Raw genomic sequence first — 57671 nt, forward strand, 5'->3', positions numbered from 1 at the left:
TTTTTAAACTGTAAACGATTACCAATGATCACGCAAACACCAACGATAAATATCATGATCGTCGCCAAGGCATTGACCTCGGGTTTAATGCCTAAGCGCACACGGGAAAACACCTCGACTGGCAAGGTAGTGTAGCCTGGTCCATTAAGGAAGGAAGCAATCACCACATCGTCCATCGATAAAGTAAAGGCCAGTAACCAAGCAGCCACCATCGCCGGTGCAATTAGGGGTAGCACAATGCTAAAAAATACCTTTAGCGGGGTCGCACCCAAATCCATCGCCGCTTCCTCAAGCGAACGATCCAGCTCCCGAATACGTGAGGCAACCACCACCGACACATAGGCAACACACAGCACCACATGACCAACCCAAATGGTAAACATGCCATTTTCTGCGGGGAAACCGATAATAGATCTGAGCTCAATAATCATCAATAAAATTGACACACCCAAGATCACCTCCGGAATCACCAACGGCGCATTTAACATACCGATAAAGAGTGGAAAACCTAAAAAAGGCCCTTTACGGACTAGGACATAAGCCGCCCAGGTACCCACAATCACCGCTGCTGTGGCTGAAAGTACAGCAATTTTGATGGATAACCAAGCCGCTTTTAAAAGATTCGTATCACTCATCAGGCTTTGATACCAACGCAAAGAAAAGCCGGTCCAAGTCGATTGCAGTGCAGAGTCATTAAAGGAAAAAACCACTAAGGACAGAATCGGTAAATATAAAAACCCGAAACCGACGATAAACACAAAGTATTTAAACAAGGTACTTAGTCTCATCAGTTTTGCTCCTTCAATTGCTTAGCCTGGTTAATCTGGAACAATACCAAAGGAATCAATAAAATCAATAGCATCACCACGGCAATGGCTGCTGCCATTGGCCAATTGGAGTTAGTAAAGTACTGATCCCACATCACTCGACCAATCATATAGGTATTGGTACCGCCTAATAACTCAGGAATCACATACTCACCTACTGAAGGAATAAAGACCAACATCGCACCCGCTATCACGCCAGAAATCGATAAAGGTAAGGTGATGGTAATAAATGCTTTAATCGGTCGCGCGCCCAGATCATAGGCCGCATCAATTAAACGCTGATCATGCTTTAATAGATTGGTATAGAGTGGCAAAATAAAAAAGGGTAAATAGGTATAAACCAAACCGATATACACAGCAATATCCGTACGATAAAGCTCAATCGGCGTATCAATAACGCCAAGCCAAATTAAAAAGTTATTGAGCAAACCCTCATTGCGCAGAATGCCGGCCCATGCATAGACCCGCAACAGTAAGGAGGTCCAAAATGGCAAAATCACGCCCAGCAGTAATAAGTTCCGTGTTTTGGGATTGGCTTGGGCAATAAAATAAGCCATGGGATAGCCAATCAAAATACAACATAAGGTGGTGATTGCTGCCATTTTAATGGAGCGTATATACGCCTCTACAAAAATCGTATCAGTAAATAGCGTGATATAGCTTTCTAAATACAGCGAAAAGCGCAAAACAGCGGATTTATATTCAAATAATTGCGAATATGGCGGCTGCCCAAAAATAGACTCCGCAAAGCTGATTTTTAAGACAATTAAAAAAGGTATCAATAATGTCAAAATCAGCCAGACAAACGGCGGCACAATACTTAAGCGCTCCCGCGTCGGCAACCAAGAAAATAAAGCAGCTAATCTCGTCATGATGCTAATACCGTCCCACTATCCGGCCCCCAGGTAATATACACCTCATCGTCAATGCTGGGTGCATCCTCTAAGGCCATACGCGCTGGCATACTGGCATCCACCACCTTACCAGAATCCAACTCAATTTGATAAAGCATATAGCTACCCATCCATGCTACGTGCGTCACCACACCATAGGCCACGTTAACCGAATCATCCGGTTCTTCTGTCAAGACACGAATTTGCTCAGGACGAATAGACACATAGACTTCCATCCCTAAAGGCTCATTGACCCCGTGGCTCACATAGAGCGGGCTTTCTAAATCATCGGATTCAATTAACACGTGATCCGGCTCATCCACCACAATTCGCCCTTTGAAAATATTGGTATTACCGATAAAGCTGGCAACAAAGCGCGAGTTAGGGAAGCTATACACATCCTTTGGTGTACCCTGCTGAATAATTTCACCGGCAGTCATCACGGCTAAGCGATTGGCCATGGTCATGGCCTCTTCCTGATCGTGGGTCACCATAATACACGTAACGCCCACTTGTTCAATAATTTTAGTCAGCTCAATCTGTGTTTTTTGACGGATTTGCTTATCTAAGGCCGACATCGGCTCATCTAATAACAGTAATTTAGGGCGCTTAACCAAGCTGCGCGCTAAGGCCACACGCTGTTGCTGACCACCGGAGAGTTGCGATGGTTTACGACGCGCCATCCCGGCCATTTGCACTAAATCCAAAGCCTCAAACACACGCTGATGAATTTCTTGCTTATCGACGCCCTCTTGCTTTAGTCCGAAGGCGACATTAGCCTCTACCGTCATATGTGGAAATAAGGCATAGGACTGAAACATCATATTTACCGGGCGCTTATAGGCCGGCACATTGGCAATATCAACACCGTCAAGAAAAATCTGACCAGAGGTGGGCTTTTCAAAACCGGCTAACATCCTCAATAAGGTGGACTTACCACAACCCGAGCTACCTAACAGTGCAAATATCTCATTGCGCTTAACAGTTAGATCCACCCCTTTAACTGCTACTACCTCACCATAAATCTTTTTTAAATTGACCAGTTTTAAAAACTCGTCATCAGTCGTTGCTGTCGTCGCTATGCGTCCATCAGTCATAGTAATCTCAATTCCTCTTGCTAAAATTGATTAATGGCCCGTCAATTAAGAAAGTCTTAATCCTACGGGCCATTGATAAAAGCAAAGCTTATCGCTTGTTTAACAACTAGCGTCCTGCTTTTAGCTCAGCCCATAAGCGGGTTTGTAAACGAAGAATATTCATCGGCTGAGGCTTAATCACAAAGAGTGTTTTAGCCTTTTCAGCGCTCGGGTATAACTCTTCATTTTCTGCTAGCTCAGGTAAAACATGTTCACGTGCGCTTTTATTCGCATTGGTAAAGAACATTTCATTGGTAATCGCCGCATGTACTTCGGGTGTTTCAATGTAGTTAATAAACTTCATTGCATTATCAAAGTTAGGGGCATCTTTAGGTACTGCCATGGTATCAAACCATACTGGCGCACCGTCATTAGGCGTAAAGTAAGCGACCTCAAAGTCACGCTTCGCTTCTTTGGCTCGGTCAGCAGCAATCATCACATCACCATTAAAACCATAGACAAAGCATAAGTCGCCAGAAGCTAACTCATCGATATAACCAGAGGAGCTGAACTGACGCACATAAGGACGAATCTTTTTCAAAACCTCTATCGCCTCACGGTAATCCGCCTCTTCAGAACTATTAGGATCCTTGCCTAAATAATGTAGAACGGCTGGGAAAACCTGTGCCGCCTCATCCAAAATAGACACACCACAACTGCGTAGCTTTTCTACCTTGGCAGGATCGAATAAATTAGACCAGTCGCGAAAATCGTAGTCCTCACCCATGATTTCTTTGACCTTGGTCACGTTATAGCCCAGACCATTGGTGCCATAACCCCAAGGGATTAAGTATTCATTGCCCGGATCGACTTGTGCCACCACGGCCATAATATCTGGATCCAAATGCTTCCAGTTAGGGATTTTGGATTTATCTAGCTTTTGTAGTAAACCGGCCTCAATCTGACGCGCTGCATAGTGAGTGGCTGGTACAACCACATCATAGCCAGACTTACCAGTTAATAACTTCGCTTGTAAAATATCATTGGTATCGTAGGTGTCGTAACGGACTTTGATGCCGGTTTCACGTTCAAAACCAGGAATTGTATCGGGTGCAGTATATTCAGCCCAGTTATAGACATTGACGACATTATCATCTTGTGCGGTAGCAGTGCCGGCAACAAGGGTGGAAAACATTAAAGCGAGACCAATTGACTTCAGTTTCATCTGAGCAAACCCCCTTATACAAAAAAACAAAAAACTAATGATATAGCTAATTTAGCTTAAAGGGCTAATTATTTTCAATTAATTGATAATATTTTGAAATTTGTTCCATAAATACAATACTTTGTTCCCCACAAAGCTTGATTAAGGAGCGCTCTAAGCGAGCTAAATTCTGTTGTCGTTGACGCGGAGTCACGGTGATTTTTTTGGCCTTATCAAAATCAATGATATAAGCTTGCATTGGCTCACTACCACATAAAATATTATGGGCATTTAAATCTGCATGCCATACGCCTAAATCGTGCATTTGATGAATGCTTTTTGCCGTTGCTGCGGCGTAGGCGGCTGCCGTCTCTTCACTCAGCTTCTGCTGCAGATAGTGCTGACAAATCTCAGCCAGGCTTTGGCTATCCGCAATTAAACTGGTAATTAACGCCATTTCACAAAATAAACCCTGGCGCTGATAACATGCACCTAAGGCTTTGGGCACAGCGAGCCCTGCCTGCTGCAAATAAGTCAGTATGCTGAACTCCTGAAAGGCCCGACTTTGTTCAGGACCGGTAAAAAAATACTTTGATTGATTAAATTTACCAATCAAACCACCACGCCGATACTGTCTTAACACCGCTGGACCTACTGCGGTCGGGACATACCAAGCCGCATTACGACCGCCACTACCCACCTTTACAGCCTCGCGCTGATAATGTGATGGCTGAAATATCGCTGGGCTAAAGCAAGCTTCTAAACTATGTCCACGACTGAGTATCGCAGCTTGCCACTCTGGATGAATTAACACTCCCCAATTCTTAGCTTGGACCGTTGCTGTGATTGCCATAGACCATTATCCTAAACATTTGAATTTGCTTTGCATTGTCAACGACTTCATCATTTTATCGCTGCAGGCACTTATTTAAATAGCAGTAATAAAAAGGTCAGCAACAACACCAGCACAAAGAGCCTTTTTAAAAAGACTTCCGATAAATGCATCGCTAATCGGATCGCCTGTCGCACCATCAATACCCCACCAATAGCGAGCGGAATTCCAATAGACCAATCGGTATTACCATGCCAAGCATAGGTAATAAGTGCCATGGTCACGCCTGGCAAGACCAACGTTAAACCAATACCTTGGGCGACTACCTGTCGATAACCGTAAATTAAGGTTAAGACAGGCACGGCGATTAAGGAACCACCCACACCGAAAAAGCCTCCTATCAAACCGGCAGCCAAGCCTAACACCAGAAAGCCCACCGTACCCATTGCTCTATGCGGTGGGCGTGGCTTAGTTAAATCGACATTCTTACGAGGTAAAGTTTGCCATAAATATAAGCAAGCTAATAATAAGAGCAAAAAAGCAAAGCAGCGTCTTAACAATACGGGATCGATGTGTTGAGCCCAAGTTGATGAAAGATTGGTAAAAACAATATTCACCAGAATCGCCAGGCTCACACCCTTAAAATCAATTTTATGATGCTTGTTATAACCGTACACTGCGAGCAAAACATTGCCCACAATCATCACCAGACCGGTGCCTTGAGCTAATTGCTGTGGCATATCAAAGACAATGGCTAACATTGGTATCGCCACAATACCACCGCCAATGCCGACTAAGGCACCTACAAAGCCAATGATCGCTCCGAGCGCCACAAACATGGCAAAATTTAAAACCAGTTCCAAAGCGCTACTCTCTTCTTAAATAGTCAAAAATATCAACAAGACGAGAAACTGGCCAAATAGTCAGTCCCGGCAGTGGCTGCTTCGGTGCATTATGCTTAGGGATCATGGCAATTTCAAAGCCTAATTTTGCGGCCTCTTTAAGGCGCTCCTGGCCACGGGTGGCGGGTCGAATTTCACCAGCTAAACCTACCTCACCAAAAGCAAAAAAGCCCTTGGGCAGTGGTTTATCACGCAAAGAAGAAATTAACGCCAAAATCACCGGCAAGTCGGAAGCGGTTTCACTGATACGGACCCCGCCCACGGCATTAATAAACACATCCTGATTAAAGGTGGGGATACCGCCATGCCGATGTAAGACCGCCAATAGCATAGCTAAACGTCCCCCATCCAAGCCTAGACTAAGACGTCGAGGATTAGGTACATGCGCAGTATCGGCCAAGGCCTGAATCTCCACCAATAAGGGACGTGTACCCTCTTGTGTCGCCATCACACACGAACCTGCAATATCACTAGAATGCTGGGATAAGAAAATCGCCGAGGGATTATTAATACCTCGTAAGCCCTTATCCGTCATGGCAAAAACGCCTAATTCATTGACCGCGCCAAAACGGTTTTTAAAAGCACGAATCAAGCGATGCGAAGAATGACTATCGCCCTCAAAATATAACACCGTGTCAACAATATGCTCCAGCACACGCGGTCCAGCCAGACTGCCATCCTTGGTCACATGACCAATCATCACTAAGGCTATATCGTTTTGCTTTGCTAAACGCGTTAGTTGCGCAGCACATTCACGCACCTGTGAGACTGAACCGGGGGCTGCGGTCAGTTCCGAAGAAAACATGGTCTGAATTGAGTCAATCACAACCACTTTAGGACTTACCTCGGCCACCGCGCGTTGAATTGCTTCCAGTTGAATTTCCGCTAATAACTGTACTGACTCGGTATTTAATTCCAAGCGCTTGGCACGTAAGGCGACCTGCTGATCCGATTCCTCACCTGTAACATACAATACATTTTGGCTAAAGGATAAACTAGTTAATACTTGAAGTAACAGAGTCGATTTACCGATCCCTGGATCGCCACCAATGAGCACCACCGAACCAGCCACTAAGCCACCACCCAAAACACGGTCAAACTCAGTCAAGCCGGTACTCATACGCGGCGTATCCTGCATCTGTACATCAGCCAAACGACGCACCGTGCTGCTAGCTGCCAAATGCTCAAAACGATTAGCCACAGCGGCTTTGCTAAGGGGCTGTTCACGCGTTTCCTCTAAGGTATTCCACTCTCGACAATGGGGACATTGCCCTTGCCATCTCAGCGTGGTACCACCACAGGATTGACAACTGTAGATTGTTCTTGCTTTTGCCATTGACTTACTAAATTATTTCCTTGGGTACGCGTAAATTTAAATGACAGAGCGTCTCATATGAACCCATCCGCGCACATTCCGTCACCCGATCAATGGTAGGACCACCCTCACCCCAAAGGGTGACCCAATCGCCAAGCTTAGCGCTTGGCACCGGATTTAAATTAATGCTCATCATATCCATCGACACCCGTCCAGCTAGGGTCGTTTCAATGCCATTTACCACGACTGGCGTTGAGGCATCAGCCCAGCGCGGATAACCGTCGGCATAACCACATGCCACAATCGCAATACGGGTAGGCTCCTGAGCGGTAAAACGACTACCATAACCCACCGTCTCGCCTGCACGCACCTGCTGAATGGCAATAATCTGTGCCTTTAAGGTCATGGCGGGTTTTAAATTAAAATCGATAGCAGCCTCATGTTCGGCATTGCCCATAGGTGAGGCACCATATAAACAAAGGCCCGGACGAATAATATTGCGATAGCCTTCTAATAATAAATCATCGGCATAGCGTAAGCTGGCAGCTGAATTACATACACTTAAGGACTCAATCCGGAACTGCCTTAACTGCGCCTGTTGTAGCGCCTGCCGCATACGTGCCCAAGCATCATCCACGGAGTCACGATCAAAGGCATCAGCATCGGCAAAATGCATCATCATGATGACCTCTGAGACTTTAGCCTGTGACTGCAGCTGCGCCAATTGTGTCAACACCGACGACAACAGCTCTGGTCTGAAACCCAAGCGATTCATACCGGTATTCACTTTAAGCATCACCTTGAGTGCGGCACCGGCAGGCAATGAGCGCAACTCATCTAACTGCTCCTGACAATGAATGGCGGTGATGCTGCGAGTATGTTGTAAAAGCTCCAAATCTGCTTTTTCAAAAAATCCCTCAAGTAAGACTAGCTCCTTGTGCCAGCCTAATTCTCGCAGCCTTGCTAACATCTCGGTTTCGATCACTGCGATGCCGTCGGCTGCGGCAAAGCCCTGCACCGCAGCTTCAATGCCATGACCATAGCCATTCGCCTTAGCGACGGCAAATGTTTTAGTGCGCTCAAAGCGTGCCGCACCCACCTGCTGCGCAATATGCTGCTGTACCGTGCGCAAATTATGCGCCATATTAGAAGTAGAAATGGTTGCTAAAATTGGACGAGGCAAGTCAACACCCTCAAGAAAGTCTTAAAAAATTTAAGCTTAACGCATCACAAATTAAGCATAGGCTTTATTGTACGCCTTTTAATTTTTAGTGCAGCAGTAATTCCCCTAAAAAGTCATTAGCTAAACGAGCGATTGCGCGCTAAAAAACGCTTATCTCGCCAAGTCTTGTTAAAATAGTCGCTGCTTGATTATTTATCTACACGCTTGCAATGACACCTCAAGAATATTGTGCCACTAAAACAAATCGTCCGGCCAGCAGCATTTATTATGCGCTGCTCACCACAACGGTGGAGCAACGCCCACATCTGATCGCCCTACTGGCCTTACATAAAGAGATTAATGAGGTACTGAGCGAGTGTAAGGAAGCCTCTGTGGCGCGAATTAAATTAGCGTGGTGGCATGCAGAGATAGAACGTGCTTTGGCGGGTCAAGCGAGTCACCCCATTAGCCATGCCCTATCAGCCGAAGGGGCACTGCTGGCACCATCGGGTTCTGATCAAAGTCGCTTACAGCAACACCATCAACTCCTATCAGCCATGATTAAAGCCACCGAGATGGATTTAGATCAGGGGCGCTACCTGGATTGGCCTAATCTAGAACAATATCTGCAACTAAATGCTGTCGCCTTAGCCAAATTACTTGCTTGGCAACTGCTTGGCAAGGACTACCAAGCAGCAAAACACGAGCAGCCAGTCACGTTAATCGCCAAAGGCATTGGCCTCAGCATGATCATTCGTGATGTGGGCCTACACAATATACAAGGTAGAATTTATATTCCCATGTCAGATCTGCGTCGCTTTAATGTGACCGCTCACCAAATTCAACAGCGACAGCCTGGGGATAATTTTAATGCCTTAATTGCCTTTGAAATTCAGCGTGCCAGGGATTTTTTTGAGGCCGCTAACCGTGAGCTTAAGCAACTGCCTAAAGCGGATGTGCGGCGCCTACGTCCCCTGATAACGTTGGCCACCATGCATAAGCAATTACTACAAAAAATTGCTAAAGAACCGAGCCTTATTTTTAATCATCGTCTAAGCCTAAGCCCACTACGTAAGGCGTGGATCGCTCAAAAGCACCACTTTAGCGCTAATACTATCTAAGCAGACAGCTAGCCTCTGCGCGGCCGTGACATACGAAATAAGGTATCCTCAGTGATTTCATAGTAATCGGCGGGTCCTCCGGCGCGCAGCACGCGACGCAAACGCTTGGCTTGAAATACACCCGCCTCATCAATCAGCTCATGCTCAATATGTACACGCACCACCTGAGCCATGACCACCCAAGTCGGCCGCAAAACCCCATCCAGATCCCGCAACTGCTCACAGGAGAGCACTTTACACTCCATGCTAATCGGGCTTTCCGCTACGCGCGGCGCCGCCACCACCTCACCAGTTAAGGGACTTAGCTTAGCAAAAGCAAACTCATCCACCGGTTCCTCAATACAACTTAGGTTCATTTGCTCAGCGAGTTCACGAGTCACTATATTCCATGTAAACTCGCCCGTTTCGTGTACATTGACAATGGTGTCTTTTTTTGAACCAACAGCTGAAAAAATCAAAACGGGTGGCTCATAACTAAACAAATTAAAAAAAGAAAAAGGGGCTAAATTTAAAATGCCGCTAGCACTACGCGTACCAACCCAGGCAATGGGTCGGGGACCCACTATTGCATTTAATGGATCATGGGCTAAACCATGGCCCTCGGCCGGTGTGTATGAGTGAAAACGCTGTGTCTTCATCAATGGATTCCCTCCCCCTCTGTGCCAACATCACGTTGATTTACTTTCTGCACGCCAATTAAAAAACTCGCTTAATCCGATAATCGCTAAAAAGAATAGCCAAAACAAATTCGGATAGTGCTCAGATAAACTTTTAAACTCCGGTGAAAGATGACGGATTAGCACCATATGATACAAAGCAAATAGCGCAAAACTCAACACTGCCGCAATGATGCGCTGCTTATAAAAGTAGCGGTAAGCAAATGCCGCAATTAAAGCCGGTGCAGCATACAGCATCGTCATGGTGATCATGCCAAAAACGGCAAAACCGAAACTGCCCATCAGGCTTAACTGCCCACCATCACCCGTTGCAAAACCATAAAAACGACTGAAGCTAAAGACAAAGCTTAGCAGTAACATCGCTTTAATCAGTTGCAAAAAATAAAATAAATAGCTTTGCTGCATTCGCCACCTCACATAAAACAAAGGGGTTTGCTAGCAAAGCTTACAGCAAACCCCCAATCCTAATCGCTCACACAATCACTACTTATCATCAGCTTGAATATGCGCTTGCAAATAAGCGCGTACCTGCGCTACATCATTATCCATCACGGTCAGATGCTGTGGCAACTCCATCAACTCGGACAAATGCTCAGGTAATGCCAGCTCCACCCCAATCGCTTCCTTAATCGTATCAGCAAATTTTAAGGGTAAGGCAGTTTCCAATACCAACATTGGCACGCCCTCATGCAGATTTTCCAGAGCAACCTTAACACCATCAGCCGTATGCGGATCAATGATAATGCCACTTTCTTCATACACCGCCTTAATCGTATTTAAGCGATCCTGATGATTGCTGGTGCCAGAGAGAAAACCGAACTCTGGCTCAAAACGATGCTTTTCCTCGGATAAATCAAAATAACCCTTATCAGCCAACTCATCCCATAGGGCTTTGACCTTGGCGCCATCCTGATGCATCAAGTCATACACAAAACGCTCGAAATTAGAAGCCTTGGAAATGTCCATCGAAGGGCTGGAGGTTTTATAAGTTTGCTCGGCACCACGTGGACGATAAATACCCGTACGGAAGAACTCCTCGAGTACATTATTTTCATTGGTCGCTAACACCAAACGCTTAATCGGCAAGCCCATTTGGCGGGCAATATGGCCTGCTAGAATATTACCAAAGTTACCCGTTGGTACCGTAATCGAAATACGCTGCGCACCGTCCTTGGTGGCTCTTAGCCAAGCCCAGAAGTAATACACCACTTGCGCCACAATGCGAGCAAAGTTAATCGAATTTACCGCACCGAGGTGATATTTTTCCTTGAAGGCTAGATCATTGGCCAAGGCCTTAACAATATCCTGACAGTCATCAAAAACCCCCTTAACCGAGAGATTATGAATATTCTGATCAGCCAGAGAAAACATCTGCGCCCGCTGAAAATCACTCATGCGCCCATAGGGTGAGAGCATAAAGACCTGCACCCCTTTTTTGCCACGTAAAGCGTACTCTGCTGCCGAACCCGTATCACCGGAAGTGGCACCAAGGATGTTTAAGCTCGTGTTGCGTTTAGCCAGCACATACTCAAAGATATTGCCAAGAAACTGCATGGCCATATCCTTAAACGCGAGCGTAGGTCCCTCTGACAAACCCACAAGGCTGATTTTGTCATTAATTTTTTTAAGGGGCACAATTTCTTCAGAGTTAAAATTAGCCGAGTTGTACGTCTTTTCACATAGTGCACGTATATCACTCTTAGGAATATCGCTAATAAATAGACTTAAAATCTCAGTGGCTAACTCTGCATAGCTAAGGCGCCGCCAAACTTCCAAGGTGGCGCTATCAATGCGTGGCAGAATCGAAGGCATACTAAGACCACCATCAGGCGCCAAGCCCTCTAATAAGATATCGCTAAACTCAGTCGGAGTTAAACCACCACGGGTTGAAACGTATTTCATTTCTCTAGTTGCTCCAAACGGATGCGGGTCACTTTAGAATGTACAAAAGGCAATTGCTCAATCAGGCCGATCGCTTTGTCAATATCGCCCTCTCGACTCTTATGCGTTAAGAAAATAATCGTGGCTTTGCCGTCATTTACCTGCTCTTGCACCATGGAGTCAATGGAAATATTATCCTCCGCTAAGACACGTGTAATCTCAGCCATCACACCCGCACGGTCATCGACTAAGAGACGTAAATAGTAGGAAGTCTCCACCTCATCAATGGATAAAATTGGATATTCCGCCAAGGCATCGGCTTGGAAAGCCAAATGAGGAACGCGATTTTCAGGATCCGTATGATGCATGCGCGTCACATCGACTAGGTCCGCCACCACCGCGGAAGCCGTCGGTTCAGAGCCTGCGCCAGGACCGTAGTAAAGCGTCTCGCCCACCGCATCACCACGCACTAAAACAGCGTTCATCGAACCTTCGACATTAGCAATTAACTCATTGCGCTTAACAAAGGCTGGATGCACTCGCAACTCAATCCCCTCTTTACGGTGCTTGGCCACAGCGAGCAACTTGATACGGTAGCCTAGATTCTGTGCATGTACAAAATCCTCTTGCGCTAAATGGCTAATTCCCTCAACATACACCTTATCGAATTGAATCTGGATACCAAAGGCAATCGCCGCCAGCAGCGCCAGTTTATGCGCAGCATCCACCCCCTCAATATCAAAGGTCGGATCGGCTTCGGCATAACCAAAGTCCTGTGCCTCCTGGAGGGCAGTCGCAAAATCTAAATTACGACGACGCATCTCCGACAGAATGAAGTTCGTGGTGCCATTAATAATGCCTGCAAGCCACTGTATGCGGTTAGCCGTCAAACCCTCACGAATGGATTTAATAATCGGAATACCACCCGCCACCGCCGCTTCAAAGGCTACCATCACACCCTTGGCGCTAGCTTTTTCAAAGATTTCATTGCCATGCAGTGCTAATAAGGCTTTATTGGCCGTAACCACATGCTTACCCTCGTCAATCGCCGCTAGAATCAGCTCACGTGCTAGGGTTGAACCACCAATTAATTCAACCACAATATCAATCTCAGGGTCACGCACCAAGGCCATCAAGTCATCATCTACCTGAACCTGACCTGGCACACCACTCACTTTAGAGGGATTGCGTGTGGCAATACGGACAATCTCAATGCGGCAACCGGCACGACGAGCAATCTCGTCGGCATTGCGGTTAAGCACTGTCCACGTGCCGCTACCAACGACGCCGAAACCTAGCAAACCTACCTTAATCGGTTTTAAATCATTCACTGAATGCACCATCCTTTTTAAACATATCTCTAATGCCTCTGACCGCTTGGCGAATACGCTGCTCATTTTCAATTAAGGCAAAGCGTACGTAGTTATCACCGTGCTCACCAAAACCGATACCCGGGGATACGGCCACCTTGGCTTCAGCTAATAGCTTTTTAGAAAACTCCAAGGAACCCAATGATTTATAGAAATCTGGGATCTCTGCCCAGATATACATGGATGCCTTAGGTATCTCAACCATCCAGCCAATCTCATGTAAGCCCTTGGCTAACACATCACGACGCTTTTGATAAATCGCCACCTGCTCGGCCACCGAATCCTGTGGGCCATCAAGTGCAGCAATCGCTGCCACCTGAATCGGCGTAAACATACCGTAGTCGTGATAGCTCTTGATGCGGGCTAGGGCATTAACCACCTCTTCATTACCCACCATAAAGCCTACACGCCAACCGGCCATATTATAACTTTTACTGAGGGTAAAAAACTCGACTGCCACCTCTTTTGCGCCTGCTACTTGCATAATAGAAGGCGCAACGTAGCCATCAAAATTCATATCGGCATAGGCTAAATCATGCACCACAATCATATTGTGCGTCTTGGCCAGCGCCACAATACGCTCAAAGAACTCCAGCTCCACGCACTGCGCCGTCGGATTACTAGGGAAGCCAATAATCAACATTTTAGGCTTAGGAATGCATTCACTTACTGCCTTTTCAATCTCGGCAAAAAAGTCACCGCCCGGAATCATCGGCACGGAGCGAACATTTGCCCCCGCAATCACCGCACCATAGATATGAATAGGATAACTAGGATTTGGTACTAAAACCGTATCGCCCTCGGCTAAGGTAGCCAACATCAAATGCGCCAAGCCCTCTTTGGAGCCGATGGTAACAATGGTTTCCGTCTCTGGGTTTAATTGCACTTGATAACGTCGCTCATACCAATCCGCAATGGATTTTCTCAGTCTTAAAATCCCCTTGGAGACGGAATAGCCATGCGTGTGTGGCTTTTGCGCTGACTCAATAAGCTTATCCACAATATGCTGTGGTGTCGGCCCATCCGGATTACCCATTGACAGATCGATAATATCCTCACCTCGCCGACGCGCCGCCATCTTAAGCTCGCCAGTGATATTAAATACATAAGGGGGTAAACGCTCGATACGCGGAAAAGATCTCATAGCTCCACCAGTGATCACTCATTTTAATAAAGTATTGACAAACTCTTTAATCTATCCTATCTGTGATAACTGAGCAATTCATTTGGCAAAAATATCAAATTTTCCGGCGCCAAGGTGTGGTATGGACGATTTAGATTCATTAACATGTCACAATTGAACTCTAAGATTGAAATAAAAAGGAGCCATAGTGGAACTTCAGCTGCAATCAAGAACCCCTGCTAATACCGTCACCGCCTATGGTGATGATTATATTGAAATTAATGAGCAGAAATTTCATCATGCTATTTTCTTCCGCCCTGAGGGCCCTATCAGTCAATGGCAGGTGACTAGCTTAAAGGATGTCACCACAGAAGCCTTGATTGAGGCCGCCGGCTTAATTAAAAAAGAGCAAGACCCCTTTGCTTTTTTAGATGACAATGGCAATCGCCCCCACTATGATAATGCGCCTGAACTCATCATCATCGGCACCGGTCAAAAGCAACGCTTTCTCTCGCCAGCGATTTTACAACCACTACTCGCCCAGGGAATCGGTGTTGAGTGCATGGATACCCGAGCCGCTGCACGCACCTACAATGTATTGATGAATGAAAATCGCATCGTGGTGGCAGCACTCTTATTAGATGGCTTAGATTAACCCTGCTTAAGCAAGCATTGCTATCTCAGCAGATAACTATGTAAGGAGATTAATACGATGAGCAACACCGTTGAACTCGATAAAAAGGTCAGCGACTTTAGTGCAGAAACCAATGAAGGCACGATTCATCTCAAGGACTTTGCCGGTAAGTACTTGGTGCTTTATTTTTACCCTAAAGACAATACACCAGGCTGCACCAATGAATCCAAAGATTTTCGTGATCATTACGACGCCTTTACAGCGCTTAATGCCGAGATCGTTGGCGTTTCTCGCGACTCGTTAAAATCGCACCAAAATTTTATTGATAAGCATAATTTGCCTTTTGAATTAATTGCGGACACTGAAGAAACGCTCTGCCAGCAATTTGATGTAATTAAAGAAAAAAATATGTTCGGCAAGATTGGACGCGGGATTGAACGCAGCACCTTCTTAATTAACCCTAAGGGCGTCTTAATTGCCGAATGGCGCAAGGTCAAAGTAGCTGGTCATGTGGCCGAGGTGCTACAAACCTTAAAAGCATCACAATAAGCTCGCGCTGAGTCCTGTGCCCTTTTATTATTAATTTTTTGGTAGATAAACTATGGCCCTTCCTAAACCACCCCTAAAACCTGCTACTCGTTTAGATATGAGTGATATTCCAACGCCCAAAGTTCGTCGTGCGACAAAAAAAGCAGCGAAGAAAGCGGCCCCTGTCGCCACAGAAACAACGGTCGATCAGGCTTTAATTAGGGAGGATCATAGCTCGATCACCAAAGCGGCCGAGATGGTTAAGGCCGATAGCGCCAGCAGTTCACACAAAAAAGCAAGTACGGAGGCAACAACGCCCGTCCCGACAAAAGTCGCCGTTAGAAAGGCCTCCCGCAGTGTCGCTCAAAAGCAAAGCAAAACAGCTACCAAGCAGAAAAGCGAGGGGCATAAGCTCTTTATTTTAGATACCAATGTGCTACTCCATGATCCGACCTGCTTATTCCGCTTTGAGGAACATGATATTTTCTTGCCGATGATGGCGCTAGAGGAGCTTGATCACAATAAAAAGGGCTTAACCGAGGTCGCCCGTAATGCCCGCCAAGTGAGCCGTACACTGGATTCCTTGGTTGCTGATCATGAAGATCTCAATCAAGGCATTCCACTCAATAGCCTTGGCAATAAGGAGGCCACTGGACAACTCTTTTTTGAAACGCAGAAGTTTGAGCAATTACATCAGCAAGAATTAGCCGCCGATAAGCCGGACAATATTATTCTGAATGTGGTGCAAAGTCTTAAACAAACTGAAACCCAACGTGAAGTGATTTTAGTTTCTAAAGACATCAATATGCGCCTCAAAGCCAAAGCACTGGGTCTGGCTTCCGAGGATTATCTAAACGATCATTCGCTTGAGGACTCAGACTTAGTCTATGACGGCGTATTACAACTACCAAATGATTTTTGGCAACGCCACGGCAAGGATATGGAGTCATGGATACAGGGCGGCACCACCTTTTATAAAATCAAAGGGCCGCTATGTGCTGAGTTTTTGGTCAATCAATTTGTGTATCTGGAGGGTGATTCACCGCTTTATGCGCAGGTTAAGGAAGTTACTGGCAAAACCGCAGTCCTTGCCACGGTGCGCGACTATACTCACAAGAAAAACAATGTGTGGGGCGTGACAGCACGTAATCGCGAACAAAACTTCGCACTTAATCTCTTAATGAGTCCAGAGGTAGACTTTGTCTCCCTACTCGGTCAAGCCGGAACCGGTAAAACACTATTGGCCTTGGCGGCAGGGCTCACGCAAGTGTTAGAAACCAAGCGCTACACCGAAATCATTATGACCCGCGTAACGGTACCAGTGGGTGAGGATATCGGCTTTTTACCCGGTACCGAAGAGGAAAAAATGCAACCCTGGATGGGTGCCTTAGAGGATAATCTCGAATTCTTGCATTCTGGCAATAATAGTGAGAATCTCCAGGAGTGGGATCGCAGTGCCAGCAAGGAACTTATCCACTCGCATATCAAGGTACGTTCATTAAACTTTATGCGCGGACGCACCTTTTTAAATAAATTCGTGATCATTGATGAGGCCCAAAACCTCACCCCTAAACAAATGAAAACCCTCATCACCCGGGCCGGTCCAGGTACCAAAATTATTTGTTTGGGTAATATCGCACAGATTGATACACCCTACCTCACGGAGGGTAGCTCAGGTCTCACCTATGTGGTGGATCGCTTTAAGCACTGGCCACACTCAGGCCATGTGACCTTACAAAAGGGTGAGCGTTCAAGACTGGCGGATTACGCTTCGGATGTACTGTAAAAGCGAATCTAAGGCGCTAAGAAAATGCTAAGCTATAGGATCCTAATTAATAAGCAAATCCTAGCGCCATGAATTTTAACTTTAAACGCTTAGTCCCTGATCAGTTCACCGTCTTATTGACCCTCTTTGTGATTATTGCGACTATCTTACCCGCTCATGGGCAGGGTGAGATAGCCGTTGATTGGCTTAGCAAACTCGCCATTGGACTACTGTTTTTCTTGCATGGTGCCCGTCTCTCACGGCAAGCAATTTATCAAGGCATCATGCATTGGCGCATCCATATCGTGATTTTCTGCATCACCTTTGTGGTCTTTCCACTGATTGGCATCGTCCTGCGACCGCTGCTCGAACCCTTAATGACACCCACCCTCTACTTGGGCTTCTTATACCTCTGCATGCTGCCTGGCACAGTGCAATCGGCCATTGCCTTTACCTCCATGGCGCGCGGTAACTTGGCTGCTGCCATTTGTAATGCCTCTGCTTCTAGTATTGTGGGCATTTTTGTGACGCCCATGTTAGTAGCCTTGATCTTGACGGATTTTAGCGATCAGGTACCGAGCATTCACTTCATGTCGGTCGTTAAAATCATTTTCCAATTATTTGTGCCCTTTGCTATAGGTCACTTTTTGAGACCCTATTTAGGTGAGTTTTTACTGAGAAATAAGCGCTTAGTTAAAGTAGTCGATCAGGGTTCAATCTTATTGGTGGTATATGCTGCTTTCTCACACGCAGTCAATGAGGGCTTATGGCATCAAACACCGATTTCAGCGCTGATTGCAGTGTTGCTTGTGAGTGCCTTGATCTTAGCCTTAAGTTTGGGCGCCAGTCACTTGATCGGCAAAAGCTTAGGGTTTAATTTAGCCGACCGTATTACCATCCTATTTTGCGGTTCTAAAAAGAGTCTTGCCAGTGGATTGCCCATGGCACAAATTATTTTTGCCGGGATGCCGATTGGCGCCATTGTTTTACCATTGATGATATTTCACCAACTACAGTTGATGGTGTGTGCCGTGATTGCAAACCGACTGGGTAAACGACCACTCAGCCCAGAGGAGCAAATGAACGAGGCATAAGCTGCTTTTTTAAGTAACAAGGGGCCTTAGCGCCCCTTAATCAGTTAATAACAAGTCACACCCTATGCACCGGTGGCGGCCTGTATTTCTTTTAAAATCCTTAAGGGGATGCAGGTTTCAAGACGTACTCGCAGCTGTGTAATGAGCGCAGGGTCAAGCGAATCCTCAATGCCCTGCAACACATCCAGGGTTGAGTCAGCTGCCAGGTTTTGAATGGCCAGGTGCGCAATCTGACTATGCTTAGCAGCTACCTCGGCATCGTTAGCCGCATGTAATAAATGTAGGGTTTGAGCCAGTGAAAGCGGTTGCTCAGGTAAGCGAATAAAGCGCGCACCAAAACTGATCAAACGACCAGCGACTGGCTGCTCAAGCTTGGCCAATTCTAACACCAAGGCGCCTAAGGTACCCACGCCCACAATGGCTGTTGCCGCAGGCTCAACGCCATATTGACGCTGCTGCTCAGCAATAAACCTCAACCACTCTGGCTGTATATGCTCTAACCAAGCACCTTCTTCGGCTTCAGATAGCCCAGGTGGCAAGGCATCAGCGTCACTCAAGCTAATACTTAATAACACAGCCGATGGAAAGCGTGCCGATAACACCTTTAACACCCCATCAGCCGCCGCAATATCCTCTGCTTGGGCTGAACGTGTCAAAACCATAAATAATTGCGCTACATCCGTCTGCGCCTTAGGTATGTAGCTCTTCTGAATAATAAATGCTGCCATTCGCTTAAACTCAATTCCTACGTGATTCTATTTTTCTAGCATAAGCGTAATATAATCTAAAGGCATTCAAACAAAATTCAACCAATGATTTAGGATAAATAATGTCTCTAAGCTTAAAAGATCAAATTTCCAGCGCCACTAAAGATGCGATGCGAGCCCGTGATAGCGCACGCCTAGGTACTTTACGTTTATTACAGGCAGCCATCAAGCAACGTGAGGTGGATGAACGTATTGAGTTGACTGACGACGATATTATCAGCATTATCGATAAGCAGATTAAGCAGCGTCGCGAATCCATTCAGGCCTATGAAAAAGCAGGTCGTACCGATACAGCGGCCGCCGAGCAGGCAGAAATTGATGTATTAAGTGAGTTTATGCCAGCTCAAGCAGATGCCGCAGAAATCAATGCCTTAATTGATGAGGTTTTAGCTCAGTTACAGGCTGAGGGTGTGAGCGGGGGTGCTGCCATGGGTAAAGCCATGGCTCTGATTAAACCGAAGCTTGCCGGACGTGCCGATATGTCTGAGGTTTCTAAAAACCTTCGCCAAAAGCTAAACCCATAAGCATTTAAAATAAACTCAGCTGAGATTCTACTGCTTCCCTGCTTAGGAATTGGCTCATGCCAATTCCTGCTAAGCGATAGCGTTGTGCTTTCTCTTCGGGGCTTAACTGCTCTAATAAATGCAAGGCTTGCTGCAAAATTTCATCCGCTTGATGCAACACATGGGAAAGCGTGATGGAGCGGGTCATCACTCTGAAATCAGCGGTTTTTAGGCGTAGGGTCACGCAATAGCCAAACTGCCCCTTACGTTGTGCGACTGCTGCTACTTTTTCTGCAATTGGCGCCAGCGCTTCGGCAATCTCCGCCACCTGTAAATCACGCATAAAGGTATTTTCTGCGGATATTTGTTTTGGTTCACGCTGAGCCTTCACTGGACGACGATCAATGCCTTTAGCGAGTTGATACAAGCGATAGCCATAACTACCAAAATGATGCACTAATTCACCCAAGCTAAAAGCGCTCATATCCTCCACCGTATAAATTTTAAGACGATGCATTTTTGCTAGGGTCACCCGTCCCACCCCAGGAATTTTCTGCACCGGTAAGGGCAATAGGAATTCCATCATCCTTTGCGGTGAAACCACCTTGATCCCGTTCGGCTTATTCCAATCGGAAGCAATTTTTGCAATAAATTTATTTGGGGCCACACCTGCTGAAGCAGTTAAACCCGTTGTTTCAAAAATATCACGACGAATCAACTGCGCTATCTCCGTGGCAATGGGGATATTCAACTTATTCTCAGTCACATCCAAATACGCTTCATCCAGTGAAATGGGCTCAATTAAATCCGTATGCTGCCTGAAAATCGCATGAATTTGCTGAGACACGGCACGATACTTTGAAAAATCAGGACTAATGTAAATCGCTTGTGGACAGAGCTGCTTTGCCCGCGCCACCGACATAGCAGAATGCACGCCATACTGTCTAACCTCATAAGAAGCCGCACACACCACCGAACGCGCGCCATCCCAAGCCACTATCACCGGCTGCCCCCGAAGCTCCGGTCTATCGCGCAACTCAACGGACACATAAAATGCATCCATATCAATATGAATAATTTTGCGCATTACGTACAATAGACCTCGACAGTGAAATGGATTAAAAAATACACTACAATAAATGATTAACTACGTTGGAGCACAGCATATGGATAAAATCAAAAAACTACTGTTTATTTTAACAGCTTCAAGCTTTTTAGCGGCGTGTGCCCAACATCCCGCTTCTTACCAAGGACCTGCTGCGCCTAAACCCCAAGATTTACCGCCACCGACCAATCTCATGACTGAGTAGTGACTAGAGCACAGCGACTAGATTATGCAAGACTATTTAAGCACAACATTCCATCGTCATATCAGTGCCCACCAGGGCGACACGCTTGAGGATATCGGCCTAGAGTTACGAGCCAATGTTGAGGGCAGCCAGCTCTTTTTATGCTTTGTGATCGCTGCTACTGATTATGAGCTGATCACTCAGATACTGCCGGAGGAGCGATTTGAAATGGGCTCTGTACATGTGGCTGAGCTACATGAACTAAACGATCCCGAGGATGAGATCAGCAGCATACTGGATAATGCAAATGACGGGGATACGCTGGTGTTTTTCTGCGCCTCTAGCGAGATACTCGCAGCGGCCTTAGCGGCACTCGCCTACAACGAAGAGTCATCAGCATTTTAATCCAAAGCCACCTGATTAGCTGTCGCTGAGGCAATTTTAGCAGCGACGAGTACATACTGCCTTAACGCGACCAGCCCTTATACTCCATAATGTAGTTATAGGATGAGATAATCTGCTGCGTTTTTTCCTTGGCCATCTCAACTAAGCCCTCAGGTAAGTTTTGACCAGCCAATTTATCTGGATGATATTGATTAATTAAGCGACGATACACACGCTTTAATTCATCCTGCTGCACATCTTCCGTCACCCCTAAGGTTGCCAAGGCCTCTGCCAATTTTGATTTGGTCGCACGCCCCCAACCTTGGTCCTGTGATGAGCGACCCTGTGATTGCCCATGATCGCCATAGCCTGTATGAGCACGCTCTTGACCAAAGGCTGCGCCTTGTTCAAACTGCCCAATAAAATCATCAAACAGCTCCGGACGCGCCCCGGTTAAAGGGAATAAATCTCGAATAATGCTTTTTTCCGAAGCGATGATACGCCCATCCAAAATCGCCGCACTCAAACAAATATCAAAAAACATACGTTGGAAGTTTGGAAAAGCAATAAACTGCTTTTTTACCTCCAGCACCAGATCCGAGACGGAAAAACTTGAGCCCTTACCCTGATTAAAATACTTTCTGGCCTCACTCCGCAAAGCCTCAGGTAAGCGCAATTGGTTCATCACCCGATTGGCTAAATCAATATCCCTTTCGTGTACTACCCCTTTTGCCTTAGCAATACGTCCTAAACACAAAAACAAAGCAGCCACATAAAATGAAATTGGCGTAAATACCTCGTTTGGGAAAATAGCTGAACGTATATGACCCCGACCAAAATCATAGGAGGTAGCGCCTCGTGTGGACTGCTTACCCCATGTATTTTCACCCCAAGAGCGAGCACCTGCTGTTGACTCAGAGGCTTGCATACGATTTTTTAAGTAGCGCCAACCATAAGCTGCGCCAATAGCGGCTATTAGGCCGATAAAAAAGCTGTCATAGTTACTAGAAAAATAGACAAAAATGAGAAAATAAATAATAAATCGCATGGCAGAGAAGCGGCTCCAAAAGAAGTATGGGCTCTATTTTACCTAACTTTGAAAATATTAAGCCGCTGCCATGCCTTTTTTTGAGGCTTTTTAAGTAATCCTGCTTGCTGCATTAACTCTTTTAAGTGTAAAACAGGATAATCTCTTTTGAGCTCCTCAATAAACACCGAGGCATTATCCTCATCATAAATTAAATAAACCTGCTCTCTTGCTCTGGTCAAAGCAACATAAAATAAGCGCCGTTCCTCTGCATAAGGAAAGTCCTCAGGCGGAGGCAAATGGTACTCAACTAATGCATCGCTCTGCTTTGTCGAAGGAAAACCAAACTCCCCCTGATTCATCGCTAATAACACCACGTAATCCGCTTCATTGCCCTTGACCCCGTGCACCGTGCCCTGCAACAACGCCAACTTGGGGAATTGCCGCGACCACGCTTGCATGGTCTTGGCGGCGGGTAAAAAATGATGAAAACGTGATAACAATAACACCGTGGAGCGCTCTTGGGCACCCCCAGTTAAACGCCCCGCCGCATCCCGTTGAATCAACTCAAAAATCGTTGCTAGCAAAGCCCCCTCAGTCAGTTCCTTGGTGCAACATAAGACCAAGGGCTGCTGATGCCCTGCTTGCCCATATAAGGCCTTACGACTTTGGAGCGGATTCTGTAGCACAAAACGGCTGGACTCTCGACTTAAACACTCACCAAAGCGAAAGGTCTGACTTAGCGCATAGCGTTGCACCTGACCGAAATAATGCTCAAAGTCGGTGGTAAAGCGTAAGTTTGAGCCAGCAAAGCGGTAAATTGCTTGCCAATCATCACCCACGCAAAATAAGCGCAGCGAGGGCTTTTGCTCACGCATGGCTTGAATTAACGCAGCCCGCTCAGCCGAAATATCTTGAAACTCGTCAATCATCACCTCACTCCAAGGTACCTTAAAAGCCCCTGAGCGCACATAATCGCTCGCCAAGATAATCATTCTTTCATAATCAATCGTGCCAGTGTCAGCTAAATGAGCTTGATAACGCTGCCATAAGGGTGCCAATAAGGCATTTAATAAATGCCCATCAGCTAATGGACTTTGACTCAAATCTGGCCAACTCTGCTGATGCTTAAACAAAGGCAACCAACGACAGAGCTGCGCCACTAAGTGCTCATAATGATAAGCTGAACGACCCAGTCGTAATGACTTAGCTCGTGGCCTGCGTTGGTGCCTGGCAGGCTTTTTAAGAAGACTCAGTAGCCTTAGGCAATGCGCATAAAAATCTGCTAAGGACTCATCCACGAACAATTCAATTAGGGTGCTGCCTTGGGCTGCATGAAGCGTACTCACCCGCTGGCGATGGGCTAGCTGCAATGCACTAAGCGCCTGCTCCGCCACCTCATAGACCTCAAGATAAATACCCTCATTGACTAAATAAAAGCTCGGCCGATAGCATTGATACTTGGTCCAGTGATGGGGACGGGCATACAGTGGCTGATAAAAATAGTCGATATTTAATTGATAAAGCACATTGGCGCATATCCACTCACCGCGATGACGTGTGTATTCATCATTCAGCGTACGCAATGACTGAGCGGCAAGATTATCAAGACTGGATAGATTAAGCCACTTGTAATATGCCTTTAAATACGCTGAGTCCCTTGCACATAGCTCAAAAAAACCTTGACGAATAAAGTGTGACATCGCATCTGCCTCGCTTAGCTCAGTTAAGCGTGGCATACGCCCTGTGACCCTGGCTACGATTTGCAAGCCTAAACTGTGAAAGGTACTCACATCGACTGCCTCACTCACGCTGGGAAGCAACTGCTCAATGCGCTCCGCCATCTCTTGTGCGGCTTTTTTAGCAAAGGCTAACATCAAGACCCTTGCCTCATTAAAATAGCCAATGCTATGCAAATAGCCTAAGCGAGCAATTAAGGTACGTGTCTTGCCAGTACCTGCACCAGCCAACACCAGCGTAGCAGCAGCCTCACTGGTCGCAGCTACATACTGCTCCTCGCTCAGCTCGTGGAGCAGCTCAAGATGCGCACTCTCGCCCTGCTGCGCAGCGCTATCGGTGGCTACACTTTCTGTCATAGCATCAACTACCGCTCTTTGCCTCAACATGAGGAGTTTAGCTTATGCGCAGAGTAATATGCGAAGGCTGGCTAATTTTAGCCAGCCACAAAAAAGCCTGTTGATCATATCAACAGGCTCCGTGTGGCTATGGCTGCGACTTAGTTGCTTAAGACCTATTTAACCTGTCTAGATAAGTCCTCTACCGGCGCACCCTGTTGCTGCATAGGCGTAACGGCAGGCTCAACCACTGCAGGCGCAGCTACACCGCTCGCAGGCTCCGTTTTTTGTCCAACAACCTGACCATCGGGATTAACCACGGTGGTCGTGCTTTGCGCAGTCGCCGTACCCGCAGGTACTTCACGCACATTTAAATTTTGTTGAGCTGCTTGCTCAGCCGTCACAGGAATTGTGGTTTCCGTAATACGTAGCGTAGGCTCAACATACATATCTTGAGATTTGGCCCAAGCAGAGCGATTATCAGGACCCTCATCCTGAGCCACAGCCTGAGCCACAGCAACACCACTTAACATCAAGGCAGATAAAACTGGGAGTAATACTTTCTTCATCAGATAGCTCCTTAAAAGGATAAGAAAAGATAACAACAATTTATTGTATAGTTTATCTTAGCAGTGATTCAGCAACAGATTAGCAAGCAAATGTAACCTCTTCTTGCGAGTGCCATCAGCCCAATGGTAAAAAGGCTTATTCGGCGCTTTCAGCGTGTATCACTAGGATTTGAGCTAAACTATTGATAAAATCCAATTGTTTAGAAAAGAAGAGGCTCGGAGTTTTACTTATGAAATTAAAAAAATTACTCTTAATCGCGGTCCCTGTCATATTATCAGCCTGCGCCAGCAAAATCGATTTGAGCGATAATAACTCTTATGGTCTTCAATGCTCAGATAATGCGACCTCAGCACCGGACTGGGCCACCTGCCAAAGCAATGCAAATCGTGTATGCTCCCCACTACAAGCGACCAATATTCAGCAGCACGCACCGACCGGTTCTGGCTCAGTGGGTGATGCCTACTACATTAGCTTTAAGTGTCAATAGTCTGAGTTTGTTCTTTTAAAGCATCAGATGATTAAGGCGGTGCTTGCTTCATCAGCACCGCCTTTAATCTGTTGCCACAGGGTATCCCGCGCCATCATTCGACTAACTTATCTGGCGCTTGGTTGACTGCTTAACCAATCAATGATCTGCGTCTGAATTTGCTGATTCGCATCAGCAAAGGCTTCAATCACCGCTTCATCCGATGCCGCCGCTAAAGCTGCACGCGCAGTAAAACTGCGGGTATTCGTCGGCTCGTTCGGGTTTTTAAGATTAGTCAGATTGACATCCAAGCTAATCACGACGGTCGCCGGTTGCACGCTATGGTCTACCTGAAAATCTTGCAAATCACTACGCAATGCATAATCCCCTGAGGGCGTATCATCATTAATCACCGCTCGATAAATACCTGCACTGCGAAGGGCGCGAATTAAACTATCTCTAAAGACAATAGGCCCTAAATCCTCCCAACGAATACCGTCCATCACAGCCATATGATGTTCAGGCGTCACCGCTACAATACGCGAGGTATCTAAGTAGTTACGGCTATAAGGAATGGCCACACGCAATACCTTATTAAGCGTTGTTGATGATTGAACTGCCTGCGCCCGTTGCGGCAATTGATACACCGTGAGCTTCGGACTTTTAGGAATAATTGAACAAGCCGAGACTAAGGTCGCCAAGGCACCTAACAACATGATTCGACCTATTGATTGTTTTACCATGGTTTGTACTCCTTAAGCTGTTCGCCCTCTAGAATAAAGCGACCCGGACTTTCTGAAAAATCTCTTAATAAATTATTAAAGGTACTCATACCACGCTTAAACTCATTTAGAGCCGGGCCGACCTGCTCTAAACCCTCTAAGCTATTGGATAGTTTGCCTTGTGAGTTAATCACTAACTTTTTAATATTTTCCGAGGCTTGCTTCACAGAATCAATGGCTGTGGTCATTGACTCCATCGCCTTAGCACCCTGTTCATTTAATAGATGATTTACACTTGAATTAAACTCTTTAAATAAAGCCACTGCTTCATTAGCATTAGCCATGAGCTCATCTGCCTCACGAATTGCTGATTGCAGCGAATCCCCTTCTGCGGCAAGCGAACCCGTAAAACTCTCCACATTCGCCAAAATACCTGCAAAGTGATTGATATTATCATCACTTAATAACTTCTTGAAGCGAATCAAGCTTTCACTTAAGCTAGAAGCTAAACCCTCACCACTGGAAAAGAGCTTAGACAGCGGTGATGGTGTCGCATAGAGAATCGGACGATCATCACGATCACCCTCTAACAGCATGCCCTCAGGGCTACCGCCGGACATTGAAATCACCGACTGACCCGTCACCCCCACGAGCGATAACATCACCACCACATCGGAGCGTACCTTAACGTCCTCGTTTAATTTGACATAGGCATTCACCAGATTAGGATTAGCCTGTAGCTCCAGTCGTTCTACCTCGCCGATTTTAAGACCGCTATATTCAACGGCACTGCCGTTAGACAGACCGCTCACACTTTCATTGAACTGGATAATAAAATACTGCCACTTCTGAGAAGTGGTGATTTTACCTAAGATAGAAACCGCAGTCACAATACCCACGGTAATCAGTACGGTGAAAAAACCGATTAAAATATGCCTTGCTTTTGGCTCCATAGCTTACCTTTAAAAAAACTATTCTTCTTGCTGATGAGATGAGTAGGCGGCACGACCACGCGGGCCGTTAAAGTACTCCTGAATCCACTCATTATCAACTTTTTTTACTTCTTCAATGGGTGCAGAAATTAACACTTTCTTGTCTGAGAGTACGGCAATCTTATCGCATGCCGTATACAAAGTATCCATATCATGTGTCACTAAAAAGATGGTTAAACCAAGCGCATCTCTAAGTGTCATGATCAATTCATCAAAATTAGCGGCACTAATAGGATCTAAACCGGCCGTCGGCTCATCTAAAAACAAGATGGCCGGATCCAAGGCTAATGAGCGAGCCAAAGCCGCTCGTTTAATCATACCGCCCGATAACTCCGAGGGGTAGCGATCGGCAGCTACCGCTGATAGACCCACTAAAAAAATCTTCATCAAGGCCAAATCCTCAGCCTCAGGGCGTGACATACCTAACTGCTCAATTAAGGGAAAGGCAATATTTTCCTTGACCGTTAAGGAGGAGTAAAGGGCGCCTTGTTGAAACAGTACACCCATCTGTCGATCAACGCTATCACGCTCTTTATCCGAGAGCTCACTTAAGGTTTTACCAAAGACCGTGACCTCACCGGCAGCCGGTGTGATTAGGCCGACAATGGAGCGCAGCAACACTGATTTACCCGTACCGGATCCTCCCACCACGCCAAGAATATCGCCCTTGTAAACGTCTAAATCCAAGTTATCGTGAACCACATGTGAACCAAATTGATTGCGTAAACCGCGCACCCTAATGACGATCTCGGGCTCATCATTAGACTGCTTAGGGTCTGGCTTGGGTACTTGAGACTGCTGCATCACTACCACCCCATTTCCATAAAGAACATCGCCATTAAGGCATCAATCAAGATCACCAGGAAAATACACTTAACCACGCTATTGGTTGTTTGTCGACCTAAGGACTCAGCACTACCCCTAACCTTAAAGCCCTCTAAACAACCGGTGGTGGCAATCACTAAGGCAAAGATAGGGGCTTTGGACATACCCACTAAAAAATGCCTTAAACCGACTTTATCAACCAAAATCTCAACAAATAAGGTGGGTGAAATACCGAGCATAAAGATGGATACTGTCATCCCGCCTAAAATACCTGCACCAATCGCAATAAAGGTCAATAAAGGCAGACTCACCAATAAGGCAGTTACTCTCGGCAATACCAACACATGAATAGGATTCACCCCACTGACTTTGAGCGCATCAATTTCCTCGTGTAAGCGCATCGAACCGATATGTGCAGTAAAGGCACTAGCGGTCCGTCCGGCCATTAAAATGGCAGTTAAGAGCACGCCAAATTCACGCATAAAGGCAAAGCCAACCAAATGTACGGTAAAAATCGTCGCCCCAAACTGCTCCAACACGGTGGCGCCCAAAAAAGCCACCACCGCACCAATCAAATAATTCAATAGAAAAATAATCGGTACCGCTTGATAGCCACTGGCATCAATATGAGCGATGACCGAGGTCAAACGCCACTTATGAGGCTGTAAAAAGTTAAGGCACATACCCTCTAGCACCATGCCAAAAAAAGCGAACCAACGTACCGCCTCGTTCTTAGCATCAAGGGTGCGTCGACCCATACGATCTAACCATAAAGCAATGGCACTGTGCTGTTTGAGTTCGGGCTGGTGCTCGCCTGCCTCAGTGATACTTTGCTGAACCACCGCTAATAAAGCGCGAAATGCCGGCGCAAGTGAAGCATCATCCAACGCGCTTTCGATACGCTCTGCGCCTAAATACTTCACCAGTAAATAGGCACCATTGGTATCCAAGTGCTGCAGCTCGGAAAAATCGATGGTCTCAGCGCCGTCCAAGGCCTGACTCAGCTCCGACTTTAACTGCTTTAGCTCGCCGAAATTTGCCAATACCCATTCACCAGTAATTGACAAATGCCCTTGAGCGGTTTGCTTAAAATATGAAGAAACTGTATCCAATCCCTTATCGCCTTAATAATTTAATAGCTCATTTTATATTAAAACCCGTGCATTAAAAATGCTTTAAGCGGCGCATTACAAAATAGATGCCTATGCAGTCAATTGAGCTAAAGGGATGGGCGATGACTAACAATACCTAGATAATCGATTGCAAGCAGACGACATGCTAAGTCTGTGCTACATAAAAAAGCACTTGGACAGCAAAACCACCCAAGTGCCTTGATACTACTATATGCTGCGTTTTAATTAATTACTTTGCTAAAGACTTAGAACCGTCAGCATGCCATTTAAACACATCGAACACGAACTCCGTTAAGTCACCCTGCTCGTTCCAGCTAATATCACCTAATACAGTAGATACCTTGTTGGCGTGTAACCAATCAGCGACTTTCTCAGGATCAGTGGATTTAGTTTCTTCGATACCCTTAAGAATAGCTTGGGTAGCCGCATAAGCAGTCAACTGGAAAGCGCCAGAAGGATTACGGTTTTTGGCTTTGAAAGCCTCAACAATCTCAGCGTTTTCAGGGCGAGCCGAGTAGTCTGCTGGTAAGGTTAAGAGCATACCCTCAACCGCATCACCGGCGATCGCATTTACGTCAGGGTTACCTACACCCTCAGGACCCATAAACGGTGCCTCAAAGCCAAGCTCTTTGGCCTGACGAAGTAATAAACCCATCTCAGGATGATAACCACCGAAATACACAAAATCAACGTCATTTGAACGCATACTGGTTAAGATTGCAGAGTAATCAGACTCACCGGCATTAATACCCTCAAACATCACCACATTAATGCCTGCATTTTTTGCTTCATCACGCACAGAAGCGGCAATACCCTGACCATAAGACTGCTTATCGTGCAATACCGCTAAACGCTGAGGCTTAGCAACATTGATGATGTATTCGGCCGCCGCAGGACCCTGTTGGTCATCACGACCGATGGAACGGAAAATAAAGTGGAAATTCTTGTCATCGGTAATCACTGGACCCGTACCGGATGGTGTAATTGTAACCACGCCCTGCTCATCTAAAATGCTCGCCGCAGCAACGGTGGCACCGGTACACACTGGACCAACCACAAAACCAATTTTTTGGTTGATGATGTTATTCGCTGCGATTGGACCTTGTTTAGGCTCACATGCGTCATCTACCCGCACGATTTCGAAAGTATTACCATTAATACCGCCAGCATCATTCACTGCCTCAATCGCAGTATTCATACCCTCAAGTACCATATCACCATATTGCGTCAAAGGACCAGTGATAGGACCTACAAAGCCGATTTTGACCACTTCAGCATGAGCGGAAGCGGCCAAACCGAATGATAAAGCGGTCGCTGCAAAAAGTGCTGATAAACGGAAAGGTTTCTTCATAATATGTCGTCCTCCAACAAAACTACTTAAGATCTAAACTATAGATTATTAAAATAACTTGTAGCATAACGACAAATTAGAAAAAATGCAGTCAGTAATTACCATTAAAGGCTACGCTTAATTCCCTGAGCCAGTCCACAGCGTCGTAAAGTCCTGATAGTTTGGACGCTCTTTTTGAGGAATCCCCATTTTGGGGGTACCAATCGCAATAAAGCCCATAAAGCGATAGTCCAAGGGATCAAAACCAATCGCTGTCTGAAAATCCTCGATATAGGTCGCAATACCCGTACTCCAAAAGGCGCCATAGCCTAGGAAATGACACGCATTAAGAATTTGTGTCATGGCCGCCCCTGTCGCCAATAATTGCTCCGTTTCGTCGATTTTCTCAATGACTTGATGATTAATTTGGGCCGCAACGGCAATGATCAAAGGCACATCAGCAAGCCAAGCTTTACTTGAAGCTAATTTCTCTTCAGTAAAAGGCATCGCTGAGGCTTGACGATGCTTAAAAGAAAGCTCTGCAAACTGCTGCACCACTTCCTCACCGCGAATCACTTTAAAACGCCACGGACGCAAGGCCCCATGATCAGGGGCCGTCATGGCGGCCTGCAGGATCGTCGCCAGTTCCTCGTCCGAAGGGCCCGGCGCCTGCACTAACTTCATCGAATTGCGCTTAAGTAGCAAATCAATGGCTGCTTTCTGATCGACCATCTTAATCTCCCTATCAAATTAAACACAGGCCGTGCTTCTAAGTAACGCCTTCATATCGCGCACGGCCTTTTCCCACCCATCAAAAATGGCTTGAGCAACAATGGCGTGACCAATATTTAATTCATTAAAACCACCCAAGGCAACGATATTCTGCACATTGCTATAGTGTAAGCCATGACCGGCATTTACCTTAAGACCCAAGCCCAGACCTGCTACCATTCCCAGACGTACACGCTCTAATTCCTTGGCAACGATCTCATCCTTAGCCGCCGCCTGCGCACTCTCGGCAGGAATTTCCGTGGCTTGTGAATAATTGCCGGTATGAATTTCAATCACAGTCGCACCAGTACGGGCCGCCGCTTCAATTTGGCGCTCCTCTGGATCGATAAAGAGTGACACACGAATACCGGCATCCTGTAGGCGTGCAACCGCATGCTTTACCTCATCAAAACGAGTCACCACATCCAAGCCACCCTCAGTGGTTAACTCCTCTGCTCGTTCAGGCACTAAGCACACATCATGCGGCCTTACGTCAAGCGCAATATCCAACATCTCATCGGTAATAGCACATTCTAAATTCATGCGCGTACGCAGTAATGGACGCATTTTATATAAATCCGCATCTTGAATATGACGACGGTCAAAGCGCAAATGCAGCGTAATGGCATCGGCGCCAGCCTCTTCGGCTAATAAGGCTGCTCGAATCGGATCGGGATAAGCGACATTGCGCTGTTGACGAAGTGTCGCAACGTGATCAATATTAACACCTAAATCCATGAAGACTCCACAATAGTTATAACCACTCAAAGGCTAAATCCAAACACATGCTTGGATTTAGCCAGTTATTTTAGACATTAAAAACGCACTTTTTTTAATGCGCCGGCTTTTACTCAGCCTCAGCCGTCGGCACTGCTAAGCTAGTAACCGTAGTAGCAGTCCAACCACCACCCAAGGCCTTATATAGCTCTAAACGATTCATCAATGAAGCCAAACCAAGCTGTAAAAAGTTCTGTTGCGTATTAAATAGCGTAATTTGCGCTTGTTGCACCTGTAAAAAGCTATCCACACCGGCTTGGTAGCGTTGCTCAGATAAATTCAGACTCTGATAAGCTGCCGCTTGCTGCTCTCGCAAGGCATCCAACTGCTCTTTATAAGTGGCTTCACCTGCTAGTGCATCAGAGACCTCACGAAAGGCGTTTTGAATGGCTTTTTCATAATTGAGAATGGCAATTTCTTTGCGCACCTCGGCTAAGTTTAAATTATTGCGTAATGCGCCAGCGGTGAAAATGGGTAAATTAATACTCGGATTAAATGACCAAGTCTCAGTTTGGCGATCAAACAGCCCACTTAGCTGCGGACTAATGGTGCCTAATAAACCGGTTAAGGAAATGCTAGGAAAAAACGCTGCCCGTGCTGCACCAATTTGAGCATTCGCTGCTTTTAGGTGATGCTCGGCGGCAATAATATCAGGACGTCTTATTAAGAGAGTGGAAGACACGCCTGCCGGAATCTCAGCAATTAAATTATCCGCAGCAAAAGGCACCGCTGCCGGTAGGCCAGCTGGCTGCGGCTGTCCAATCAAGAGATCGAGGGCATTTGACGCCACTTGCACCTGACGATTAGCAGCGGCTAGGGCAGCTTTGGCAGCTTGCAAGGTAGTGAGCGCCTGATTTCTTTCTAAACCAGAAGCCACCCCTGCCTTAAAGCGACGATTCACCAAATCATAACTCGCTTGATAGGCATCAATGGTACGACGCGCTAGATCCTGCTGACTTTGCGCAGTGCGCCAAGTAAAATAGGTAGAGGCAACTTGAGAAATCAGACTCAACTGCACATTTTTTCTCGCCTCATCAGTCGCTAAATACTGCTCAAAGGCCGACTCACTTAAACTACGCTTTCTACCCCAAAAATCCAGCTCAAAGGCGGTGATTCCCAAACCCGCGCTATAGCTACGACTAATACTATCCTGTCCAGGCATACGCATATCTGGGGGCAGACGCTGCGCGCTTTCTTGAGCGGTTGCACCAATGTGCGGCAGCAAGTCACTACGCTGAACACCATACAGCGCACGCGCCTCCTCAACCCGTTGAATCGCAATCAACATATCACGATTATTTGCCAGCGCCAATTCAATCAATGCCCGCAAACGAGGCTCACGGATGACTTCTTGCCAGCCCAGATCGGCACCACTAAGCATACCAGCCGGCAGCGCCGCCGAGGCGCCAGGATACGCTGATGGAACGGGTGCCTGCGGTTGCTCATACTTAGGATTCAATGAGCAAGCTGCCAACATCAGACTGACACTGAGTATTGATAATTTTTTCACAAACTATTCCTCACGCGTTTGATTCGTGTCATCACCAGGCTTAGCACCATCACTCTTTGAATGATTAGTATCGTCGGATCCGACACGATAAGGATCTAACTCAGGATAGGCCTCGGAGTAAATAAAATCTTTTTCCTCGCGACTCTGCATCTCGCTTTGCTGCTCAACCACTTGCGCACCTAAAAGCTTAGGTTTAGTTTTAAAGATCTTCAAGACCACCGAGAAGAAAATCGGTACCATGAAAATCGAGAACACAGTCGCAGCAATCATACCACCCACAACCCCAGTACCTAAGGTTCTTTGACCTGCAGCACCGGCACCTGTTGCGATCATTAATGGGGTCACACCTAAAATAAAGGCAAATGAGGTCATCAAAATCGGTCGCAAACGTAGACGAGCGGCACGCACTGTTGACTCAAATAACGGTTGACCCGTAGCCACGGCATCCTTAGCAAACTCAACAATTAGAATGGCGTTTTTCGTTGCTAAACCAATCACCGTCACTACCCCAACTTGGAAGTAAATATCATTGGACAGGTTAAAGAGATACGCAAACGCAACCGAGCCCAACAAACCTAAGGGCACAATCATCACCGCCGATAGTGGGATACTCCAACTCTCATAAAGCGCAGCCAGCACCAAGAATACCACGAACAGCGACAGTATCATCAAAATCGAGCCTTGGTTACCCGCCTCAATCTCTTGATACGATAAACCAGTCCATTCAAAACCGATATCGGCCGAAAGATTATCCCTAATCAGACGCTCCATCTCTGCCATGGCCTCACCATTCGCCACACCAGGCGCTGCGGAACCACTGATATTAACCGCAAAATAGCTGTTATAGCGTTGTACTAAGCTTTGTGCCAGGCTCCAGCGCACCTCAATAAAGTTGGATAATTCCACTAAATCACCTGTGGCATTACGCACTTTTAGACGTAATAAATCATCCGGTGAACGGCGATAAGGATTATCTGCCTGTACCCAAATATCCTGCATCCGACCCATATTTGGGAACTTACCTAAATAGGCACCACCGAGCGAAGAGGAGAGTACTTGCGCCAAATCCGGGAAGCTAACCCCATAAGTCATTGCTTTAGCGCGATCAATCTTAATCTCCAAGGATGGACCAGCACCTAGGCTAGCAATACGCACACTATTAAGTTTAGGGTTCTGTGAAGCCAAAGCAACTAATTGATCGGCCTGAGCGCGTAGCTCATTAACACCTAAGGTCCCACGGTCTTGTAAATACATATCAAAACCTGAGGCATTACCTAAAGAAGGAATCGGTGGCGGCATCACACTAAACATCGTGGCATCAGGCACCCCGAATAATAAGGCACCGGTGGCGCGACCAGCAATTTCCTGCGCTGTTGCGGTACGATCCTTAAAGTCCTTAAGCGGAGTAAAGATAATACCGGCATTAATCCCTGTACCATTAAAACTAAAACCACGAATGGATACCACGTGCTCCACCGCCTCTTCTTTTTCAAAAAATGCACGCGCCTGGTCAAGCACCGCTTCTGTACGCTCTGCCGTCGAACCCGAAGCTAACTCCACGTTCGTAATAACCACCCCTTGATCCTCATCCGGCATAAAGGAGCCTGGCATCCGCACAAAAAACCATAAGGCACCGATGGTTAAAGCCAGATAAATAAACATCATCCGACCACCACGTTTAACTAGCTTGGCAACCCACGAGGTATAACCCTCAGTCATGCGATCGAAATTACGGTTAAACCAACCAAAGAAACCGCGACGCTCATGCGCACCAACGGTAACCGGTTTCAGGAAAGTGGCGCAAAGTGCCGGCGTAAAGGTCAAGGCAAAAAAGCCTGAGAACGCAATAGACACCGCCATAGCCACAGCAAACTGGCGGTAAATCACACCCGAGGAGCCGCTCATAAAGGCCAATGGGAAGAACACGGTCACCAACACCAGCGTAATACCGACAATCGCTCCACCAATTTGTGGCATGGCTTTAATGGTGGCTTGGAGCGGCGGAATCCGCTCTTCCATCATGATCCGCTCCACGTTTTCCACTACCACAATGGCATCATCCACCAGAATACCAATGGAAAGTACCATTGCGAACATGGTCATGGTATTAACCGACATACCGACCATCCAGAGGATCGCGAGCGTACCCAATAAGGCAATAGGCACGACTAGCGCAGGAATCACGGTATAACGGACATTTTGTAAAAACAAAAACATCACAACAAATACCAACACCACCGCTTCAAGCAAGGTATGCACTACCTTCAGAATGGATTCCTTAACATAGGGCGCCGTATCATAAGGAATGGCATAGCTGATACCATCTGGGAAATACTGTGACAGTGACTCCATCTCTGCGCGCACCAATGCAGCAGTTTCCAAGGCATTGGCACCGGCCGCCAGATTGATGGCAAAGGTAGCAACTGGTCTACCGTCCAATTTACCATTAAAGCTATAGGAGCTTAAACCGACTTCAACCCGAGCCACGTCCTGAACTCTGACTAATGAGCCATCAGCATTGGCACGTAAAACTACGTTTTTAAATTCGTCGATATTCGTCAATTCACCATTAACTGAGGTAATGGCTGTTGTCATCAAGTCAGCATCAGTCGGTGGACCACCTAAAATACCTGCTGCGACGGGGATATTTTGTGAGCGCAAGGCGGCCGTTACATCCGTCATGGTTAAACCATAGCCACTCAACTTCTCAGGATCGACCCAGATACGCATTGCCCGCGGTGCGGAGAAAAGCTGAAAATTACCCACCCCATCCAAACGGGAAATACTGTTTTTAACGTTACGAGTGATGTAGTCAGCCACACTTGCCGCATCAATATCCGGATTATCCGAATACATTGATACAATCATCAAGAAACTGGTTAAGCCCTTAGAGTAGCGTACTCCCTGCTCCAACACGGCTTGCGGCAAGGAGGATTGAATATTAGAAACGCGGTTTTGTACGTCCACCTGCGCTAAATCCTGATCGGTCCCTGGCTCGAAGGTGACGACAATACTGGCACGACCACTCGCATCAGCGGTTGAAGAATAATACAGTAGCCCATCGGCACCATTGAGCTCATCTTCAATCAAACTGACCACCGAACGTGACACCTCCTCGGCAGAAGCGCCAGGATAGGTTGCACTAATGGTAATGGCGGGCGGTGCCACATCAGGATACTGCTCCACCGACATATTTGGGATCGCCAGCAAACCAGCAAAGGAGATAAGAATAGCCAGCACCCAGGCAAAAATCGGGCGATGAATAAAGAAATTAGACATTAATCAAGCTCCTACTGCGCTACTGCAGCCGCTTCAGTATCGGCACCCTGTTCAGACTGCTCGGCAGGGGCCTGACTTGCCGCTGTTTCAGCCGGTTGAGCCTGCTGCTCTTGTTGAGCTTGTTGGGCAGCGCCTTTAAGCTGTGGTCTTACCGTTTGACCAGTACGGATCTTAGTAAAGCCTTCCGTAATTACCTTATCACCGACCTTGACACCGCTTAATACTAGGGTACGCCCGCCAAACTCCTGACCTAATACCACTGGGCTGTCACGTACCACATTTTCCTCATCAACCAACATCACTTTACTACCGCCTTCAGAGGTACGCTGAATGGCTTGATTAGGGACAAAAATCGCATCATCTACCGAAGCCCGCGCTAAACGCACTTGCAAATACATCCCTGGTAAAAGGTAATGATCAGGGTTTGGAAAGGTGGCGCGCAACTGAACCTGACCCGTGCCGGGATTGACCTGCACGCCGGTAAATAAGAGCTGACCCTTGTTTGGATAGAGGCTGCCGTCATCCATCACCAACTCAACTTCAGCCACCCCGTCGCCTAGGGTTTTGAGCTTACCCTCACTTAGATCGCGACGTAATTGGCTCAGCTCATTAACGGTCTGATTAAAATCGACATACACCTTATCAAGCTGCTGTACGATAGCTAATGGACTGCCGCTGCTCTCACTGACCAATGCCCCTTCCGTCACCAATGCGGGGCCTACAATACCATCGATTGGTGATTCAACCTTGGTATAGCCGAGTTTAATTTCTGCATTATTTAAGGCTGCCTGAGCCTGCTCAACAGAAGCATTAGCCAGACCGGCTTTAGCCATCGCATCATCATATTCCTGGCGGCTAATGGCTGATGAGTTTACTAAACCGCGGTAACGCTTGGCTAAGGCATTCGCACTACGGGCCGTCGCTTGCGCCTGCTTTAAGCTCGCCGCTGCTTGATTATAAGCCGCCTGATAAGGTTTAGGATCGATCTTAAATAGCAGTTGCCCCGCACTCACGCGGCCACCCTGTTCAAACTCAATGGATTCAATATTACCGGTAACACGTGCCAAAATCTGCGCATCTTTCAGTGCATTGACTCGAGCCGGCAAGGTAGTATAAACCTTAGTAGATTCAGTTTTAGCCTCAACCACACTAACAGCCATGGGCGGCGGTGCTTGCTGCTCTGAAGCATCCTCTGAGCAGGCGCTCAACGTCAAAAATGCAGTGTAGCTTAATGCCACCATAAGGCCACGTGTGGCAGCTTGATTTATCTTCATGAATGACCTATTTACTTATCTATATGCTCTCAACTCGGCGCTAGCCAATAGCTCACCGAGTAGCAGTCTGGAAAGAATAATTAAACAATGAGATGGGGTGTATTCGGAGCGCCGAAGCTAATCATTGATTAGCTCCTAACAACCACGCACTCACCACAGTTACAACTATTTTATGAGAATTATGTGCTTCGACACCGAATTACTCATGTAAAAAAGCAAAAAAACATTATATCGCAAATCTAATTGCCTAGGCAATCATTTTTGTATTTTTTAAGCTTATCGAATATCATTCTCAACCATAAATAAAACAAAAGCCCTAAAGCACGCAATCACTTTAGGCCAATTGACATAAACGAACTTACTCGCTTAATCGAGTAACAAGGCATCGTCTTCGACCACCTCACCTCGCACCTTTTCAAACATTTCCAATAAGTCGCTCACATTCATTTGGGCGCGCTTTTCACCACTCACATCCAACACAACTTTACCCTGATGCAACATCACCGTACGATCACCATGCTCCAAGGCCTGCTTCATACTATGGGTTACCATCATCGTGGTTAGCCCCTGCTCTTCGACAATCTTCTCGGTCAAGCCCAGAATAAAAGCGGCCGTACGCGGATCGAGGGCAGCGGTATGCTCATCCAATAACAAAATCCGACTAGGCTGCAAGGTCGCCATTAATAAACTAATGGCCTGACGCTGTCCGCCAGACAATAAACCGATACGATCACTTAAACGATGCTCCAGTCCTAATCCTAAAATGGCCAAGCGCTCTTGGAAAAACTCACGCATTGCTGGCTTAATGGCCGCTCTTAAGCCCCGTTTTTGACCTCGGCTGTAGGCTAGCGCCAAATTCTCCTCAATCGTCAAATCCTCACAGGTACCCGCCATCGGATCCTGAAACACTCGTGCCACCTGCTTGGCCCGGTCCCATACGGGCAAACGAGTCACATCCTTTTGATTAACTAAGATTTGCCCTTTATCCACCCGCAGCTCACCAGCCACTGCATTTAATAAGGTACTTTTACCTGCACCATTTGAACCGATCACCGAGACAAATTCACCCTCGGCAATCGCAAGCGAGGCACCGCGTAAGGCTTTAGTTTCAATTGGCGTGTTTGGATTAAACGTAATATGAATATTTTTAATATCAAGCATCACGCACTCACTTTTTGAGCAATAGTTTTTTAAGTTTAGGCAAAATCAACGCAATGGTAACTAACAAGGCCGTCACTAAATTCAAGTCTTGCGCTTTTAAGCCGATGACATCACTATTTAGGGCAAAGGCGATAAAGAATCGATAAACAATCGCACCAAAAATCACCGATAGCAACACAAACAAAAAACGACGCGCGTGAATCACGCTCTGACCTAAAATAACCGCCGCTAAACCAATCACGATGGTACCGATACCCATTGAAATATCCGACCCACCCTGGGATTGTGCAAATAAGGCACCCGCCAACGCAACCATGGCATTAGACAACGCCATACCGCCGATAATGGAGCGGTCAGTTGCAACGCCCTGTGAACGCGCCATCCGCAAATTAGCACCCGTAGCCCGCATGGCCAAACCAGAACGAGTGGAGAAATATAGATTTAAGAATAACAAAACGCTAATTAAAATCAAGGTCAACAAAATAGGACGCCATAGATAATCACTGATTGCGGCTGGCACGGTGCTAGTAAACACAGTCTCATCAAAAATCAATGGAATATTCGGTCCACCCATAATGCGCAAATTAATCGAATAAAGTGCCGTCATCATCAAAATACTGGCGAGCAAATCCATAATGCCCAACTTGGTATTTAACCAACCGGTAATGGAACCGGCCACGGCACCCGCCAAGGCCGCACAAAGCGACACCATAAAAGGCTCATAGCCTTGACTAATCATCAAGGCAGCAACCGCACCACCCGTAGCAAAGGTACCATCAACCGTTAAATCAGGGAAACGCAGAATTCTGAACGAAATAAAAACGCCCAGAGCAACAAGGCTATAAATTAAACCTAGCTCTAAAGCGCCTAATGAAGCTAATAAGGACATGGCTAAAAAACCTAATCAGGCAATTCCGAAGTCATATAAAAATAAGCGCTAAGTAATCAATGACTGCCATCGAGACAATATTGATTCACTTAGCGCATAAATTATAACCAATTGTAAATTACTCGATCACTTTCTCAGCAGATTTTAGTAATTCATCACTCAACTTAACGCCGATTTGATCAGCCATTTTTTTATTTAAATGAATCGCAAGCTCATTTGAGGTTTCCCAACTGATATCACCTGGCTTTTCACCATTTAAGATACGCGCCACCATATGACCAGTTTGTACACCCAACTGCTTATAATTCAGACCTAAAGCTGCAATCGCACCGCGCGGTACGCTATCGGTATCCGATGCAATTAACGGTATTTTTGAATCTAAAGAAACCTTGGTCAAGGATTCATAAGTGGCTATCACGTTATTATCCGTGGTGGAGAAAATCAGATCTGCCTTGGATACTAAGCTACGCGCTGCTGAGCCAACATCTACCGTACGTGGGGCGGAAGCTTCAACCAAGCTCAGGCCATGCTGAGGCATCAATTCCTTTAAGCGATCAACCACAATTTTAGAGTTAACCTCACCAGGGTTATACACCATACCTACGCGTTTAGCCTCAGGCAGGGCCTTTTTGATCAACTCAATCGAAGACTCCAACGGTAATTCATCCGACATACCAGTCACATTGGTGCCGGAGGGTCCGCGCTCCTTAACCAACTGGGCCGCAATCGGATCCGTGATCGCACCGAACACGACTGGAATGCTCTTGGTAGCTGCCACTACCGCCTGCGCAGAAGGTGTGCCAATCGCCACAATCACGTCTGGGTTTTCACCTACGTATTGACGAGCAATTTGAGCCGCTGTGCCGGTATTACCCTGAGCAGTCTGGAACTTAACACGGAGATTATCGCCCTCTTTAAAGCCCTCAGCACCTAAGCCCTCGACCACACCGTCCTTAAACGCATCTAGGGCCGGATGCTCAACGATGGAGGTAATGGCAACGAACTTATCCTTGGCCATCACTGCTGTGGGTGCAGCTAATCCCAAACCTAAACTAAGACCTAATACCAGACCTAGGTGCTTTTTATTAAAACGACTCATTAATGCCTCTCCTTTTATGAGAATATTCAAGAAATACTAAATAATAATTTTATTATCGCGAATCACAAAATGATTTGCAGGCTCTTGTAACAAACTATCTAAAAACTCCGCACCCGGCAAACCGTAAATCAGCTGCATATGTTGTGCCCTCAGCGCTAGCTCCTCACGACGATAGACCCTGTTCGCCCCCTTAAAGGCTAGCACCACGCGATTACCATCCACCGTTTCGGGAAACATCATCACACGCCCATCAAAGGCAGCACGAATATTAGCCAAATTCTTAGGGAAACTTGGATGATGCCCAAAAAGATTAAAACTCGCAATCCCGTCTTTCCCTAAGATATTGGCGCAACCCTTATAAAACTTTTTGGAGCTACAAACTGGTCCCTCGGCTGTGTAATCATAGAGATCCACCATTAAAAAACGATATTGCCCCTGCACTGAGGTCTCATGCACCCACTTTTCTGCATTCGCCTCCACGATCTGACAGCGTTCATCTGTTGCCACGTGAAAATGGTCCTCCACACACATAATCACCAGTTCATTCCACTCCACCGCCAACACGGGTGAGTTCGTATGCTTTTGTAAAAAGCGAAAATGACTCCCCGCCCCCAAGCCCAACAAAGCAATCGCTGACTCACTATCGGCCGCTTCAAACAGCAGCCAAGCGCACATTTGCTGCGTATATAAAAACACCAATGAGTTCGGATCTGACAACGACATCGCCCCTTGCGCCCAAGGACTGTCAAAATGCAAATACAGCACATCACCTTGTTCAACCATCATGGGTACATCAAATTCAGGATCGGGAGCATGCTTAGTGCGCATTAATTACCCCTAAAAATCGATTAAAAATAACTCTATCTTAGTGAAGTTTGGGAGTAATTTGCGCTGTTATGACGACAAATAGCAAAATTGCTGCCTTGATTGTTAATATAGAGAGTCTTTGAATTTAAGTTAAAAAAACGATGATTGCCACTTGGAATGTCAATTCTTTAAAAATACGTCTACCCCAAGTTATTGACTGGTTAAAAGCAAACCCTATCGATATCTTGTGTTTACAGGAATTAAAACAGGATAATGAGTTCTTTGACTTAGCCGCTTTTGAGGAGATAGGCTATCAGGCCTGTTGGTCAGGTCAAAAAACCTATAACGGGGTAGCGATTATCAGTCGCCATAAAGGCCATGATGTTGTGCGCAACAACCCCTATTATGAAGATACTCAGCAACGCTTAATTGCTGCCACCTTTGATTCGGCGCAGGGTCCAATCCGTATTATCAATGTCTATTGCCCTAATGGTAGCGCCGTCGGTAGCGATAAATATGAGTATAAACTCGCTTGGTTTGAGCAACTGCACCGCTTCCTCGAGGAGGAAATGGCTAGCTATCAACAACTCCTCATTACCGGCGACTTTAATATTGCTCCCGAAGATCGGGATGTACACGATGGCTACAAAGGTGACATCTTAATTTCAGCACCAGAGCGTGCTGCCTTACAAAAGCTGATGGACTTAGGCCTGAATGATGCCTTTAGGCTATTTGAACAAGAGGAAAAAAGCTTTTCCTGGTGGGATTATCGCATGATGGGCTTTAGACGCAATGCCGGTCTACGTATTGATCATATTCTGATTAGCGATGCCCTCAAAGCGCTCTGCAAGGCCTGCTGGATTGACAAGGAGCCGCGTCGTTTAGAACGTCCCTCCGATCACGCCCCAGTGGTCGCAGATATTCAATGGCAGCTAATTAAATAGCTAGTTACCACGCTGAAGCCCTTAAGACTCAACGTAGCTGAGCTTAAGGGCGACATTGGGCATATTGGGCACCATAACGCTCACTTCTGTCTTGTACTATACGCGCCACTCGCAATAACCAGCCTTTATTTTTATAAGTGCCACGTCTATAACCGCCCCACCCCTCATGATAATTTAGATAAAGCGCATAAGGGTCCCATTTAGAAACGCCATTCAGTTGCTGGGCTTTATCAGCATACCAACCAATAAAGTCCAAGGCGTCGCTCATATTAGAGCGGCTAGCAAAGGCACTATTTTCACGCTTATAATCGCCCCACACCTCATCTTTAGCCTGTGGATAGCCATAAGCGGAACTAGCTCTAGTGCCGGGAATAATACCCAAAAACCACCGTCTAGGAGGTCGTGCATCATGCCTATAACCCGACTCCTGATACACAATCGCCATTAAAATTTGCGGTGGCACACGCCACTTTTGATGACTTTTGATAGCAGCACGATGCCAATCCGGCTTTTCATTAAAAATGGCACAGATATTTTCAGGTTGCGAGGGCGGTGTCTTATTCGTTGCACAGGCTGATAGCAGTAGACAGACACCCACCAACATCAGATACTTAAGTAATACATTATTACTTCTAAATTTAAAGCTTTGTTTTAACATACAGCAATCCCAATGACTAAAGTAGTAATGCGCAATCAAGCTAAGCGGCATCACTGGCTGAAATACAGCTCTGCGCAATCGCTATTTTCAGCATTTTTGTGATTAAATTCCAGCCATCACGCAATTGATGAATAGCATATATAATAAGCTATTCAACGCAAGCAATCCGAGGAGATTTGATGTCTACAGCTAAAGCCAATCTCAGCTTTTTTGTTTTGTTACTGATTCTGGTAACCATTGGCTTTATTGCCACTATTATGCCTTGGTTCGGCTCAATTTTTTGGGCAGTGATTTTTGCCGTTATTTTTTGGCCGCTGCACACCTGGATTCATCGCAAAATGCCACGATTCCGTAACTTAGCGGCATTAATCACGCTCATTTTATGGATTTTTTTGGCACTGATTCCCTTATTACTGATTACTGGCGCCTTGATAAGAGAGATTAATGTCTTCTACGAGTTGGTGCGCGACGGTAAATTTAACATCGTCACCTACTCTAATGCCATTCTTGAGCGTATGCCCTCATGGCTAGATAATGCCTTGGGTTATTTTGAAATCACCGATTTAGCTGATATCCAGACAAAAATACAGGCCTCACTTGCCAACATCAGCCGCACTGCAGCCAACCAAGCCGTCTCTGTTGGGCAGAACACGCTTTGGTTCTTTGCGGCCCTCGGTGTGATGCTGTATGCCATGTTCTTTTTCTTTAGAGATGGGCCAAAATTAGTTGATCGAATTAAATACACCATCCCTTTAACCAACGAATATCGCAATGCCTTATTTGAGCGCTTTACCACGGTAATTAAAGCCACGGTTAAGGGCAATATCTTGGTTGCCATAGTACAGGGGACCTTGGGTGGTATTATTTTTGCCTTTTTAGGGGTGCAGGGGGCGATTCTTTGGGGCGTTATCATGGCTTTCTTATCGCTCTTACCGGCGGTAGGCAGCGCCTTAATCTGGTTCCCGGTGGCTGTCTATTTTCTTGCCAGCGCTGCGATTTTTAAAGGGGTAGTGCTGTTACTCTTTGGCTTTTTTGTGATTGGCTTAACGGATAATGTACTCCGCCCTATCTTAGTAGGTAAGTCCACCAAACTACCAGACTGGTTGATTTTAATTTCTACCTTGGGCGGTTTAAGTGTGTTTGGGATTAATGGCTTTGTGATTGGCCCTCTTCTCACCGCTTTATTTATTGTGTCTTGGCAACTCTTTGCTGAGACCATGATTGAGCATGATGCTAATATGCTCAGGCTCAAGAAAACAGAGGCTTTAGAAAAGCTTAAAGGCCCTAAAGCCACTGGCAAATAGCTTCTTAGTGTCGCTTTTTTGCAGCAATTGTAGGGGCAAATTGCTTACAATAACAAAAGCGAGAAAAACACTTGACGTGGTAGCGTTTATCCCCTATAATTTAATGCTTAGTTAGTCGAATACGTGATGATATCTCAAATCACACTAACTACTCAACTAAGTGCGAGCGTGGCGGAATTGGTAGACGCACTGGATTTAGGTTCCAGCGCCGTGAGGTGTGAGAGTTCAAGTCTCTCCGCTCGCACCACAAAAAGCATGAATCATGCACCTCTTAAGAGATTGTGAGTAATTTAAAATTACAACGAGCAATCCAAAATTCTTTCATCATCAAGCTTTATACTTCAAGTATCGGCCAATTTCGGCATCTGTGAAACGACATTCTGAGTAGCTTTCTCTAACCTGTGCTTCGCTTTCAGCGAAAGTAACTGTTTTTTATCTTCTAGCATAATGACGGGCTTGATTAAAGTAGCTAATTAGCAGCTACAAATTAGGTTAAACCTAAAATGATCGGACAACGAGTGTGACATAGGGGCTACATAACTAATTATCACTCCATAACTAAAGCGCCAAGTCATTGGCCACCATTACACCCTGCTTTTCACTAATCACTCCATTCATTCGCCACTCAGGATTGATAGCTGTGATTTTGCATTGCAAAAATCAAACTTCCTTTCAGTCCTAGGCTCCGCTCTTTGATGCTAAAATAGCTTTTTTTCAAATGTACTAAATTCGACTAGGCGCCTTATCTGCAGAGGTATTTTTTACGATGAGCACCAAAAGCTATAAAGAACTTAAAACAATTCGTGACTTAATTCGCTATGCCGTATCATCTTTTAATCAAGCAGACTTAAGCTTCGGTCATGGTAATGACAATGCCTGGGATGAAGCGGTTTATTTGGTGCTAGAGCGCTTGAATTTACCACTGGATCAATTGGAGCCCTATATTGATGCGCGCATACTTGAAAGTGAAAAAAAATTAATATTAGACCTGATTCATCAGCGCGTCACCACCCGCATGCCCTTAGCGCATCTTACCGGTGTAGCTTGGCTGCAAGGACATCGCTTTTTAACCGATAAGCGCGTGATCGTCCCCCGTTCCCCGATTGCCGAGCTGATTGTACAAGATGAGTTAGCACCATGGGTAGAAGACGTTGAAAAGCCCATGAGCATGCTGGATATGTGCACCGGCTCAGCTTGTTTAGCCATCTTACTAGCACTGACTTTCCCTAATAGTACAGTCGATGCGGCTGATATTTCCGAATATGCGATTTTATTAGCGCAGCGCAACGTAAACATGTACAAACTCGAGGATCGAGTGCGTATTATTGAAAGTGATTTATTTAAATCACTCGATAGTAATCATAAGTACGATGTGATTATCTGCAACCCGCCCTATGTGACAACACAAAGCATGCGTAGATTACCGGATGAGTATCGACATGAGCCGGTATTGGCACTGCATGGGGGCGATGATGGCATGGATGTGGTGCGTAAATTCCTCAAGCAAGCCCCTAAATACTTAAATGAAGATGGCTTTGTGGTCTTAGAAATCGGCTTTAATATGGAGCATTTTTATCGTGCCTTCCCGCAGTTAGAGCCTATCTTTTTAGAAACTGAATTTGACCCAAGTATTATCTTAATGTTAACTAAAACTGAGTTACTCAAGTTAAGCGATAGTACTAAATAGTATTGATAACACTTACCTTATTCAAGCCTCGGCACCGACCGAGGCTTTTGCTTTTACACTCACAGTCTCTGATAAATAAAGCGCTTAAGCGGACACTTCAAAAGTTCAGACTACAGCAAATTTGACTAGCGGATTTTGGGCTGCTGCTTTGATGCTAAAATAAATACCCATCAATTCACTCGCATCTCAAACATCATAAAGGACTTTGCAAAGCAATGATCAAAGCCCAAGGCTTAACCCTTCGTCGTGGCACCAAACTGTTATTAGATGAGGCAGAATTCACTATCAACCCCGGTGAGCGCGTCGGTATTGTCGGTAAAAACGGTGCCGGCAAATCCACCCTGTTCGCCTTAATTCAAGGACATATCGAACAGGATGCAGGCACCTTAACGATCCCACAAGGCTGGGAAATTGCTGCTGTTAGTCAGGACGTGTACGGTCAGGAAAAAATTGCTAGAGACTTTGTCATTGATGGCGACAGCCGTTTACGCGCTTTACAAAAAGCACGAGCCGAGGTGTCAGAAGATGACGGTATGGCCATTGCCGAATTAGAAACCGCCTTAAGCGATGCTGGTCATTGGTCTGCTGAGTCGCGTGCAGAACAGCTGTTAGCAGGTTTAGGCTTTGCACCTGAGACATGGGATAAAGCCGTCAGTGAGTTTTCCGGAGGTTGGCAGGTCAGACTGTCGATTGCTCGTGCGTTGATGAAGCCCTCCGATTTACTACTCTTGGATGAGCCGACCAACCACTTGGACTTAGATGCCATGGCTTGGTTGGAGCAATGGCTTGCCGCCTATCAGGGCACGGTACTGCTAATCTCCCACGATACCGAGTTTTTAAATAATGTGGCGCGTGTTATTTTGCATTTTGAACAGCATAAATTGCAACGCTACCGCGGCAATTATGAGTCCTTTATTGAGCAGCAGGCTGAACGCATGGCTCAGCATGAGCAGGCGTATGAAAAGCAGCAAAAAGAGATTCAACATATGCAGTCTTTTATTGACCGCTTTAAAGCCAAGGCGACAAAGGCCAAACAAGCACAAAGCCGAGTAAAGGCTCTTAATCGCATGCAAAAGCTCGCACCGCTGCAACTAAGCTCAGGGATTAGTTTTAGCCTTCCACAGCCCGAACAAATGCCCGATCCGCTAATTATCATTGATAAAATAGACCTTGGATATGAGCCCACTCAGCCAATTTTAAAAAACGTCAGCATGATGATTAGAGCGGGAGCTCGTATTGGCATGCTAGGGGTCAACGGTGCAGGAAAATCTACTTTTATTAAATCGCTTGTGGGTGAATTAGAACCATTAAGTGGCACCATCAAGACTGCCAAAGGCGTTAATATCGCCTATTTTGCTCAGCAGCAACTGGACATGCTGGACCCACAAGCCACTCCCCTGTTGCATATGATTCGCATTGCTCCCAATGAACGCGAGCAAAGCTTACGCGACTACCTCGGTGGCTTTGGCTTTATTGGTGAGCAAGCCCTCGCTAAGGTCGAACCTTTTTCCGGTGGTGAAAAAGCTCGTTTAGCCCTTGCTCTTCTGGTTTGGAAAAAGCCCAACCTCCTACTACTCGATGAACCGAGCAACCACTTGGATGTTGATATGCGTGAAGCCTTAGCAAGGGCACTAACCCAATTTGAAGGCAGCATCCTACTTGTATCACATGATCGGCACTTACTCCGTAGCACCACTGATGAGTTGATGATCGTCGCCGATGGCAGCATCAGCGAGTTTGATGGCGACTTAGATGATTATCAGCAATGGCTTACGGACAAAAAGGCGACTGAACGCCAAGAATCAACCCTTGCCAAGCAACAAGATCGTTTAGCCACCACAGACGAGATTACACCTCTCGACCGCCGAGCCCGAAGACGCCAAGAAGCTGAAGAAAGACAACGTTTAGGTATTCTCAAAAAGCCGCTGATTCAGGAACTGAAGCAGATTGAAAGCAAACTGGAGAAAGCGTTAGAAAGACTTGAAGAACTGCAAAAGGCTATGAGTGATGAAAACTTCTATAGCGATGAGAATCGAGACAATCGCATAGCGCAATTAAGTGAGCATGGGCAATTGGAAGCGCAGAAAAACCAACTGGAAGAACGCTGGCTCGAACTCACTGAAGCAATCGAACAAATCGATAAAAGCTAACAAAAACACTTCATATTGCATAAAAACACCTTTAATAAAACACGCACTCAAGATGATTTGAAAATTTTTGTTTTACAAACCCAGTAAATATGGTATCGTTCATGTGAATAAAGTATTTAAGATTAAAGGTTAGCAAATCAATCTTTCATCCTTTTATTTTTAGCTGACAGCCGTTTTTCTAAAAAACGTTGTAAAAGCTGATAAATACTAACTAGTGAAAGTCATAATAGCCAAAGTGCTCAACGCTTGGTAAATTAACATGACTTATATTTTTGGAGGAAACCCTTATGTATAAAAAACTTCTACTTACAGCGACATTAGCCGTGTCTTCCATATTTGCCACAGCGCAAGCAGAAAACCCTAAGTTTTTAAGTATGTTAACCGGTGGTACAGGCGGCACCTATTATCCCTTAGGTGGTGCAATCGCTAAGATTATTAGCGACGAAACCGGCATCAAAACCGATGCTTTGTCTTCTAACGCTTCTGCGGATAACATCATTGCTGTAAATAACGGCGAAGCTGAAATCGCTTTCACACAGACTGACGTAGCAGCTTATGCGATTGATGGTGTAAATAACTTTGAAGGTAAGAAAGTCGAAGGCATCCAAGCTCTTGGCTCTCTTTACCCGGAAACCGTTCAAATCGTTACAACGGATAAGTCCGGCATTAAAACAGTCAATGACTTAAAAGGTAAAAAGGTCTCTGTGGGTGCGCCGGGTTCCGGTACCTATGTGAGTGCAGAGCAAATTCTTGAGGTTTACGGCCTAAACATGAATGATATCCGAGCACAGCACTTAGATTTCGGTGAGTCTGTGGGTGGTATTCAAGATGGCAATATTGATGCAGCCTTTATTACTGCAGGTACACCAACCGGTGCCGTTGAGCAATTAACAGCCACTGCAAAAGTCAATGTACTACCTATCGACGGCGAAGAAGCTAAGAAGCTTATCGATAAGTACCCTTTCTATGGTGTTAATACGATCAAACAAGGTACTTATGGTCTAGCCAACGACGTTAACACTGTTGCCGTGTTAGCGATGTTAGTAGTAAAAAAAGATCTTCCTGAAGATGCTGTCTACAACATCACTAAAGCAATTTATGAAAACGTAGATAAAATTTCACATGCTAAAGCAAAAGAAATTTCTTTAAACAAAGCATTAGATGGTGTTGGTTTCGACTTACATCCCGGTGCTAAAAAGTATTATGAAGAAAAAGGTTTAGAAGTTAAATAATAAAACATCTATTCCAATTAAAAAGTCGATAACATTAGTTATCGACTTTTTTAAATACTATGCAACAAATCGTTTTTAGAAAAAAACAAACTTTTATCGGGATAGTAATTATCCTACTTGTTATTTTTACTGCATTAGTAATAATAAGAGCATTATCTCACCAACTCGTCTTAGTTTTTTCAGACCGCAAGACACAAAAAATAGAAGCTCTTTTACCTATTGAACCGGGCAATCGATTCAGTATTATTTTTGTTCATTCGATACACCATAAAGATGTTGTTGAAATATACCGCGTCAATGAACAAAATGAGATTGAACAAACAGACATTATTTTTGAAGAGTTTGGCATAGGCATGCCGTCAAATGCACCACCCGGTGCGCTATTTGTCACTGAAAATGGCAAATACCACATCAAAAACCTAAACTTAATAATGCCTTCTATGATTATCCGAAACGGCAAAACAGTATCTAAGCATCGTCTTTTGTGGTTCGATAAAAATGACAAAGCGCACCAAGTATATTTTAATCAATACTTTAAACCCGGCGCTTGGTTAGAAATCAAGGTTAAAAACTTACCACGTTATTATTTATGGAAGGAGCCATTAATTCATGACTCAAAAGTATCCAAACAAACCCACTGATCCTGATAAGGCACGAGACGTTGACATTGCTGAAGAGAAAGAGTTAACCCCTGAAGAGCATGCAGCGTTATTAGAGAAGTTTGATGTCGAATCACGTACCCGCCACCTAACCGGAATCATGGCAAGTATTGTCTTTGTCGCGTTAATCAGCTTCTCATTATTCCAAATTTACACTGGCGTCTTTGGGCAGTTTACAGCATACATCCAACGTACAGTGCATTTAGGCTTTGCATTATCGCTCATTTTCTTCTTGTTCCCGGCCAAACGCGGGACAGCAAAAAATCACGTCCCTTGGTACGATTTAATTTTAATTTTACTGGCGATTTTGGTTTGTGGCTATTGGCCAATGTACTACGAGACACTCGTTCGACACGTCGGCACCATTACAGGCGCACAGCTTGTGATTGGTTCGCTGGCTATTTTGCTGACACTCGAAGCCACCCGCCGTGCCGTAGGACTGCCTATTGTCATTATTTCAGTTGCGTTCTTGTTATATGCCTACTTCGGTCAATCGATGCCCAGCATGTTTGCCCACCGTGGTCTAACAGAGCACCAATTGGTTAAAGCCATGTTCTTTACCACAGAAGGTATTTTAGGCACCCCGTTACAAGTATCCTCTACCTACATCTTCTTATTCTTACTCTTCGGATCATTTTTAGTGCAGACCGGGGTAGGAAATTACTTTAACGACTTAGCAGTGGCTATTGCAGGTAAGCGAGTTGGTGGACCAGCAAAAGTCGCCGTATTCTCGAGCGCCTTACAAGGTACTATATCAGGTAGTTCGGTCGCTAACGTAGTCACTACAGGTTCCTACACCATACCTATGATGAAAAAGCTTGGGTATAACAAAAACTTTGCAGGTGCAGTCGAGGCTGCAGCGTCTACCGGTGGACAAATTATGCCACCTATTATGGGGGCAGCTGCATTCCTGATGATCGAGTTTGCCGGCGTTCCCTATTGGGATATTGCTAAGGCAGCCACTATTCCGGCCATACTATATTTTTCAGGGATTTGGATCATGACCCACCTCGAGGCAAAACGTACCGGGTTACTTGGACTTCCTGACGATCAGATCCCTAAAATGAAGTTCGTTTTAAAACGCCTGCATTTACTTTTCCCGATCCTTATTATTGTCCTACTGCTTTTTAAAGGCTTTAGTATTGAAAGAACGGCATTGTTAGGGATTGTTTCGGCGATTGTTGTCTCTTTATTCCTCAAAGACACACGCATTACTCTTCCGAAAATCATTGAAGCACTCACCTCCGGAGCCCGTACAGCACTGGGTGTAGCGGCTGCGTGTGCGTGCGCGGGGATCATTGTCGGTGTCGTCACAAAAACAGGCTTGGGCTTAAAAATGGGTAATGGCTTGCTGGATATGGCCGGCGCACTGGCATCCGGCAATTTGCAGCTGCAAATTTTACTCACCCTAATGTTTACGATGGTGACGTCTTTAATTATCGGGATGGGTTCACCCACAACGGCTAACTATATCATTACATCAACCATTGCCTTACCTGCCGTTGTTGCCATTAATCATATATTGCCTGCTAACGAAGCAGTTCCTATTTTAGCGGCGCATATGTTTGTATTTTATTTCGGTATTGTCGCAGATATTACACCACCTGTGGCTTTGGCAGCATTCGCCTCGACAGGGGTTTCAGGCGGTGCTCCTATTCGCACAGCGGTTAACGCGACCAAACTGGCGATTGCGGCATTTATTATTCCGTACATGTTCGTCTTCCAACCACAGCTATTATTAATTGACACTAACTTTGTTGAAGTGATCATCATGTTAATAACAGCGATTACGGGAATGATTGCCATCGGTGCCGGATTAATCGGTTATTGGTTTTTTAAATTGAATCCAATCCTGCGACTTATTTCTTTGGTTACCGGTATTTGCTTAATGTATCCCGGTGGTAATACAGATATTATTGGCGCAATTATCTTTGTGATGCTGGTTGCTTATCAACTGGTACGCATCAAGGCTAATCCGGCACTTAAAAACAGTTAGAAATCATTTAATAACTTAGCTACGCTCTACATAAAATAACCCCCGGAAAATTAACTTTCCGGGGGTTATTTTATGCAGAAAAACGACCGCGTTAAGATCAGACTGAGACTTTTGCATAAAAACGGTTAAATAGCGCTTTTTTGTTCTACTTGGAAATTTTTTTGATTTTTTGATTTTTTAGGAAATTTTCGACAAATTTCACCCCGCTTTTATCGATAAATGCCTGTTTTTTAGACATTTATCTGCCTAATTCTGCCTTTTAGGCAAAATTAGGCGCAACTATCCTAAGCTTATTGGCAGCTTTTAAACAATTGATGCAAATCGCTTTCAAAAGCGACTGCGCATGCACCTTGACGAGACCAAAATAGCNTGCCCGCTTATGTTTGAATTTACGGTGCAGCGTGCCGAAACTTTGCTCAATCACATAGCGAGTCTTAGATAAACGCTTGTTGCGTTCTATCTGCTCACGTGTCAACACTGAACCGCGATGCGCCTTTTGCATAATGCCATCTTCTAAGCCGAGCGCTTGTAATCGCTTTCGGTTCTTTGCGCTGCTATAGCCCTTATCCNCTTCTACTCTCGTGCCCTGTTCCAAATCATTGACGAGCGGTTCAAGTTGATTAACCTCATGCACATTAGCGGGCGTGGTATTAAGCTTTTCAATATAGCCCTCACCATCCGAACGAGCATGTAGCTTAAAGCCTATATGGAAGTCAGCCCCCCTTTTTTGTCCAACGTGCATCCTTATCAGTGCTTGGTGCAGACTCATGATACTCACCGTCCTCAAGCTGCTCAATTGCCTTCATTTTCTTACGACCTGCCGTTTGAATAATCGTCGCATCAACCACTGCCGTTTCCGCCTTGGCTACTTTTAGACCCTTCTCGCTTAGCTGCCGATTGATAAGCACTAACAGCTTATCCAATAAACCCTCCTCAGCCAACCAATTACGGTAACGGCATAGGGTACTGTGATCGGGAACGTCCATATCATCAAAACCGCAAAAAATCGTAAAATCAATGCGAGTCACCAAACTATGCTCAAGCTCCGGATCGGAGAGGCTATGCCATTGACCCAATAGGACTGCCTTAAACATGGCGAGCACGGGATAACTCGGACGACCTTGTTGAGTCGTCAATCGACGCTGCTTTTGTGAATTGAGGTAGCNTTCAATCGGTCGCCAATCAATCACTTGATCTAACTTAAGTAACGGAAAACGATCAAGGTGTTTGGCAATACGGGCTTTGGCGGTTTGTTGAAAGAAACTACTCATGGGACTGAAGTAAGAAAGCAAGGAAATAAGCCATATTTTAGGAAGTTTGAGGGGTTATTGCAAAGGTCTCAGACTCTTAAACGAGCTTGCCCAAGTGCCAGCTCTGACATAAATCGCTGCATTTTAACCGGATCTTTGTGACCGGGTGAACTCTCCACGCCACTGCATAAATCCACAGCAAATGGTTGATACTTTTGGACAAAAGAGCGGATATTTTGGGGATGCAAACCACCGGCAATAATAATCTTATCTTTAGCCTGCTGCTCTCTGACTACATTTAATAAATCGGCATCAAAACTAATACCGGCACCACCATAACCCTGACTATAAGCATCAAAAATGAAAGCTTTTGCTTGTTGATATTGAGCCGTTACGTGGGCTATTTCTTCAGGCGTAGAAATACCGGGCGCCCCTACCCTTATGGCACGAAGATAAGGGTAATTAAACTGCTCACAAAATTCGGCACTTTCATCACCATGAAATTGCAGATAATCCGGTTTAATCTCTGTGATCACCCGCCGCACTTCATCCACCTCAGGATTAACCAATAGCACAACGCTACTTACCCACACCGGCACCTTGGCAACTAAAAGCTTTAATTGCTCAAAGCTTAATGCCCTTTTACTTTTGGGGTAAAGAATAAAGCCTAAGGCATCCACCCCCAGATCCACCGCCTGCTGTATATCATCAGGATGGGTCATGCCACAAAACTTTATTCTTGTGCGATAGGACATCTGCAGCCTCTATTTAAACTCGACAGCAAAAGGATCCTTGCTATCGGCTTGCTGATGCTCTTTTTCCAAAGAAGACTCAGCAGCACCGTCACCGCCGCTACTTGCGCCGCCTACACTACCGCTACCGAAAGAATCCACGGCATAAGGATCAGGGCCATAAGCATCACCGGAGGTAGCTGCGTCACCGGATAAACCGTTTGAACTATCAGACCCGGAAGCGCCACCGAAGCTATCATCTCCATAAGGGTCACTGCCAAACGGATCGCTGCCATAAGAATCACTGCCGTAACCACCACCGAAATCGGTACCCAGTTGAATGGTAGCAGGGTCGATTTTAGGACCTGTACCTTTATAGTGCATCACCAAACCCGGGAAGGATAGAACAACTGCCACCATACACAACTGAATGATGATGAATGGCACCGCACCCCAGTAAATCTGTGTGGTTTTAATTCCCTCGACCCGTTTTTTAGTGACCTTATCCACATAGGCTTCCTGTGGCGCCACAGAGCGCAAGAAGAATAAGGCAAAACCAAAGGGTGGATGCATAAAGGAGGTCTGCATATTAACCGCTAAAATCACCGCAAACCAGATTAAATCAATCCCCAAACTCTCCGCAACCGGTGCCAATAGAGGTACAACAATAAAGGCCAATTCAAAATAATCTAGGAAAAATGCGAGTAAAAAGATAAAAATACTAACTACAATCAGGAAGCCATACATGCCACCTGGCAAATCGGAGAACAGACTATTAACCCAATGCTGACCGCCAAAACCGGTAAAGGTTAAGGTAAAAATCGTGGAACCGACCAAAATAAAAATCACAAAACTGGTGAGCTTCGTGGTTGATTCCATTGCTTGCTTAAGTAGTGTTAAGTTTAAACGACCACGTGACCAAGCCAACACAATGGCACCCACGGCACCCATGGCGCCCCCTTCGGTGGGTGTGGCCACGCCAATAAAAATAGTACCTAGCACCAAGAATATCAACAATAAGGGCGGTACCATCACAAAAACCACCCGCGAAGTGATTTTTGATAGTAAGCCGGTACCTAACAGCTTATCAGCCAAGGCAAAGACAAACATCACCAAGCCCCACAACAAAAGGCTGACAACGATTTTTTCATCCATCGGTGTATTGGCACTGGCAAAAAATGCGGCATCAATCGCATAGGCGATCAGCCCGGCTAACAAGGTAGTGACTAATAAAGAGCGTAAGCCCGAGCGACCGTTATCCTCACGATACTTGCGTGCTTCTGCGGGTAAGGCGGGTGCCATTTTAGGGAAAAACAAAGACACCACTAACACAAATACTATATATATACCCACCAAGGTCAAGGCCGGCAGCATTGCACCGCGATAAATATCACCCACTGAACGACCTACTTGGTCCGCCAGAATAATCAATACCAAGGAGGGTGGAATAATCTGCGACAAAGTACCCGAAGCGGCAATCACCCCTGTGGCTAAGCGACGGTCATAGCCATAGCGCATCATAATCGGTAGTGAAATCAGACCCATGGAAATCACGGATGCCGCCACCACACCGGTGGTAGCGGCAAGCATGGTACCCACTAAAATCACCGCAATGGCCAAGCCACCACGTACCGGTCCAAAAATCTCACCAATCGTATCCAGTAGATCCTCAGCCATCCCCGAGCGCTCAAGTACTAAGCCCATCAAGGTAAAAAACGGCACTGCCAACAAGGTATCGTTTTGCACAATACCAAAGACACGATTGGGTAAAGCCTGTAAAAAGCTAAAGCTGAATTCACCAAAAACTATCCCCAAGACCGCATAAAAAATACCGTTCGCGGCAAGGGAAAAGGCAACTGGAAATCCTAACAACAATAAACCGATCAAGGTTAAAAACATGATCGGGGGCATATTAGCAAGAATAAATTCAATCATTTTCTACTTTCCTATGGCTGCTCGTTAGGATTTTGTTGTTTAAGTTCTTCTAGTAGCTCTTCATCACTACTCTTTGCCTTACGCAAGGGATTAGGCGCCATGCCCTTTAAAAAAGCAATACACTTAATCAAATGTGAAATCCCCGCCATAATCATCAATGAGAAGCCAACTGGAATTAGCAGTTTCACAGGCCAACGAATCAAACCACCAGTATTGGACGACATTTCACCGGTCACATAGGAATGCATAAAAAAAGACCAAGACAGGTAGACAATTAAGGCACAGGCCGGCAAAATAAAAAAGATCACGCCAATAATGTCAATAATGACCTGCGTTCGCTCCTTTAGGCGGGCATTTAAGACATCCACCCGCACATGCTCATTTTTCAAAAAGGTGTAGCCAGCAGCCAGTAAAAACACGGCTCCAAATAAATACCATTGGATTTCTAGCCAAGCATTGGAACTGCTATGAAAAACCTTACGATAAATGGCATTGCCGGCGCTCACAAGCGCCATTAATAAGGTTAGCCAAATAACTAACTGCCCAACTTTGCTGATAATAAAGTCAAAAAATCTGGAGAGTACGAGTAAAGAACGCATTGAGGTGACTCTTTGTATGAGATAGGAGATAAAGCACTAAAAATAATTGCTTAAAAAGTTTAACACAAATGATTAACGACAAATGGCCGAGATAAGGAGTCATCTCGGCCATTGCAGTCAATCTAATCACTTAAGCTGATACTCAGCCTAAGCCATTATAATTTTTCGGTTAATTCAGGAACGGCTTGGAATAAGTCAGCCACTAAACCGTAGTCTGCTACACCGAAAATCGGTGCTTCCGCATCCTTATTGATAGCGACGATGACTTTAGAGTCCTTCATACCGGCTAAGTGCTGAATCGCACCGGAAATACCCACAGCAATGTACAGCTGCGGAGCCACTACTTTACCCGTTTGACCTACCTGCAAGTCGTTAGGTGCGTAGCCAGCATCAACCGCCGCACGGGAAGCACCCACCGCAGCGCCTAATTTCTCAGCTAATTTCTCAATAATGGCAAAATTTTCCTGGCTGC

53 protein-coding genes, 1 tRNA gene and 1 pseudogene (2 of these 55 cut by a window edge) are annotated in these 57671 nt (G+C 45.8%); 17 read left to right on the plus strand and 38 right to left on the minus strand.

Going from position 1 to position 57671, the window contains the following annotated elements:
* From A3GA_RS0104340 to alr, 8 genes are all read right to left on the minus strand, one after another.
* A protein-coding gene (locus tag A3GA_RS0104340) for an ABC transporter permease subunit (protein ID WP_018026168.1) crosses the window boundary here: on the minus strand, window positions 1-788 show its 5' portion. Its footprint begins 13 nt before the window's first position; the window shows 788 of its 801 coding nt (coding positions 1-788); its start codon is at window positions 786-788; its stop codon lies off the left edge, out of view.
* Window positions 788-1699, minus strand: coding sequence for an ABC transporter permease subunit (locus A3GA_RS0104345; RefSeq protein ID WP_018026169.1), 912 nt, complete (start codon window positions 1697-1699; stop codon window positions 788-790). Before A3GA_RS0104345 ends, A3GA_RS0104340 begins: the two co-directional genes overlap by 1 nt.
* Window positions 1696-2817 (minus strand): ABC transporter ATP-binding protein, encoded by a 1122-nt coding sequence (locus A3GA_RS0104350; RefSeq protein WP_018026170.1) that lies wholly within the window; start codon window positions 2815-2817, stop codon window positions 1696-1698. Before A3GA_RS0104350 ends, A3GA_RS0104345 begins: the two co-directional genes overlap by 4 nt.
* Before the next feature lie 106 nt (window positions 2818-2923).
* On the minus strand, window positions 2924-4021 hold the full coding sequence (locus A3GA_RS0104355) for a polyamine ABC transporter substrate-binding protein (protein WP_018026171.1): 1098 nt from the start codon (window positions 4019-4021) through the stop codon (window positions 2924-2926).
* Window positions 4022-4085: 64 nt separating this feature from the next.
* Window positions 4086-4853, minus strand: coding sequence for a 3-deoxy-D-manno-octulosonic acid kinase (locus tag A3GA_RS0104360; protein ID WP_018026172.1), 768 nt, complete (start codon window positions 4851-4853; stop codon window positions 4086-4088).
* A 71-nt stretch (window positions 4854-4924) separates the two neighbouring features.
* On the minus strand, window positions 4925-5695 hold the full coding sequence (locus tag A3GA_RS0104365) for a sulfite exporter TauE/SafE family protein (RefSeq protein WP_018026173.1): 771 nt from the start codon (window positions 5693-5695) through the stop codon (window positions 4925-4927).
* A gap of 4 nt (window positions 5696-5699) precedes the next feature.
* Window positions 5700-7070 carry a DNA repair protein RadA gene (gene radA, locus A3GA_RS0104370; RefSeq protein ID WP_018026174.1) on the minus strand — a complete coding sequence of 457 codons (1371 nt, stop codon included), beginning with the start codon at window positions 7068-7070 and terminating at the stop codon, window positions 5700-5702.
* 7 nt (window positions 7071-7077) lie between these two features.
* Window positions 7078-8232 carry an alanine racemase gene (gene alr, locus A3GA_RS0104375; RefSeq protein WP_026156795.1) on the minus strand — a complete coding sequence of 385 codons (1155 nt, stop codon included), beginning with the start codon at window positions 8230-8232 and terminating at the stop codon, window positions 7078-7080.
* A gap of 209 nt (window positions 8233-8441) precedes the next feature.
* Here alr and A3GA_RS0104380 point away from each other — a divergent pair, with 209 nt between their 5' ends.
* Complete coding sequence (locus A3GA_RS0104380; RefSeq protein WP_018026176.1) at window positions 8442-9332, plus strand: squalene/phytoene synthase family protein; 891 nt, start codon at window positions 8442-8444, stop codon at window positions 9330-9332.
* 8 nt (window positions 9333-9340) lie between these two features.
* Here the strand turns inward: A3GA_RS0104380 and A3GA_RS0104385 are convergent, their stop codons facing one another.
* From A3GA_RS0104385 to alaC, 5 genes are all read right to left on the minus strand, one after another.
* On the minus strand, window positions 9341-9970 hold the full coding sequence (locus tag A3GA_RS0104385; RefSeq protein WP_018026177.1) for a flavin reductase family protein: 630 nt from the start codon (window positions 9968-9970) through the stop codon (window positions 9341-9343).
* A gap of 30 nt (window positions 9971-10000) precedes the next feature.
* A complete protein-coding gene (locus tag A3GA_RS0104390; RefSeq protein ID WP_018026178.1) occupies window positions 10001-10414 on the minus strand; it encodes a hypothetical protein in 414 nt (137 codons plus the stop codon).
* 78 nt (window positions 10415-10492) lie between these two features.
* Complete coding sequence (gene thrC, locus A3GA_RS0104395) at window positions 10493-11911, minus strand: threonine synthase (protein WP_018026179.1); 1419 nt, start codon at window positions 11909-11911, stop codon at window positions 10493-10495.
* Window positions 11908-13233: a homoserine dehydrogenase gene (locus tag A3GA_RS0104400; RefSeq protein WP_026156796.1), complete on the minus strand. Its 1326-nt coding sequence runs from the start codon at window positions 13231-13233 to the stop codon at window positions 11908-11910. The genes thrC and A3GA_RS0104400 overlap by 4 nt, the downstream gene beginning before the upstream one ends.
* The gene (gene alaC / locus A3GA_RS0104405) at window positions 13214-14404 is read right to left on the minus strand and encodes an alanine transaminase (protein ID WP_018026181.1); all 1191 of its coding nucleotides are present in this window, start codon (window positions 14402-14404) and stop codon (window positions 13214-13216) included. Before alaC ends, A3GA_RS0104400 begins: the two co-directional genes overlap by 20 nt.
* Before the next feature lie 187 nt (window positions 14405-14591).
* On the opposite strand from alaC, the gene A3GA_RS0104410 reads away from it, so the two are divergent.
* The 4 genes from A3GA_RS0104410 to A3GA_RS0104425 all read left to right on the plus strand — a co-directional run bounded on the left by A3GA_RS0104410 (window position 14592) and on the right by A3GA_RS0104425 (window position 18404).
* Window positions 14592-15038, plus strand: a complete 447-nt coding sequence (locus A3GA_RS0104410; protein WP_018026182.1) for an Mth938-like domain-containing protein — start codon at window positions 14592-14594, stop codon at window positions 15036-15038.
* 57 nt (window positions 15039-15095) lie between these two features.
* On the plus strand, window positions 15096-15566 hold the full coding sequence (locus tag A3GA_RS0104415; RefSeq protein WP_018026183.1) for a peroxiredoxin: 471 nt from the start codon (window positions 15096-15098) through the stop codon (window positions 15564-15566).
* 52 nt (window positions 15567-15618) lie between these two features.
* Window positions 15619-17331 carry a PhoH family protein gene (locus A3GA_RS0104420; protein WP_018026184.1) on the plus strand — a complete coding sequence of 571 codons (1713 nt, stop codon included), beginning with the start codon at window positions 15619-15621 and terminating at the stop codon, window positions 17329-17331.
* Between the two features lie 68 nt (window positions 17332-17399).
* Entirely contained in the window at window positions 17400-18404 is a 1005-nt protein-coding gene (locus A3GA_RS0104425) for a bile acid:sodium symporter family protein (protein WP_018026185.1), read from the plus strand.
* 62 nt (window positions 18405-18466) lie between these two features.
* Here A3GA_RS0104425 and A3GA_RS0104430 read toward each other — a convergent pair whose 3' ends face one another.
* On the minus strand, window positions 18467-19132 hold the full coding sequence (locus A3GA_RS0104430) for an alpha/beta hydrolase family protein (protein WP_018026186.1): 666 nt from the start codon (window positions 19130-19132) through the stop codon (window positions 18467-18469).
* A 101-nt stretch (window positions 19133-19233) separates the two neighbouring features.
* Here A3GA_RS0104430 and A3GA_RS0104435 point away from each other — a divergent pair, with 101 nt between their 5' ends.
* Window positions 19234-19695 (plus strand): GatB/YqeY domain-containing protein, encoded by a 462-nt coding sequence (locus tag A3GA_RS0104435; protein WP_018026187.1) that lies wholly within the window; start codon window positions 19234-19236, stop codon window positions 19693-19695.
* Between the two features lie 4 nt (window positions 19696-19699).
* On the opposite strand, the gene dinB is transcribed toward A3GA_RS0104435, so the two are convergent.
* The gene (gene dinB, locus A3GA_RS0104440) at window positions 19700-20761 is read right to left on the minus strand and encodes a DNA polymerase IV (protein ID WP_018026188.1); all 1062 of its coding nucleotides are present in this window, start codon (window positions 20759-20761) and stop codon (window positions 19700-19702) included.
* Window positions 20762-20840: 79 nt separating this feature from the next.
* Between dinB and A3GA_RS12260 the strand changes: the two genes are divergently transcribed.
* Together A3GA_RS12260 and A3GA_RS0104450 are read left to right on the plus strand one after the other, a co-directional pair.
* A complete protein-coding gene (locus A3GA_RS12260; RefSeq protein ID WP_018026189.1) occupies window positions 20841-20984 on the plus strand; it encodes a hypothetical protein in 144 nt (47 codons plus the stop codon).
* A 24-nt stretch (window positions 20985-21008) separates the two neighbouring features.
* Window positions 21009-21368, plus strand: a complete 360-nt coding sequence (locus tag A3GA_RS0104450) for a hypothetical protein (RefSeq protein WP_018026190.1) — start codon at window positions 21009-21011, stop codon at window positions 21366-21368.
* Between the two features lie 61 nt (window positions 21369-21429).
* Here A3GA_RS0104450 and djlA read toward each other — a convergent pair whose 3' ends face one another.
* The 3 genes from djlA to A3GA_RS0104465 form a co-directional block, all read right to left on the minus strand.
* Window positions 21430-22395 carry a co-chaperone DjlA gene (gene djlA / locus A3GA_RS0104455; RefSeq protein WP_018026191.1) on the minus strand — a complete coding sequence of 322 codons (966 nt, stop codon included), beginning with the start codon at window positions 22393-22395 and terminating at the stop codon, window positions 21430-21432.
* Window positions 22396-22433: 38 nt separating this feature from the next.
* Window positions 22434-24470, minus strand: coding sequence for a UvrD-helicase domain-containing protein (locus A3GA_RS0104460; protein WP_018026192.1), 2037 nt, complete (start codon window positions 24468-24470; stop codon window positions 22434-22436).
* 155 nt (window positions 24471-24625) lie between these two features.
* Window positions 24626-25018, minus strand: coding sequence for a hypothetical protein (locus tag A3GA_RS0104465; RefSeq protein WP_018026193.1), 393 nt, complete (start codon window positions 25016-25018; stop codon window positions 24626-24628).
* 230 nt (window positions 25019-25248) lie between these two features.
* Here A3GA_RS0104465 and A3GA_RS11305 point away from each other — a divergent pair, with 230 nt between their 5' ends.
* On the plus strand, window positions 25249-25506 hold the full coding sequence (locus tag A3GA_RS11305) for a hypothetical protein (RefSeq protein ID WP_018026194.1): 258 nt from the start codon (window positions 25249-25251) through the stop codon (window positions 25504-25506).
* 107 nt (window positions 25507-25613) lie between these two features.
* Here A3GA_RS11305 and A3GA_RS0104475 read toward each other — a convergent pair whose 3' ends face one another.
* The 14 genes from A3GA_RS0104475 to A3GA_RS11310 form a co-directional block, all read right to left on the minus strand.
* The gene (locus A3GA_RS0104475) at window positions 25614-26228 is read right to left on the minus strand and encodes an ABC-type transport auxiliary lipoprotein family protein (RefSeq protein WP_018026195.1); all 615 of its coding nucleotides are present in this window, start codon (window positions 26226-26228) and stop codon (window positions 25614-25616) included.
* The gene (locus tag A3GA_RS0104480; RefSeq protein ID WP_018026196.1) at window positions 26222-27160 is read right to left on the minus strand and encodes an MlaD family protein; all 939 of its coding nucleotides are present in this window, start codon (window positions 27158-27160) and stop codon (window positions 26222-26224) included. The genes A3GA_RS0104475 and A3GA_RS0104480 overlap by 7 nt, the downstream gene beginning before the upstream one ends.
* Window positions 27161-27178: 18 nt before the next feature.
* On the minus strand, window positions 27179-28003 hold the full coding sequence (locus tag A3GA_RS0104485) for an ABC transporter ATP-binding protein (protein WP_036558315.1): 825 nt from the start codon (window positions 28001-28003) through the stop codon (window positions 27179-27181).
* Window positions 28004-28005: 2 nt separating this feature from the next.
* Complete coding sequence (locus A3GA_RS0104490) at window positions 28006-29136, minus strand: MlaE family ABC transporter permease (protein ID WP_018026198.1); 1131 nt, start codon at window positions 29134-29136, stop codon at window positions 28006-28008.
* A 250-nt stretch (window positions 29137-29386) separates the two neighbouring features.
* Window positions 29387-30508 carry a high-affinity branched-chain amino acid ABC transporter substrate-binding protein gene (locus A3GA_RS0104495; protein ID WP_018026199.1) on the minus strand — a complete coding sequence of 374 codons (1122 nt, stop codon included), beginning with the start codon at window positions 30506-30508 and terminating at the stop codon, window positions 29387-29389.
* A 117-nt stretch (window positions 30509-30625) separates the two neighbouring features.
* Entirely contained in the window at window positions 30626-31219 is a 594-nt protein-coding gene (locus tag A3GA_RS0104500) for a nitroreductase family protein (RefSeq protein WP_018026200.1), read from the minus strand.
* 18 nt (window positions 31220-31237) lie between these two features.
* On the minus strand, window positions 31238-31996 hold the full coding sequence (locus A3GA_RS0104505; RefSeq protein WP_018026201.1) for a pyridoxine 5'-phosphate synthase: 759 nt from the start codon (window positions 31994-31996) through the stop codon (window positions 31238-31240).
* 109 nt (window positions 31997-32105) lie between these two features.
* Window positions 32106-33512: an efflux transporter outer membrane subunit gene (locus tag A3GA_RS0104510; RefSeq protein ID WP_018026202.1), complete on the minus strand. Its 1407-nt coding sequence runs from the start codon at window positions 33510-33512 to the stop codon at window positions 32106-32108.
* Window positions 33513-33548: 36 nt separating this feature from the next.
* Window positions 33549-36824 (minus strand): multidrug efflux RND transporter permease subunit, encoded by a 3276-nt coding sequence (locus A3GA_RS0104515; RefSeq protein WP_018026203.1) that lies wholly within the window; start codon window positions 36822-36824, stop codon window positions 33549-33551.
* Window positions 36825-36835: 11 nt separating this feature from the next.
* On the minus strand, window positions 36836-38098 hold the full coding sequence (locus A3GA_RS0104520) for an efflux RND transporter periplasmic adaptor subunit (protein WP_018026204.1): 1263 nt from the start codon (window positions 38096-38098) through the stop codon (window positions 36836-36838).
* 366 nt (window positions 38099-38464) lie between these two features.
* Entirely contained in the window at window positions 38465-39259 is a 795-nt protein-coding gene (locus A3GA_RS0104525) for an ABC transporter ATP-binding protein (RefSeq protein WP_018026205.1), read from the minus strand.
* Between the two features lie 7 nt (window positions 39260-39266).
* Entirely contained in the window at window positions 39267-40148 is an 882-nt protein-coding gene (locus A3GA_RS0104530) for an ABC transporter permease (RefSeq protein ID WP_018026206.1), read from the minus strand.
* Between the two features lie 118 nt (window positions 40149-40266).
* Window positions 40267-41247 (minus strand): ABC transporter substrate-binding protein, encoded by a 981-nt coding sequence (locus A3GA_RS0104535; protein ID WP_018026207.1) that lies wholly within the window; start codon window positions 41245-41247, stop codon window positions 40267-40269.
* A 36-nt stretch (window positions 41248-41283) separates the two neighbouring features.
* Window positions 41284-42075, minus strand: coding sequence for a class I SAM-dependent methyltransferase (locus A3GA_RS11310; RefSeq protein WP_018026208.1), 792 nt, complete (start codon window positions 42073-42075; stop codon window positions 41284-41286).
* Between the two features lie 140 nt (window positions 42076-42215).
* On the opposite strand from A3GA_RS11310, the gene xth reads away from it, so the two are divergent.
* On the plus strand, window positions 42216-42998 hold the full coding sequence (gene xth, locus A3GA_RS0104545; protein ID WP_018026209.1) for an exodeoxyribonuclease III: 783 nt from the start codon (window positions 42216-42218) through the stop codon (window positions 42996-42998).
* A gap of 43 nt (window positions 42999-43041) precedes the next feature.
* On the opposite strand, the gene A3GA_RS0104550 is transcribed toward xth, so the two are convergent.
* Entirely contained in the window at window positions 43042-43656 is a 615-nt protein-coding gene (locus tag A3GA_RS0104550) for a transglycosylase SLT domain-containing protein (RefSeq protein ID WP_018026210.1), read from the minus strand.
* A gap of 179 nt (window positions 43657-43835) precedes the next feature.
* Between A3GA_RS0104550 and A3GA_RS0104555 the strand changes: the two genes are divergently transcribed.
* From A3GA_RS0104555 to A3GA_RS0104590, 7 genes are all read left to right on the plus strand, one after another.
* The gene (locus A3GA_RS0104555) at window positions 43836-44960 is read left to right on the plus strand and encodes an AI-2E family transporter (protein WP_018026211.1); all 1125 of its coding nucleotides are present in this window, start codon (window positions 43836-43838) and stop codon (window positions 44958-44960) included.
* 162 nt (window positions 44961-45122) lie between these two features.
* Window positions 45123-45207 (plus strand) — tRNA-Leu (locus A3GA_RS0104560).
* Window positions 45208-45726: 519 nt separating this feature from the next.
* On the plus strand, window positions 45727-46647 hold the full coding sequence (gene prmB, locus A3GA_RS0104570; RefSeq protein ID WP_018026212.1) for a 50S ribosomal protein L3 N(5)-glutamine methyltransferase: 921 nt from the start codon (window positions 45727-45729) through the stop codon (window positions 46645-46647).
* A gap of 215 nt (window positions 46648-46862) precedes the next feature.
* Window positions 46863-48797, plus strand: a complete 1935-nt coding sequence (gene abc-f, locus A3GA_RS0104575; RefSeq protein ID WP_018026213.1) for a ribosomal protection-like ABC-F family protein — start codon at window positions 46863-46865, stop codon at window positions 48795-48797.
* Window positions 48798-49084: 287 nt separating this feature from the next.
* The gene (locus A3GA_RS0104580) at window positions 49085-50029 is read left to right on the plus strand and encodes a TAXI family TRAP transporter solute-binding subunit (protein WP_018026214.1); all 945 of its coding nucleotides are present in this window, start codon (window positions 49085-49087) and stop codon (window positions 50027-50029) included.
* A gap of 59 nt (window positions 50030-50088) precedes the next feature.
* Window positions 50089-50670 (plus strand): DUF1850 domain-containing protein, encoded by a 582-nt coding sequence (locus A3GA_RS0104585; protein ID WP_018026215.1) that lies wholly within the window; start codon window positions 50089-50091, stop codon window positions 50668-50670.
* Window positions 50639-52684: a TRAP transporter permease gene (locus tag A3GA_RS0104590; RefSeq protein WP_018026216.1), complete on the plus strand. Its 2046-nt coding sequence runs from the start codon at window positions 50639-50641 to the stop codon at window positions 52682-52684. The genes A3GA_RS0104585 and A3GA_RS0104590 overlap by 32 nt, the downstream gene beginning before the upstream one ends.
* Before the next feature lie 259 nt (window positions 52685-52943).
* Here the strand turns inward: A3GA_RS0104590 and A3GA_RS11315 are convergent.
* The 5 genes and pseudogenes from A3GA_RS11315 to A3GA_RS0104620 all read right to left on the minus strand — a co-directional run.
* Window positions 52944-53955, minus strand: a pseudogene (locus tag A3GA_RS11315) (IS5 family transposase).
* Between the two features lie 68 nt (window positions 53956-54023).
* The gene (locus A3GA_RS0104605; protein WP_026156799.1) at window positions 54024-54689 is read right to left on the minus strand and encodes a phosphoribosylanthranilate isomerase; all 666 of its coding nucleotides are present in this window, start codon (window positions 54687-54689) and stop codon (window positions 54024-54026) included.
* A 9-nt stretch (window positions 54690-54698) separates the two neighbouring features.
* Entirely contained in the window at window positions 54699-56597 is a 1899-nt protein-coding gene (locus A3GA_RS11320; protein WP_081606594.1) for a TRAP transporter large permease, read from the minus strand.
* Window positions 56598-56611: 14 nt separating this feature from the next.
* Window positions 56612-57199 carry a TRAP transporter small permease subunit gene (locus A3GA_RS0104615; RefSeq protein ID WP_018026221.1) on the minus strand — a complete coding sequence of 196 codons (588 nt, stop codon included), beginning with the start codon at window positions 57197-57199 and terminating at the stop codon, window positions 56612-56614.
* 155 nt (window positions 57200-57354) lie between these two features.
* Window positions 57355-57671: the final stretch of an electron transfer flavoprotein subunit alpha/FixB family protein gene (locus A3GA_RS0104620; protein ID WP_018026222.1), read on the minus strand. It continues 616 nt past the right edge of the window; 317 of the gene's 933 nt are visible here — the last part of the coding sequence; its start codon lies off the right edge, out of view; its stop codon occupies window positions 57355-57357.

Origin of the sequence: Oligella urethralis DSM 7531 (assembly GCF_000372065.1) — a bacterium.
In the GTDB taxonomy this organism is placed as follows: Bacteria; Pseudomonadota; Gammaproteobacteria; order Burkholderiales; family Burkholderiaceae_B; genus Oligella; species Oligella urethralis.

Coding starts and splice junctions, on each gene's coding strand:
- A3GA_RS0104505 (WP_018026201.1), bottom strand. CDS start 31,996: ATGGATTTAGGTGTTAATATTGATCACGTTGCGACACTTCGTCAACAG.
- A3GA_RS0104550 (WP_018026210.1), bottom strand. CDS start 43,656: ATGTTAAAACAAAGCTTTAAATTTAGAAGTAATAATGTATTACTTAAG.
- A3GA_RS0104460 (WP_018026192.1), bottom strand. CDS start 24,470: ATGACAGAAAGTGTAGCCACCGATAGCGCTGCGCAGCAGGGCGAGAGT.
- A3GA_RS0104385 (WP_018026177.1), bottom strand. CDS start 9,970: ATGAAGACACAGCGTTTTCACTCATACACACCGGCCGAGGGCCATGGT.
- A3GA_RS0104345 (WP_018026169.1), bottom strand. CDS start 1,699: ATGACGAGATTAGCTGCTTTATTTTCTTGGTTGCCGACGCGGGAGCGC.
- A3GA_RS0104535 (WP_018026207.1), bottom strand. CDS start 41,247: ATGAGTCGTTTTAATAAAAAGCACCTAGGTCTGGTATTAGGTCTTAGT.
- A3GA_RS0104400 (WP_026156796.1), bottom strand. CDS start 13,233: ATGGTGCATTCAGTGAATGATTTAAAACCGATTAAGGTAGGTTTGCTA.
- A3GA_RS0104525 (WP_018026205.1), bottom strand. CDS start 39,259: ATGCTTGATATTAAAAATATTCATATTACGTTTAATCCAAACACGCCA.
- dinB (WP_018026188.1), bottom strand. CDS start 20,761: ATGCGCAAAATTATTCATATTGATATGGATGCATTTTATGTGTCCGTT.
- A3GA_RS0104615 (WP_018026221.1), bottom strand. CDS start 57,199: ATGCGTTCTTTACTCGTACTCTCCAGATTTTTTGACTTTATTATCAGC.
- A3GA_RS0104605 (WP_026156799.1), bottom strand. CDS start 54,689: ATGTCCTATCGCACAAGAATAAAGTTTTGTGGCATGACCCATCCTGAT.
- A3GA_RS0104480 (WP_018026196.1), bottom strand. CDS start 27,160: ATGGAGCCAAAAGCAAGGCATATTTTAATCGGTTTTTTCACCGTACTG.
- A3GA_RS0104435 (WP_018026187.1), top strand. CDS start 19,234: ATGTCTCTAAGCTTAAAAGATCAAATTTCCAGCGCCACTAAAGATGCG.
- A3GA_RS0104580 (WP_018026214.1), top strand. CDS start 49,085: ATGTATAAAAAACTTCTACTTACAGCGACATTAGCCGTGTCTTCCATA.
- A3GA_RS0104500 (WP_018026200.1), bottom strand. CDS start 31,219: ATGGTCGATCAGAAAGCAGCCATTGATTTGCTACTTAAGCGCAATTCG.
- A3GA_RS0104415 (WP_018026183.1), top strand. CDS start 15,096: ATGAGCAACACCGTTGAACTCGATAAAAAGGTCAGCGACTTTAGTGCA.
- xth (WP_018026209.1), top strand. CDS start 42,216: ATGATTGCCACTTGGAATGTCAATTCTTTAAAAATACGTCTACCCCAA.
- A3GA_RS0104465 (WP_018026193.1), bottom strand. CDS start 25,018: ATGAAGAAAGTATTACTCCCAGTTTTATCTGCCTTGATGTTAAGTGGT.
- A3GA_RS0104430 (WP_018026186.1), bottom strand. CDS start 19,132: ATGGCAGCATTTATTATTCAGAAGAGCTACATACCTAAGGCGCAGACG.
- A3GA_RS0104590 (WP_018026216.1), top strand. CDS start 50,639: ATGACTCAAAAGTATCCAAACAAACCCACTGATCCTGATAAGGCACGA.
- A3GA_RS0104555 (WP_018026211.1), top strand. CDS start 43,836: ATGTCTACAGCTAAAGCCAATCTCAGCTTTTTTGTTTTGTTACTGATT.
- A3GA_RS0104495 (WP_018026199.1), bottom strand. CDS start 30,508: ATGAAGAAACCTTTCCGTTTATCAGCACTTTTTGCAGCGACCGCTTTA.
- A3GA_RS0104350 (WP_018026170.1), bottom strand. CDS start 2,817: ATGACTGATGGACGCATAGCGACGACAGCAACGACTGATGACGAGTTT.
- abc-f (WP_018026213.1), top strand. CDS start 46,863: ATGATCAAAGCCCAAGGCTTAACCCTTCGTCGTGGCACCAAACTGTTA.
- A3GA_RS11310 (WP_018026208.1), bottom strand. CDS start 42,075: ATGCGCACTAAGCATGCTCCCGATCCTGAATTTGATGTACCCATGATG.
- A3GA_RS0104515 (WP_018026203.1), bottom strand. CDS start 36,824: ATGTCTAATTTCTTTATTCATCGCCCGATTTTTGCCTGGGTGCTGGCT.
- A3GA_RS0104475 (WP_018026195.1), bottom strand. CDS start 26,228: ATGGTAAAACAATCAATAGGTCGAATCATGTTGTTAGGTGCCTTGGCG.
- A3GA_RS0104485 (WP_036558315.1), bottom strand. CDS start 28,003: ATGCAGCAGTCTCAAGTACCCAAGCCAGACCCTAAGCAGTCTAATGAT.
- radA (WP_018026174.1), bottom strand. CDS start 7,070: ATGGCAAAAGCAAGAACAATCTACAGTTGTCAATCCTGTGGTGGTACC.
- A3GA_RS0104520 (WP_018026204.1), bottom strand. CDS start 38,098: ATGAAGATAAATCAAGCTGCCACACGTGGCCTTATGGTGGCATTAAGC.
- A3GA_RS0104425 (WP_018026185.1), top strand. CDS start 17,400: ATGAATTTTAACTTTAAACGCTTAGTCCCTGATCAGTTCACCGTCTTA.
- alaC (WP_018026181.1), bottom strand. CDS start 14,404: ATGAGATCTTTTCCGCGTATCGAGCGTTTACCCCCTTATGTATTTAAT.
- A3GA_RS12260 (WP_018026189.1), top strand. CDS start 20,841: ATGGATAAAATCAAAAAACTACTGTTTATTTTAACAGCTTCAAGCTTT.
- A3GA_RS0104585 (WP_018026215.1), top strand. CDS start 50,089: ATGCAACAAATCGTTTTTAGAAAAAAACAAACTTTTATCGGGATAGTA.
- A3GA_RS0104510 (WP_018026202.1), bottom strand. CDS start 33,512: ATGTTGGCAGCTTGCTCATTGAATCCTAAGTATGAGCAACCGCAGGCA.
- A3GA_RS0104355 (WP_018026171.1), bottom strand. CDS start 4,021: ATGAAACTGAAGTCAATTGGTCTCGCTTTAATGTTTTCCACCCTTGTT.
- A3GA_RS0104450 (WP_018026190.1), top strand. CDS start 21,009: ATGCAAGACTATTTAAGCACAACATTCCATCGTCATATCAGTGCCCAC.
- A3GA_RS0104420 (WP_018026184.1), top strand. CDS start 15,619: ATGGCCCTTCCTAAACCACCCCTAAAACCTGCTACTCGTTTAGATATG.
- A3GA_RS0104360 (WP_018026172.1), bottom strand. CDS start 4,853: ATGGCAATCACAGCAACGGTCCAAGCTAAGAATTGGGGAGTGTTAATT.
- thrC (WP_018026179.1), bottom strand. CDS start 11,911: ATGAAATACGTTTCAACCCGTGGTGGTTTAACTCCGACTGAGTTTAGC.
- A3GA_RS0104530 (WP_018026206.1), bottom strand. CDS start 40,148: ATGTCCTTATTAGCTTCATTAGGCGCTTTAGAGCTAGGTTTAATTTAT.
- prmB (WP_018026212.1), top strand. CDS start 45,727: ATGAGCACCAAAAGCTATAAAGAACTTAAAACAATTCGTGACTTAATT.
- A3GA_RS0104380 (WP_018026176.1), top strand. CDS start 8,442: ATGACACCTCAAGAATATTGTGCCACTAAAACAAATCGTCCGGCCAGC.
- djlA (WP_018026191.1), bottom strand. CDS start 22,395: ATGCGATTTATTATTTATTTTCTCATTTTTGTCTATTTTTCTAGTAAC.
- A3GA_RS0104390 (WP_018026178.1), bottom strand. CDS start 10,414: ATGCAGCAAAGCTATTTATTTTATTTTTTGCAACTGATTAAAGCGATG.
- A3GA_RS11305 (WP_018026194.1), top strand. CDS start 25,249: ATGAAATTAAAAAAATTACTCTTAATCGCGGTCCCTGTCATATTATCA.